The following is a 40,571-nucleotide window of genomic DNA, read 5'->3' on the forward strand; positions in this document are numbered from 1 at the left end:
CGACTTGCATGTATTAGGCACGCCGCCAGCGTTCGTCCTGAGCCAGGATCAAACTCTCCGAAGAAAATTTGTGACTCAATTTGTTGCTGACTTAAAAATTTAAAACGTTTGGTACACTTTTGGTTTTGTTTAGTTTTCAAAGATCATTTGCTTCAAGAGCAGCTTTATTATAATAACAAATTCGTTTTAATAAGTCAAGCACTCTTTTCAACTTTTTGTTTTTCTGTTTGTCCGCTTTTTTGCGGCAACGTTTAATAATATATCACCGCTAACACTATTAAGCAAGCCTTTTTTACAAAAAAATAAAATAAAAAAACCTCCGTCTTCAAACGGAGGTTTTTAACCTATATTAACGATGTCTCATATGCGGGAATAACAATACATCTCTAATAGAAGATGAGTTTGTCAGAAGCATTACAACACGGTCAATTCCGATACCAAGACCGCCTGTTGGAGGCATTCCGTATTCCAAAGCTTCAATGAAATCTTCGTCCATCATATGCGCTTCGTCGTTTCCTTGTTCTCTTTCTTGGAGCTGTGCTTCAAAACGCTCTTTTTGATCAATTGGATCATTTAGTTCTGTAAATGCGTTCGCATGTTCGCGAGCTACAATGAATAGCTCAAAACGATCAGTGAAACGAGGATCTTCATCATTCTTTTTCGCAAGAGGAGAGATTTCAACCGGATGACCAAAGATAAATGTCGGTTCAATTAAGTGCTCTTCTACTTTTTGCTCAAAGAATTCATTGATGATATGGCCAACCGTCATATTCTTGTTGATTTCTACATTATGCTCAGCTGCATGAGCACGGGCTTCTTCAACAGTCATTTCCTGCCAGAAGTCTACACCTGTACGCTCCTTAATCGCATCAACCATGTGCAGTCTAGTCCACTCAGGCTGAAGATCAATCTCATATTCGCCATAAGTCACTTTTGTAGATCCCGTTACCTCTTTCGCAATATGAGCGATCAGGTTTTCAGTTAGTGACATGATATCTCTGTAGTCAGCATAAGCCTCATAAAGCTCAATCATAGTGAACTCCGGGTTATGGCGTGTAGAAATACCTTCGTTTCTGTACACACGGCCTATTTCATATACTTTTTCCATGCCGCCCACAATAAGTCTCTTCAAATGAAGCTCAATCGCGATGCGCATGTACAATTGCATATCAAGTGCGTTGTGGTGCGTTACAAACGGACGTGCTGATGCTCCGCCTGCAATTGTATGCATAGTTGGAGTTTCAACCTCTAAGTATCCGTTTTGGTCCAAATAACGGCGCATAGACTGAATGATCTTGCTGCGTGCGATAAATGTGCTTTTGCTCTCGTCGTTCATGATTAAATCCAGGTATCTTTGACGGTAGCGCTGCTCGATGTCTTTTAAACCGTGAAATTTGTCTGGAAGAGGACGCAATGATTTTGTCAGCAATTCAAAGCTTGTGACTTTAATAGAAAGCTCGCCCACTTTTGTTTTAAACATAACACCTGTAACCCCGACAATATCTCCTAAGTCAGCTGTGTTGAAAAGCTCATATTGCTCATCGCCTACAGCATCTTTGCGAACATAGATCTGAATTTGCCCTTCGATGTCTTTAATGTGAGCGAATCCCGCTTTACCTTTGCCGCGCTTTGTCATGATTCTTCCGGCAAGCGTAACAGAGATTTCTCTTTCTTCAAGATCTTCTTTTGAAATTTCACCGTACTCGCGCACCAATTGTGCTGTATAACCCGTACGCTCGAAGCGTTTGCCGAATGGATCCAAACCTTTTTCGCGCAATGTATGTAGTTTTTCCCGTCTCACTTTCAGCTGGTCATTCAATTCTTCGTGGGTTAATTCTTCGTGACTCAAAAAAATCAGCTCCTATTCTATTAGTTACGAACGAAAGCAGAAAAACTGCCAGTTCAAACTGGCAGTTTGCAATCGCTGCGTTGAAAGACAGATTATCCTGCCTGAATGCTGTTTTGTTGTTTTGCTTCTGCCTCTAGTGTGAACTCGTCAAGCAAGTTTACGAGCTCATCTCTTGTATCCATTGTATTAATGGCGTTTCTTACGATAGCGTTGCCTCGGATTCCTTTAAGGTACCATGCAGCATGCTTTCTCATTTCTCTGACAGCTACAGTTTCACCTTTTAACGCGATTAAGCGGTCCAAGTGAAGCTTGCAGACTTCCATTTTTTCACGTACTGACGGCTCACCGATCAATTCTCCAGTATCAAGATACTGAACTGTACGATAGATCATCCATGGGTTTCCAAGAGCCGCACGGCCGATCATGACGCCATCCACACCTGTTTCATCAAGCATTCTTTTTGCGTCTTGAGGAGTTTGAACATCGCCATTTCCGATAACAGGAATATTGACGGATTGTTTAACTTCTTTAATGATATCCCAATTTGCCGTTCCTTCATACATCTGAACTCTTGTACGGCCATGAAGCGCTACGGCTTTCCCGCCAGCTCTTTCAACTGCCTGAGCATTTCTGACAGCATAGATATGCTCGTCATCCCAGCCCATGCGCATTTTAACGGTAACTGGTTTTTCAACAGCGTCGACAACAGCAGAAACCATATCGTATATTTTGTCTGGATCGAGGAGCCATCTTGCACCCGCATCACATTTTGTGATTTTAGGTACAGGGCACCCCATATTAATATCGATAATATCTGCAGTCGTATTCTTCTCTACGAATTTAGCTGCTTCTACCAGTGTGTCTTTTTTCCCTCCGAAAATTTGAAGACTTAATGGTTTTTCGCGCTCATCGATATAAAGCATGCCCATCGTTTTTGCATTGTTATATAGAATCGCTTTATCGCTTACCATTTCAGCACAGACGAGACCCGCTCCAAATTCTTTTACTGTCAGACGGAATGCAGAGTTGCAGACTCCAGCCATCGGTGCAAGAACAACACGGTTTTTCATTTGAATATCGCCTATTTTAAACATTGTTTGACCCCCCTTTCTAATCTCTTGGTGATAATTCTTCTATGGTGACATTCAGTGCGGCCGCTACTTCTTGTATCAACTGATCATTCGGCAGTCTGTTTCCCCGTTCAACTTCACCTAAAACAGACACGGAAATACCCAGATCTTTTGCAAAGCCTTCTTGAGTATATCCTTTTAGCTTTCGAAAAGCGCGAATACGTCTTCCCCATTTTTCTGCTTCCATATTCGTACTCCTTTTTTATCTGTTAATTGATCTATAATCAACGAAAGCGGCTGCTCGCTGTTTGGAATCCTTATATCTGGCTGTATCTCATAAAGCGGTATTAATACGAACGAACGTTCTAACATCCTTGGGTGAGGAATAATTAGGTGCTCTGTTTCAATATTTTCATGATTAAACAATAAAATGTCAAGGTCTAAAGTTCGCGGACCCCATTTTACTTCTCTTTTTCTCCCAAGCTCTTTTTCAATCTTCTGCATAACATCGAGCAGCTGAAACGCTGATAAATCTGTGCAGACGGAGAGCACCATGTTCAAAAATGCATCCTGATCTTCGTAGCCTACTGGATCTGTTTCATAAATAGAGGAAATATTTTCTACCTCTATGTCCGAATGCTCATTCAGGCATAGGATGGCATCTTTTAAATAACGCTCTCTGTCTCCAATATTAGATCCAAGTGCAAGATAGGCTTTGTTCATTCGCGGCCTCTTCCTATTTCAACCGCAACGTGCTGATAATGTCCTGCGATTGGAGGGTCCGGCTTGTACAGTTTTACCGTGCAATGATTTACCTGCTGAAATTCCTTCAGCACTTTTTCAGCTATCTTTTCCGCTACAGATTCTACAAGCTTATAAGGCTTGCCTTCTGCGATGTCTTTACAGATGTTATAGAGAGAAGCATAGTTCACTGTATGCTGAAGATCATCCGTGCGCCCCGCTTCGCGCAAATCAATCTCAACTGTGAGGTCTGCGCGGAAGCGCTGGCCGAGTTTTGTTTCTTCTGAGAATACCCCGTGATACCCGTAGAATTCCATGCCGCTTACAAAAATTTTATCCATGAACAGCCGCCCCTTTTCCAAGCATCGCATCCATCATTTTAGCCATTCTTGCAATGCTCTGAACATCATGCACACGCACAATGCTGCATCCCTTTTCAATGCCGAGGCACACTGTGGCGCCCGTTCCTTCCATTCTATCAGAAGGAGGCAGATCAAGAATGCGGCCAATGAAGGTTTTTCTTGATGTTCCCAGAAGAACCGGATAGCCAAGCTGCGAAAATGTTTCAAGGTTTCTCATGACAACAAGATTATCCTCCATTGTCTTTGCAAAACCTATACCCGGATCTAAGATAATCTTATCATCCTGAACACCGGCCCGCTTGACAATTTCTACACTTTCATTAAGATCGGCAATCATATCAGAAATCAGGCTGCCGTAATTTCGCTCTTGCCGATTGTGCATTAAAACAATTGGGACATTGTACTTGGCCGCTACAGCAGCCATATTTGGATCTGCTTTTGCTCCCCAAACATCGTTGATGATAGTTGCTCCTGCCAGGATGGCCTGTTCAGCGACATCTGCTTTATACGTATCGATAGATATTGGCACATTGATGGCCTTAGAAAGTTTTTCAATGATCGGAACCACTCTTTTAATCTCTTCAGCAGCATCAACATACTCCGCCCCTGGACGTGTGGATTCACCGCCAACATCAATGATATCCGCCCCATCAGCAATCATCTCTTCTGCATGCGCTAGTGCAGCATCTATATGATTAAATCTTCCTCCATCAGAGAAAGAGTCCGGAGTAAGATTTAAGATCCCCATGATAAAGGTTTTCTCGCTGAGGTTTAATCTATAAGGGCCGCATGATAATTCTCTTTTATTATCCAACAAGATCGTGTCCATCTTCTCATCAATCCTTTACAGCTCAAATCTGCTTTTCAGCAGCATTGCATTTTGCTTATACTTCTTCTGTAGTGTTTGCGTAATTTCACCTTTTTTCCCTAAAAAAGATTGGGAACCAATTTCTTTTAAAGGAATGATCTCCTGAACAGAATTGACCGCAAATACCTCATCAGCCTTCAGCAGCTCTTCTGCCAAATAGAAACCTTCTTCCACCTGAACACTGTTTGTTTCTAAACAGCGAATAACAAACTGGCGGGTAATCCCATTTAAAATCCCAGTATCAATTGCAGGGGTATAGACGATTTGGTCTTTTGCCCAAAAAAGATTTGATACAATCCCCTCTGCCACAAAACCTTCTTTCGTTAAAAAAATGCCTTCAATTGATGGTTCATTGCCGATTTCATGCTTGGCTAAAACATTATTAAGATAATGATGCGACTTCAGGCGCTGCTCTCCCTCAGGGGTGTTTCGGGGCAGTGATAAGATGCGCCCGCACTTGTCAAAGTCCTCAGGCATTTCAGGCAGCTTCCTCATAAAGAGCATCACAGTAGGCTCCATATATTCCATTGCACCAAAGGCAAGCCCGCCGGCGCCAGCTGAAACATTTAAACGAACTGAAACGTCCTCGTTCTCCAGCTGATTCAGGACAAGCAGTTTCTGAATCACTTCCTCAATTTGCAGACCGGACAGATCTAAGTGGATATGAAGCTCTTCCAGGGCACCCCGGAGACGGTGCAAATGATCCTCCAGCAAAAAAGGGTGCCCCTTATACAGCCTGAATGTTTCAAATGCCCCTAATCCATACAGAAATCCATGATCAAAAGGAGAGATTTTCGCATCCTCAGCTTTTACATAACCTGAATTAAGGTAAATATACATATCGTTAAACCAGTTTTTTGGACGGCTGGTAAGTTTTGATGAAATTGCCGAGTAAATGTTTCCCGAAAGAAGTCATAATCGATTCAGGATGAAATTGCACCCCTTCAATCGGAAGAGTTTTATGACGAATCGCCATAATTTCAGCTTCATCTGTCCAAGCTGTAATCTCAAAACACTCAGGCAATGTTTCTCTTTTCACAATTAAGGAATGATAGCGAGTTGCGGTAAATGGATTTTCAATATCCTGAAAAACCGTTTTTCCATCATGATGCATCTCTGATGTTTTTCCGTGCATTAGCCGTTCAGCACGGACGACATCACCGCCAAATACCTGGGCAATGGATTGATGCCCAAGGCAAACACCAAAGATAGGGATTTTCCCTGCAAAGCGTTCGATTGCCGCAAGACTGATTCCCGCTTCGTTAGGACTGCACGGCCCTGGCGAAATCATCAGGAAATCGGGAGCAAGCTCTTCAATTTCATCCAAAGTGATTTCATCGTTCCTGCGGACAAGCAGTTCCTCACCAAGTTCTCCTAAATACTGCACTAAATTAAACGTAAATGAATCATAATTATCAATCATTAAAATCATCTTTCTCTCACCTCTGCTGTCATATTCTCTTCTTCACTCAGCTCTTTTGCTCTCAGTAAGGCCTGTGCCTTTTTCAATGACTCTTTGTATTCATGCTTTGGATTTGAATCAATGACGATCCCCGCTCCTGACTGGATGTAGGCATGTCCATCCTTTGCAAGCAGTGTGCGGATGACAATGTTCAGCTCCATATCACCATTATATCCAATCCAGCCGATTGATCCCGTATATATGCCTCTACGTGATGGTTCCAGCTCTTCAATGATTTCCATCGTTCTAATTTTCGGCGCCCCTGTTATCGTGCCGCCAGGAAAAACACCTTTAAAAACGTCGATATAGTCTTTGCCCTCAGCTAATGTTCCTTGGACATTTGAAACAATATGCATGACGTGCGAATACTTTTCAATGACCATGAACTCATTTACTTCAACCGTTCCGTATTTGCACACCCGGCCTAAATCATTTCTCTCGAGATCGACGAGCATAACGTGCTCTGCCCGTTCCTTCTCATTTTCAATCAGTTCATTTGCAAGCTTTGTATCTTCTTCTTCATTTTCCCCTCTGGATCTGGTTCCTGCAATGGGGCGCGTGCTTGCCTTTTCTCCATCAATTTTCACTAAAAGCTCTGGAGATCCGCTGACAATCTGGAAATCCTTTAATTCAAGATAGGCCATATAAGGAGAAGGGTTTAATTCTCTTAGGGTTTCATATACTTTAAGCGGATGGACTCCGAGTGGCTGCGTTTGCCTTACGGATAAGTTCACTTGAAAAACATCGCCGCTCTCAATATATTCTTTGATTTTCTCTACCGCTTCCATAAATGATTCTTTAGTAAAAGCACCCTTTAAAGCATCCGTTCCAGGCTCAGCGGCCGGTTTATGAATAAACGGCTCAGCGGGCTCCTCAGTCCACCTGTGTTCCATTTCAGCAAGACGCTTCTTCGCCTCTTCTACTTCATTATCCGCAGGGTAATGGGTAATGAACCAAACTTCACGCTTTTGGTGATCATAAACAGCAAGGTCATCAAACAGCAGGAAAAACAAATCAGGTGTATCAAGATCATCTTCTGAATGCCGATCCAGCTTTTCGAAATATCTTACACAATCGTAGCTGAAAAAGCCAATGGCTCCTCCCTGAAAATCGGGAAGCTCTTCATCTTTTACAGATTTATAAGCAGAAAACCAATCTCTGAATACATCGAGCAGATTCCCTTTCCGTTCTTCTGCAGAATCTTTCACTTCTATGTTTAAAACAGAATCTTTCCCTCGTACTATCGCCGCAGGCTTAAGTCCTGCGATGCTGTACCGTCCGCCTCTGCCGCTCTCTAAAAAAGCATGATACTCCTCATGTTTTGATAGATGCTGATATTGTTTAAAGAAATCAAGATTGTATGCCGTTTTTTTTGCGAGCGGCTTTCTCTCAAGATGCATCTGGACCCTCTCCTTTAAAACTCATACTTTCATTTTACCTAAAACACAAGAAGATTACATGATGAAAATATTGAAAGGAGAGGAAACTGAACGGCAATAAAGAAAAAACAGCCCGGGGGCTGTTTTTATTTTTAATCAAATTGATAAAGAGGAGTGCTTAAGTATCTTTCACCGTTGCTTGGAATAATGGCCAGCACTTTTTTGCCTTTGCCTAATTCTTTCGCAACTTGCAATGCCGCTTTAATGGCTGCACCTGAAGAAATTCCTCCAAGCAAGCCTTCTTCTTTAGCAGCTTGGCGGGCAACCTCAAATGCTTCTTCATTTTTAACGGTAATGACTCCGTCGTAAATGTCTGTTTTCAAGATTTCAGGGACAAATCCTGCGCCGATGCCCTGAATTTTATGAGGACCTGGTTTACCGCCAGACAATACTGGTGAGTCTGAAGGCTCAACTGCATAGATCTTAATATCCGGATAAGCTTCTTTCAGCACTTCGCCTGCCCCAGTGATTGTACCTCCAGTTCCGATACCTGCAATAAATGCATCAAGCTGATCGCCCATTTGGCTCACAATTTCAGGACCTGTTGTTCTGCGGTGAACGTCTGGATTTGCTTCATTTTTAAATTGCTGAGGCATGAAGTAGCCATGTTCTTTAGAAAGCTCTTCAGCTTTTCGAATGGCTCCGCCCATTCCTTCAGGACCTGGTGTGAGCACAAGCTCAGCTCCATATGCTCTTAAAAGATTACGGCGCTCCATACTCATTGTCTCAGGCATAACCAAGATTGCCTTAATGCCTTTGGCAGCAGCAACCATCGCTAAGCCAATTCCCGTATTGCCGCTTGTCGGCTCAATAATCGTATCTCCTGATTTAAGCAGACCCTTTTCTTCAGCTGCCTCAATCATCGCCAGTGCAATCCGGTCTTTTACACTGCTGCCCGGATTCATGAACTCAAGCTTCAAATAAACATCAGCACTATTCTCTTCTACGATTCGATTTAACTTCACTATCGGTGTTTCCCCAATCAGTTCGTGTATAGAATTTGCTACACGCGTCAATCTGACCACCTCTATTTCCGAGTATTTTTATTGGCTTTAAAAAGAATGTACCAAAACCCAGTCTGAATTGTCAATCTTTTCTTACTTCTCGAATAGGACAAACTGCTTATTCTTTAGAGGCATTGTCTCCATAAAACCACGTAACCCCCGCCTCTTCCCACAACGGTTTAACAGATACCGCAGATTCCATTTGTTCTAGTGCAATCTGCCTTCTCATTTGGTTTTTCACATCTTCGTATGAATACTGGACTCCATCAAGCTTTTCTTTTAATAAAAGGACAGAATAGCCAAGATCACTTTTAATCGGCTTACTCCACTCATCAACCTTCAGCTTCTCAGCCTCTACAACATATTGCGAGGGAAGATAATCATTATTCTCTGACACAAATCCAAGATCTCCGCCCTCATTTGCAGTGAATTCATCTATTGATTTTTCAGAGGCCAGCGCTTCAAAGCTTGAGCCGCCTTTTAGTTCTTCTATCACTTTTAAAGCATCTTTCTCTGTCTTCGTTACAATATGGAATAAGTGATACGAATCCTCAATGGAATACAGGTCTTTGTTGGAGTCATAATAGGCTTTTAATTCCTTATCAGATATTTCAACATCCTTTGTTAACAATTCTTCCAGCAGAATGCTGTACCTGATTTGTTCGCGCAGTTCTTTAGTATCTGTAAGATGTTCATTGTCAAGCGAGTTGTACATGGATTTGTATATCGTAAGCTCGCGGTCAAGTTCTTCTTCCGGGATCTTGATGCTGTGCTTTTCAGCAAGCTCCTCAACTACTGTAAAATTAATCATCTCTTCAAGGGTTTCTTTTCCGAAACGCTCTTCAAGCTCAGCCATCCAGTCTTCCCTGGTAATTTCTTTTTTTCCGACCACAGCAATTGACTCAGATTCCTGGTTTTTACCAGAAACAACAGCTGCCATACTGTCATCTTTAGATAAGAAATACGCCAAGGTAAAACAATTAATGATGACAAGACCGAAAATGATTGGCCATACTGTTTTTCCACTCATTTCTCCATCTCCTGTTTCATTGTTCAGTTTGAGGCGCTTTCTTTCAGCTCTGTTAATTCTTCTTTATTAAAATGGTATCTTTCATTGCAAAAATGACATTCCGCTTCTGCTTTGCCATCTTCTTCAATCATGCTTTGAATTTCTTCTGCCCCAAGGCTGATAATGGCATTGGCAATTCTATCGCGGGAGCAAGGACAATGGAACGCAACAGAATGTTTATCAAGAAGCTTCACATTTTCTTTTCCCAATACTTCAAAAAGAATTTCTTCAGGAGTTAATCCTTTTTGAATTAATTTCGAGATTGGCTCAACACTGCCAAGACGTTTTTCGATCTCTGCAATAGTTGATTCATCTGTACCCGGCATTAATTGAATGATGAATCCTCCCGCTGCAAGGATGGTATTATCCGGATTCACTAGTACGCCAACACCCACAGAAGAAGGAACCTGCTCTGAGGATACAAGGTAATAAGTAAAATCCTCGCCTAATTCACCAGATACGATCGGAACAGAACCGGTGAAATGTTCTTTCATTCCAAGATCCTTCACAATCGAAAGCATTCCTGAAGTACCTACCGCTTTTGCAACATCAAGCTTGCCTTTTTCGTTAAGATCAAAATGAGTTTGAGGGTTTGTGACGTAGCCTCGGACTTCGCCTTTTGCATTGCTGTCTACAACAATGACACCGATAGGCCCGCCTCCCTCAACTTTAATCGTCATTTTGTTCTCGCCTTTAAGCATAGATCCAAGCATAACCCCAGCTGTCATAGACCGGCCTAAAGCTGCTGAAGCAGTCGGCCACGTCTGGTGTCTTCTTTGTGCTTCTCCTACTGTATCTGTTGTTTTAGCTGCATATGCACGCACTTGTCCGTCAAACGCAAGTGCCTTTACTAGATAATCCAATGTAATCTCACCTTCCAAATTATATGCTGTTTCTTTCATAAATTAGCTGCAGGCCCTTTAACGTCAGAAAAGGATCGACAATTTCAATCACACTTGATTCAGATGCAATCAATGATGCCAGTCCTCCTGTAGCAATAACCTTAGGCTCTGCTTTTGCCTGTTGTTTCATTCTATTAACAATACCTTCAACTTGTCCTACATAGCCAAATAAAATACCGGCCTGCATCGCACTTACTGTATTTTTTCCGATAATATCATCCGGTCTTGCAATTTCGATTCTCGGAAGTTTGGCAGCACGTGAATATAACGCTTCTGTCGAAATGTTAATTCCAGGGGCAATAGCTCCCCCCATATATTGTTTTTCCTCATTGATATAGCAATAGGTTGTGGCTGTACCAAAATCAACAATAATCAATGGTCCTCCGTATAAGTGAATGCCCGCTACTGCATTTACAATACGGTCAGCCCCAACCTCGCGCGGATTTTCATATTTTATGTTCAGACCCGTTTTAATTCCCGGTCCTACAACTAAAGGCTTTTGCTTAAAGTACTTTGAGCACATTCTCTCAAGAGAGAACATTATTGGAGGAACAACGGACGAAATAATAATGCCTTTTATGTCGGAAAGATGTATGCCTTCATGCTCAAATAATGATTTGATCAGCATGCCAAATTCATCTTCCGTTTTGTTTCTTGTCGTTTCAATACGCCAGTGATGTTTTAATTCATCACTTTCAAAAACGCCTAAAACCGTATTTGTATTCCCTACATCCAATACTAAAAACATATGTATCACCACTTTGTCTAGTTTCTTTTACCAACCCAATGTTCATTCTTTTCAATCATATCATATGAGTTAAGGATTCGAATCGGTTAAAAATAAGAACTGAATCCATTTTTATTCTACGAAATACACAACATCTCCATTTTATTCTTTTTAGAAGATGAAATGCAAAAAGAAAGAACCGCAAGCTCATAATGAACATGCGGTTCTGTATCAGATCACTTAATCTTCTTTGCGATCTTCATGTATTTCAGACGTTTGTTCTTCATCCTTTTTCGGGAGGATGTTTACTTTCACATCTTCTTGTTTTTTATCAAGACCTGCAGCCGGACGTTCCGGCAATGTGCCATGATCCACAAGATGTTTAATTTGTTCTGCATCAAGTGTTTCAATTTCAAGCAGTGTTTGAGCAATCAGCTCTAATTTATCACGATTCTCAGTAAGAATCTTCTTAGCACGCTCATAGCTTTCTTTAATGAAGCGCTGCACTTCCATATCAATTTCATGTGCAATGGCATCACTGTAGTTCTGCTCACTGTTAAAGTCGCGACCTAAGAACACTTGTCCTTGAGATTGGCCAAATTGCAATGGTCCAAGCTTATCACTCATACCAAACTCCGTAACCATGCGGCGGGCAATGCCTGTCGCACGCTGGAAGTCATTGGATGCTCCTGTGCTGACTTCGCCGAATACGATGTCCTCAGCTACACGGCCTCCAAGCAGTCCGGTAATTTTATCAAGAAGCTCAGGCTTCGTCATAAAGTAACGATCCTCTTTCGGAAGCATAACTGCGTACCCGCCGGCTTGACCGCGCGGAACGATTGTTACTTTGTGCACCATATCAGCCTCATCAAGTATCACTCCAATAATTGTATGCCCTGCTTCATGGTAGGCAACAATTTTGCGTTCTTTTTGAGAAATAACACGGCTCTTCTTCGCAGGACCAGCAATTACACGGTCTGTTGCTTCATCGATATCAGTCATATCGACCTTTTTCTTATCACGGCGGGCAGCAACAAGTGCAGCCTCATTCAGCAAGTTTTCAAGATCTGCTCCTGAAAATCCAGGTGTACGAGCAGCGATTGATTTTAAGTTAACAGAATCATCTAAAGGCTTATTGCGGGCATGTACTTCGAGCACTGCCTCACGGCCTTTAAGATCAGGACGGTCAACCGTAATCTGACGGTCAAAACGGCCTGGACGCAATAATGCAGGGTCAAGAATGTCAGGGCGGTTTGTAGCAGCAATCATGATGATTCCTTCATTTCCGCCGAATCCGTCCATCTCAACCAGCAATTGGTTAAGTGTCTGCTCACGCTCATCGTGGCCTCCGCCGAGACCCGCGCCGCGCTGACGGCCGACTGCATCAATTTCATCAATAAAGATAATACACGGTGCATTCTTTTTCGCATTCTCAAACAAATCACGAACACGTGAAGCCCCTACACCGACAAACATTTCAACGAAATCAGATCCGCTTATAGAGAAGAATGGCACGCCAGCTTCTCCGGCAGCAGCACGAGCAAGAAGCGTTTTACCTGTTCCAGGAGGTCCTACAAGAAGAACACCTTTAGGAATACGTGCACCAAGCTCTGCGAATTTACGCGGATCCTTCAGGAATTCCACGACTTCTACAAGCTCCTGCTTCTCTTCATCTGCACCTGCAACGTCTTTAAATCTGACCTTTTTCTTTTCTTCGGTGTAAAGCTTGGCTTTGCTTTTTCCAAAGTTCATGACACGGCTGCCGCCGCCCTGAGCCTGGTTGAGCAAGAAGAAGAAAAGAATGAAGATAATGACAAAAGGAATGATGGATGTAAAGAATGTTACCCATCCGCTGGTTTCTTCTGCAGGAACGAACTTAACATTCGTTTTCCCCTGAGCAGCAGCATCCACACGGTCTAATGCTTTGTCGCTTAATACATGAGTTACAAATAACTCATCTTCTTTATAATCAGTTAACTTACCTTTTACTTCATATACCCCGCGCAGCGGCTGAATCGTTATTTCTTCAACATCCCCAGCCTCAAGTTCGGAAATGAATTTGCTGTAAGTTAATGGTTCAGTTTTTGTATTGTTTCCTTGGAAAAAACTGACGACTCCAATTACCACTAAAAAGATTAATAAATAAAATATGGTATTACGGAAGATCCGATTCATTCCTTACCTCCTCCCACAGTAAACACAACTATTTTAAATAGTATCATAGAAAATCATGGCAATACAACTAATTAGCCATTTGTGTACTTGACAAAATCCAGTGTCATTTATTTTGATAAATTTCAGGCTTCAGTACGCCGATGTACGGAAGATTGCGGTAGCGTTCAATGTAATCCAAGCCATAGCCGACTACAAATGCATCCGGCACTTCAAAGCCTACATAATCCGCCTGGATATCAGCTTTGCGTCCAGTCGGTTTATCAAGCAGCGTCACAATGCTGATTGTTTTTGCTTTGCGGTAACGGAAAAGCTCAACTAAGTAGCTTAAAGTCAGTCCGCTGTCGATGATATCTTCGATGATCAAAATGTCTCTGCCTTCAACTGAAGTATCCAAATCCTTAAGGATTTTAACTTCTCCGGAAGAGACTGTAGATGTACCATAACTCGAAACATCCATGAAGTCCATTTCCAAGTATGTATCAATGTTCTTCAGCAAGTCAGCCATAAAAGGCATAGCACCTTTTAAAACACCGATTGCAAGCGGAAAACGGTCTTTGTATTCTTCCGTCAGCACTTTGCCCAATTCTTTTACTTTGACACTGATCTCTTCTTCTGTGATTAATACTTTTTCGATATCCTGCTTCATTACAAGTTGCCCCCTACAAAATCATTGCTCTTTATATTCCAGTACAACACAATCACCCTCGGTTAACCCGTATTCTTCAAAGGAAGATTTCTTTAGGCCGGGAAGCCAGAGGATATTACCGCTGCCATCTTCTAAAACAGGCCAGCTGTTTCTCTTATTGATCGGTACTTTAGCATCAATAAATATATCTTTTACTTTTTTCGTACCGTTCATGCCTTTCAGTTTGATTTTATCACCCTGCCTTCTTGTGCGGATAAGCAAGGGCTTGTTCAAAGAAGAATATGGCATGACGAACACATGGTTCCCTGACAGATCATCAGGACTCCTGTCCGAAATTTCACAAGTTATGATATACCCGTTTGGGAGGGCTGTGCGTGAAGGTATCTGCACCTGCATCTCATATGACTGGTCTGTGTTTTGTTCAAAAGTAAACAAACACGTTTTATAGGATTTGATTACTTTTAGACCGTCTGGGTAATCAAGTGAACCGGAAGGATGTTTTTGCGAGAGTAAGGACTGAAGACTCTCTATATGTATAGAAGAAAGGGAAGATGGAATATCTTCGTAAAGATAGTTTAATATTAGTTGAATACCTCTTCTTTGTAAAGGCATAGGCAGGGTTTTAAACATTTCAATATTCAGTTCGATTTCGTTCTTTTCTTTCCTTTTCAATACTGTATTCAATTTTTCTATCGTTAATTCCTGTAAGAACTGCTCATCTTCTCTAAATGTTCTGCTGAAAAACTGAAATCTCTCATGAACCTTAGGGTTTTCTTCCTTAAGAAACGGCAAAACATGTTTGCGGAAGCGATTTCTTGTATAGTCCTGCTTCTCGTTGCTTGGATCAAAACGCGGAGACAGCCCGTGTTCATGACAGTACGCAAGAATTTGATCTTTTGTAAAGGATAAGAACGGACGAATGATTTTCCCCGTGTTAAACTCACGCATTTCAGGAATTCCTGCAATTGAAGCACCAAGGCCTCCTCTTGTCATTCTCATCAAAATGGTTTCAACCTGATCATCGCCATGATGCCCTAATGCCAGAAACGCTCCATTATGTTTCTCCATTACCTTGCTGTAGAAAGAGTAGCGGCACTCTCTGGCTGCATTCTGAGCACTCATTTCCGGGTGCTTGCGGGCGAAATCAAGAACGTTCAGCTGAACAGCTTCACATAGAATTCCATTTGAACGGCAATAGCGCTTAACAAATTCCATTTCTTCTTCTGATTCTGAACCTCTAAACATATGATCCACATGAGCAGCAATGATTGAAAGACGCAAAGATTGCTGAAACCTCATAAATAGATGAAGAAGGGCGAGCGAATCAGGACCGCCTGAAACCCCAATTACAACGGTGGCATCTTTTATATCGTTTACATTAAGAAAAGTCCGGAAACGTTCTAGCATGGCATTCCTCTTTTATAGCTGAATTTAATAAGTTCTTCCTAAAACCCATCCTGTCTGAGAACGGTACATTCTAACATTCATACTATCACGCATACTTTGGCGTCTGCAAAAAAGAAGTCCCCCGTTCACACATTTATCAAATTTACATGAGATAGTGATATACGTAGAACGAATAGATAATACATAAGGCGGCAATAATCAGCATCGTTTCTGCCCATCCGCTTACTCTGCTCTTCTTTTTAACCTGCACACGCGTAGTTTTCTGTTGCTGATTCTGAGCGGGCTGTTTGACTGAAGCAGGAGGCTTTCTGCTCGGTTTTGGATAAAGAGACTGCAGAAAATCCTGTTTCATTTCAGAAGCATATTTGTATTTTCCCAAGATGGCATTTTTTAAAACGGCAGAATGCTGGCGCAGATATGGATTTGACTGAATAACAGCATCCAGCTGACTATATCCGTCTCCCTGCTTTTTAAACCGTTTAGGGTATACAGAATTAATTACGATCATAGCAGCTGCAAACAGATCATACTCAGGATCCGCCTTACGGGTCCCAAGTCCCCAGTACCCTCTGTCAAAAAAATCGGTGAACTCTTTTATCGATCTTCCCTGAAGCGTTGTTCCTCCAACATCTATAAACCTTAGCCGAACAGGCCTGTCAGCAACAATCAGATTCTCCGGCTTCAAGTCGCCGAAAACCCATCCTGCCTGATGAAGCTCCTGCAGATTGGAGAGGAGCTGAATCGTTAAAACACCAATCCACTCATGTCCATTGTTCCCGATAAAATCAAGATATTGCTTTCCTTTAATATACTCCATAACATAAAAAGGAACTTGTGTTCGAGTCCGGGGATTCATCCAATCATCTACATCAATTAAAGCAGGCCCAAGGGAATTCCCCTGGACCTTTGAAAAGTGTTTAAGGACATTCACTTCAGAAGTAATGGACATGCTGTTCTCACTGACTTTGAGAGCTGAAAGTCCATTTTTTCCCTCTGCTAAATAGACAATCCCTGTAGCACCCTGACCAAGAGCTTTCACAATCCGGTATTGCTGATGATGCCATTTTCCCTTGATAATGGTGCCTGGTGCCGCTTTACATGTTTGATTCATTGAAGTATTGTTCATCATCTGAGAGCAAACTCCTTAAAGAACGCTTTTTCTTAAATGAGTGGATGCCGTCACGAATAGCCGGGCCGGTCGGTGTAATGCCGCCTGTTGTAAGTTTAGGAAAAATAGCGGATAGAGATTCAAGTTTCGGTGTCCATTCTAAAATGGTTTCAACCTCTTCCTTTTTCCCAGGAAATACTGACACGGAAAATTGATTTTCCCCTATTCTCGAATTTAGACTGATGGATAAATCCAAAAGTGATTCTTTTACAGTTGGCAGCTTTGGCTTCATGCTTCCGCTCATATCTACTAAAATTAAAATCTCCATGCCGATCGTTTCGCCAAGCTCATCGACTACTTCCATCACCTCTCCCCGTTTTTCAGGAGAAAGCTCCTCCATCGTCACTTTCTTCCCGAGGATTTGCTGAAGTTCAGAATTGACCACCCCTTGCAGAGTTTGAGTCATCGCTTGCCTTGTCACCATTTGCACCGTTTGAGAAAGCTGATGGGCATAGACAATCTGGCTTACGCCTCCGCCAGACATAGCAATTCCTTCAATCTCATCGATTGCTTCCTGATCAATTACATTTTCTTCTACAATTCCGATCACGTTCACTGAAATTCCTTGTTCTTTCGCAAGAGCTGCCATCGCTATTGGATCTTCGCCATGATTTGAGCAGCCGTCTGTTATAAGCAGAATTTGTTTTAACTTCCCTTTATTCATTTTAATTTAGCCCCTCCTAATATCCTCATCCTCTTATCACCAAGGAAATAATGTACTACCATCCTCGCCAGGAAATAAGAGTTTTATACTTTAGAAGGGACTTGTTTAAAGGGTGCTTCTTCTACATCACATTCTGTTTTTTATAGTGCTTGGACGTCGGTATAGAAGCCCATTTAGGAGTATTATGATCGATCTTGGCTACAACCACTGTCATATCATCCTCAATCTTGCCTGCTCTTGTCCGGATAACCTCCTCCATAATTAAATCTGCAACCTCCTGCGGGTCCATCGTCTCTAACTCTTTAATCTTTCTCTTCATCCATAAATCATGATTCTCCACATGCTTTGGCCCTTCAAAGATGCCGTCGCTCATCATAATCAGAAGGTCTCCAGCCTTCAGCTGCTCCCCAACCACATCGACATCAAATTCATCGATTATTCCCATCGGCAGATTGCTCGCTTGAATTTTCATAATTGTATCGCCGCGTTTAATGAAGCTTGGAGTCGATCCAATCTTTAAAAACTTGCAGGTTGCATCCTGCAGATCCACAATAGCCAGATCAAGCGTTGAAAAGATTTCATCTGTGGTTCTCAAAGATAAAATGGAATTTATTGTCTTGATTGCCACTTTTTCCTCAATTCCGGACTGCAAAATCTTTTGGAGCAGCTTGATCGTCTCATTACTCTCGAAGTGGGCCCTCACCCCATTCCCCATTCCGTCGCTGATCGCAATTGCATACTTTCCAAAGCCAAGTTCAATCGTTGAATAACTGTCTCCTGAAACAAGACCTCCTCCTTTTGCGGCATGAGCTACACCGGAATCAACTCTATATGTTCTCGAAGAACCAAAGGACACGTGACAGTATCCGTTCGGATAGCTCGAGCATTCTTCATGTTTGACGATCACTGACTCTTCCAGAATATCAGAGAGCATTGGTGCGATAATCTTCTCGCACTCACCGTGTCCATTGCAAAATGGAATGCTCATCTCGATATCAACGTTCCCCTGTTCCAGGCTGTAAATATCCACATGGCCGATTTCAATCCCAAAGCTTTGGAGCGCCTCAAGGATTTGTTCCTCCTGAACAAAATGGTTTTCCCTCTCCCGTTTTATTTCCTTAGCAAAATCCTCCATGACCTGCGAAACGCCCATCAGCTGTTCCGCTACAAGCCTTCTGCTCTCCTGCACCTGCTCTTTTAACTTTTCATTCGCGTCATAATAGTTGATTTCCTGATCAATAGCCTCCTCTACTTTCTTTGGTTTTGAACAATATCTCTCAAATTCCTTTTTTAATTTCCGATTGCTATGATACGTATTCTGTTTGCTTTCATGCATAATTGTCTTCATAAAATCATAGGTTGTATCAAAGTTCTGCACCCAGCACCTTTCTTTTTTGAAACAGGTCTGGCAGGTTTTTTCTGTTATCGTGCTTAAAAACAAGTCGGTCCCCCTTTGATCTTCTGACTCTTCACTTTTCTCATAGAATGTGACAAAGCTCTCTGAAAGGGCATGGAATACTTGAGAGAATTGATCTACCCGATGCGCTGTTACATCCCTGATTTTTCTTACATACTGCTGCTGTTCCTGTGTATGTTCGTTTGTTCCTGGAATATGCTTGGCTAATTTATTTGTAATTGCCTTTGGTGTTAATAGAAATAACCCAATGGCAATGAGTGATTCTGATAAGTTTATCATCAGGTCGTTTGACCCTTCACCGTAAAGTGAAATCAGCAGAGAGCCGATTAACAGACCAATGGCCGCCCCAAACTTCTGCCCTTCTTTTAAGAGCCCTCCAAGCAGGCCTGAGAAGGCAAGGAGACTCATTTGATAGAGATTGCCGACATTGGCAAGACTCAGGATTAAACCGGTTACAACACCAACTGTACACCCAATGCTGGATCCTCCAATAAAAGCAAACAGAAGGACAATATATCTCGATAGAATATGTTCTGCCTGCAGCTCCTGGTAAGTAACTCCGACAAAACCGGTCAGCACGGAAGCAAGCAGAATCATAATGCAGATGATTTCTTCTATTTTAAGAGACTGCTTGTACTTTCTGGCAGATATAAGAGGCAGGCTCTGCATAAAGATAAGTGTCAGGATAAACGCAAGTCCTGACTCAACCCCTGCCATCATATAATCGTACAGCGTGAGCGAGCCCTGCAAATAGAAGTAACCGATTCTAGTCAACATCATCGAGATGAAAACAACAAACGGCAATGCTTTCATTTTATCTTTATAGAATAGAGAGATTACTTTTTTCATGATCAGAAAGATAAGAATAGAGGCTGTAACAAATAGGGAGGTCTGCCACGATATGGTGACAGCTCCTGAGATCAGAGCAAGCGAGGAGAATAGCGCTTTATCTTTTTTCATTAAAAGAACAGCGCCAAAGAACGGCAGTGCAAATGGAAGTACTTCCGTTAGAATAAGCGCCCTTCCCAGCAGAAAGCCGATCAGCACATAAAGAAGACCTTTATGCAAAAAGAGCAGCTGCAATCTTGTTCCCAAACGATGAACAGAACGATTAAACCATTGATGCGTCCTCTCAAGATTCACTTCCGTCATGGGCTCGATAACCCTTCTTTCTACCTTTTCCATATTTTCATTCCCCCACTTTTTAATGTTGTGGTTATTATATCGAAGGCAAAAAAAAGATTTTGTCAAAAGAAGGAAGCTCATCCCAAGAAACGTTCGACTGTTTTTTTGAATAGCGACAAAATGCCCGAAAAAGCTTTTTATTTTTATAAAAGCAAAACAAAAAAACCCTGATTTTCCATTAAGGAAAATCAGGGTTTTCAAAGTGATGACCCGTACGGGATTCGAACCCGTGTTACCGCCGTGAAAGGGCGGTGTCTTAACCGCTTGACCAACGGGCCGGAAAAAATGGTAGCGGCGGAGGGAGTCGAACCCACGACCTCACGGGTATGAACCGTACGCTCTAGCCAGCTGAGCTACACCGCCATTTTAACTGCCAAATGTTATAAGGCACAAGATATATAATACAAAGGATTTCGACTTTCGTCAACAAAAAATAGAAAGTTGAAATATTCAGTAAACATTGTCGGAATAAAAAGGGTCTATTTTTGAAAATCATTCACTTATTTTGATTGATCGGATAAAGAAATGCAGCTTTGTCTCAAGAACAGTCCCGGTCACTCAGTTCAGCTAGCATCCTGGCATTCTAATCATTAAATAAAAAGAGCCATAAAAAAAGAAAGCACATTCCCATGTACTTTCTCTGCCGTTTCAGCATTTATATCAGATAGCAGCAAGTTAACCTCTTCTTGCTCCGCGACCGCCGCGCTTTGATTCTGTATTGCGTTTAAGTGATGATAAGCGATCCTCACTGTCTTTTAAGAACCTGCTCATCTTTTGCTCGAAATTCTCCTTAGGGCGGAATTCATTTGTGTTCGTTCTGCCTCTTGGACGATCTGAGCGGTTTGGACGGTCTGAGCGATTCGGGCGTTCTGAACGTTCTGGGCGCTCAGGACGATCAATTGCCTTTTTAATTGACAAGCCAATTTTTCCGTCTTTCTCTACATTGATGACTTTAACGGTTACCTCGTCACCGACTTTTAAGTGATCGTTAATATCTTTCACATAATTATCAGCAACTTCACTGATGTGGACGAGTCCTGTAGTGCCACCCGAAAGCTCTACGAACGCTCCGAAATTTGTAATGCCCGTTACCTTACCTTGTAACTTGCTGCCAACTTCTATCGACATAAAAAAAATGCTCCTCCTTAATAAACATAAAAAACTCATTTATTTAATTATACATAATCCAAAAATCAAGTGTCAACAACACTACTCTTTATCTTTTTTTGGCAACGTGAAGATAATCTCGTTGTCTTCCGATAAAAAATAGTCCCGACGAGCAATTTTAGCAATATACTCATCATCATTCAACTTTACGATCTCTTCCTCTAATACCTTTTCATCTTTTTGAAGCTCCGTTAATTGAGTTTTAAGTTCTTTCTTTTGATGAACCTTCTCATTAATGGCACTTGATTGAGATATGAGAGTCGTTAATACGATAACAGAAGTTACCGCCGCAATCAATCCAAATAATGTAAGCCGCCTGATCAATCCTCGTTTTCGCCTTTTTAAAATCTGATCTTTCCGCTCCTGCTGCTGCATATATTGTGATTGAAGCTGCGTAATTTTCCGATCTTTAGCGAGACTCATTCATTAGCCTCCTTTATTTCTTCTTTTTCCACGAAATCCATAAGTTACCACTCTTATTCTTGATTTTCTCATAAAATCCTGCTGTTTTCTTGAAAAACCTGTAAAAAAAGTTTCTGATGGACAAAGGTATCAGTCTCCACAATCCTTTCAAGATCCAAAAAACGGGAGATAACAGCACCTTTGCAATAAGAAAAACCACTCTTGCCATCCATTTTAACAAGTTCCATAAAAAAATGACAAGTCCGCTTATAATCGCTGTCAATAAATTTAAAATGCCAATAATGGGCTTCACCAATAAGAAGTTCCCCATCTTCAGCACCGTTTTATAAATACCGACTGCACACTTAATGATGAATTCGAGAAGCGCTAAGTAAATACCCTTGATCAAGCTCTGATAAGCTGCATATCCGCACAGCAGGGCAAGCAGAATGTAGATGCGGAATTCTCCTTCATTCACGTTCAGGAGAACATAAAATAAAAGGAGGCCCTGAACGAGCCAAAATAAGATGTCATTTATGAAAACGACCCATTTGGCTCTTCTCGGCCGCATTAGAAAGCGGCCGTAAGTATCAAGAGAAGCGCCAATAAAACAGCCTGAACAAACCATGGAAAGCATCGTCAGGAATTGAGTGGAGAGCGTCATTTAAACAACTTGCTAAAGAGTCCTTTAGCTTTCTCCGTCTGATGCTCATCGAGATAGACGAGATCAAAAATTCTCCCTTTTATCGAGACGATCCCTTTATCAACGTCCAAATTTTTCATTTGGAGATTCTCACCGCGGATGGCAAGAGCACCCATCACCGTTTCAAGCAGAAACTCTTCATTATCAAAGCTTTCCACATGTGTTACTCCTGTAATATCAAGCAGTTTACGGCCTCTCATAATAACATCATGCTCTTGGATCGTTCCCTTAGGCTGTGATTGATTATCATAATATTGATTCATTGCCAACCCCCGCATTCTTCTAAGAAATATTCTTACCTATTTCTATGAGCCGAGAATGCGAAATAGAACAAGCCCTCGTATGATATCAAATTCTATTCTTCGCTGATCTTTTCTTCTTTTACAAGAGAATACATGCCTGCAGCATCCTCTTTTTTGGATGAATCCTGCAGGTTTTCAATTTTTACCGTAATGCGCTTTTGCCCGAATCGAATCGCAAGCTCATCACCCAATTTGACAATAGAACTTGCTTTTGCAACTGTACCGTTTACCGTAATTCTTCCTTGATCAGACACTTCCTTTGCAAGTGTACGTCTTTTGATCAGTCTTGAAACCTTTAAAAATTTATCTAGTCTCATCTTTTCAGCACCCCTTCATAGCCCTTTGCTTTTTGCTTCATTCCAGTAAGAATCCATTTCTTCAATAGACATCTCTTCCAGGTTTTGATTAAGCTCATTTGCTTTTTTCTCTATATATTCAAATCGTCTTTTAAATTTATGATTGGTTGCCGATAAGGCTTCCTCAGGTTCTACATCGTAAAATCTGCCAATGTTGACCAGTGCAAAGAGGATGTCACCAAACTCTGCAAGAATTTTCGATTGATCAGCGTGTTTTTCCGCTGTTTCAGCCTTGAACTCCTGCATCTCTTCCTGAACCTTTTCCCATGCTGACTCAGCATGATCCCAGTCAAAGCCGACTTTAGCTGCCTTCTTTTGAATATGGTAGGCTTTAGACAACGCAGGGAGTGAGCCGGCAATCGATTTCAAAAGGGACTCTTTTTCATCTGATCCCTTTTCTGCACGCTTTATCTCCTGCCAGTTTGACAGTACTTCGTCCGAACCGCTTACAACAGCCGTTGAAAAAACATGCGGATGTCTGCGGATCATTTTTTCTGTTAATGTTCTGATGACATCATCAATTGAAAACATGCCATCGTCTGAGCCAATTTGAGAATGGAGCATGACCTGAAGGAGAACATCTCCAAGCTCTTCAACCACATGTTCATCATCTCCTTCGTCAATGGCTTCAATTAACTCATAGCATTCTTCAATCAAATACTTTTTCAGAGATTGATGGGTCTGCTTCAAATCCCATGGGCACCCGTTTGGTCCTCGAAGCTCCGCAATCACCGAGCGAAGTGATGAAAATTGGTGATTCAGAATGCTCTCATCCTCTGCGGGAGGCACATACACACTTGTTAAGTTGTTAACCGACGTAACCCGGTCAAGCTCAAAGAGAGGCACCTTTACGATCTTTTGCTGACTGCTTCCGGCCGCTGTAACAATCTGAACCTCATAGTCATCAGGCAAATCTTCCATCAGCGTCAGTTTCACTTCGGAAGCAACCATTTGATCATATACCTGGCAAATAATCAGGTGCTGCCTGTAATTTAACTGCTCTCTCTTCATCGTCAGACCGTCTGCCATTTGGAATCCGTCAATCGGGTCGATTTGAAGCGCAGTAAATGTAGCATCTAAAAAGCTTTGGCCTCCTGCTATATGGATCTCATAGCCTCTCTGTCCTCCATTTTGAAGCAGCAATTGAACCGTCTGCTCTGCAACAAGGGGATGTCCAGGAACAGCGTAGATAACCTCTTTATCTTCTGCTTCCTTGTATAGCTCCAGTTCAATTTTAGCGTAAACATCGCCGAATTGATCATTCTCTTCGTAGAGGTGATCAAATGTTCTGTAATCCGGCAGTTCTGCCCGCAGTTCATCAACAACCGGATGTTCTTTTGTTCTTAAAAACAAGTGGGAGGCTGATGTAAGTGTTCGATAAACTCCAAGCGGCAAATGACTGGCATCCGAGCCCCCAAGACCTACTACTGTAATCTTTTTCACCATCATTCCATACCCCGTTTCATTTATTTTAAAAACTTCTCAAGCTTCTTTCCGCCCGGAAATGCAGCGAGTTCGTTTTTCGTAAAAATAGAAAGTTTTAAAATGGCCAATAGATAGATAACCGCTCCTGCTAAAGCACCTGATAATGATCCGATAGTAGCCGCCAATCGGTTATGATCAGCCCAATATTGATCAAAGACTGACATATATAGAGAAAGTAACGCAAGCATCAGACCTGCAGCGGCTGCTGTCTTCTGCATATCCTTCCAGCTGATGAGCATGTACCCTTTCGTTTTTAAATACCAGGCATTCAAAAGACCGATCACTGCATATGCTGCCACGGTTGCAATAGCTGCTCCCTCCGTATTCATCGACGGAACCAAAAGAATGTTTAAACCGAGTTTAACCGCGCATCCAATTACAACTGCTGCTGCCGGGAAAAAGGTAAAGCTTAGACCCTGTAAGATAGCAGACAGGGTCAGGGCATAGGATGTAAACAAAACGGATATGCCTAAAATCCCAAGCACACTGGTTCCTGATGCATCCCGGAACAGCATGATGTTTGTCGGCTCCATAATCACGATCAGTCCTGCTGCCGCCCCTGTTCCAATCACCGTGCAGATTTTCATGGAACTCGTTATTTTATCTGAAATCACTCCATCTTCATGATTCTTTTTCGCATATGATATAAGCGGAACTAATGATAAGGAAAAGGATGTTGCAACCACTGTTCCTATCTGAATCAGAGGCTGTCCCCTGTCATATATTCCTTTTAGAGCTTTGGCTGCTGACATTTCGATTCCGTTAGAGCGGAGCGCCGAATAGAGCTGCATGGCATCAATCATTTGGATGAAAATCAGCATTAAGCTTGTTATGCAAATGGTCATTGTATTGATTAATAAATACTTAATAATTGTTTTTGCGTGAATTGATGATTTCTCTATTTGAAAAAAAAGAGCTCTTCTTTTATCCTTGGCCAAAAACACGGATAATACTGCTGCTGCAGCTATTCCACCAGTCAAAGAGCCGAACAACGCTCCTTCTCCCGCCTCATACAGAGAGTAGCCATTTTGAATCAGAATATATGAAAAGAGAAGAATCGTCACAACTCTGATTCCTTGTTCTGTTACTTGGGAGAGAGCGGTAGGCAGCATAGTATCCAACCCTTGAAAATAACCCCTTGCAATAGATATAAAGGGAAGCAAAAGAAAAGTGAATGAAATAATCTTAAGCAGCGGGGCAAGCTCAGCATCGCCCATGATTTCTGAAATGTACACAGCGCCTAAATAGAGGCATAAAAAGAACAAAGCACAAACGGAAATTAAGAACAAAAAGGAAATCCTCAGGATAGAAAAAAGAGAGGAATTGTTTTCTTTATCTCCAAATTCAATGATTAATTTTGAAATAATGACCGGAAATCCGGTTGTAGCAAGCATAATAGCAATCCCGTAAAAAGGATAAACCTGCTGATATATGTAAAATCCGATGTCTCCGACAATATTTTGATAAGGCACCCTGTAAGCAGCGCTCATGATCTTTATTATAAGTCCCGAAAGTGTCAATACAAAGGCACCTTGCAGGAAGAGATTTGCTGATGTATCAGAACGGACGTCCATCGCCCAATTCCCCTTCCAATTTTAAGCTGAACGTGCCTATTATATCACAATATGTAACCCACTAGAAAAGCGGAAGCGCCCGTTTAGCTCCGACAGACAGATAAGGATCCGACAGAAAAGGCGCTTTTTGCCAATACTTTCGGATCCGTTCTGGCCGAGGAGTTGGGCGATGGAGCTAGACATCATTGTTCAAGACAATATAAATACTGTCACACAAGAAAAGGCAGCAAAAAATCGCTGCCTGATAATACGATATGAATAATGACTACTGTTCCATTTGACGAGCCAAAAATCCAGCTGCTGTTTCTACTGCCTTATGCTCGACTTCACCGACAGCCTGATCCTTTGAAAAGATCACAACAGCACCGATAGGGTCTCCATTAGCAACAATCGGTCCAACTGTGAAGGATTTAAGCTCTTCGCTTGTTCCATCTATCAATTGGATATTCCCGCCTTCTGTGTTCAGCACAGAGCTGCGTTCTTCCATTGCTTTTTCAACCTGTTCGCTAATATTTTTATTCATGTATTCCTTTTTGGAGCCGCCTGAAACTGCTATGTATGTGTCACGGTCACATATCAGCACGGGATGTCCAAGGCTGTCATATAGAGCATCGGCATATTCTTTTGCAAAATCGCCAAGCTCACTGATTGGTGAATACTTTTTCAATATGACTTCTCCGTCCCGGTCGACGAAGATTTCAAGCGGATCTCCTTCTCGGATGCGCAGGGTCCTGCGTATTTCCTTCGGTATCACCACACGGCCTAAATCATCAATACGACGTACTATACCAGTTGCTTTCATCTAATGCTGCCTCACTTTCACTTGATGATTGTGTACTCGATGATTGTTGGCGCAAGCTAAAAGTGAGCTTCTTAATGCCACAACCATCATTGCTTAGAAATAGTATTCTTCACTAAAACACGCAATATACACAATCACAGCGGAATTTTCTTGAATAGGCAGTATTTTCTTTTTCAGCTTAGACAAAAAAATCAGGTATTAAACTCAGTTTGCTGAAATCTCTTCTTTTTTTACCGCTCCTAATCCATTTAAGAGCTCTGAAGCAATCTTCAGCCATTTATCCGTATTAACGCCTTTTATTTGAATGGTGATTTTCAGTCTTTTTCCATCCATTCCGAGACCGACAGCTCTGCCGTACTTATTGCTCAGTTCAAACAGCTTCTGACCGTCAACCAGTCTGCTCGCATCTTCACTGACGTAAAGAGCCACCGTATCTTTATCCTGTTTGATCATATCAACCTTCTCTTGGACAGCAAAAACTTTAAGCTTTGCAATCTGCAGAAGATATCCTACCTCTGCAGGATAATCCCCGAATCTGTCGACGATTTCTTCCTGCAGCTCTTCTAAATCAGCTAAGGAAGCAACAGCTCTGAATCGTTTATAAATATCGATTTTCTGTCTGCCGTCTGAAATGAACTCTTCAGGCAGGTATGCATCCACTTCAAGATCAATTTCCACTTGGAATGGTTTTTCTTTCGGCCCGTCTTCTCTCCGTTCCTCGATTGCTTCCTTCAGCATTTGAGAGTAAAGATCGAAACCAACAGAATCGATGAATCCATGCTGCTGTGCACCAAGCAGATTTCCTGCTCCGCGGATAGAAAGATCGCGCATCGCAATTTTAAAGCCAGAACCAAGCTCAGTAAATTCTTTTATTGCCTGCAGACGTTTTTCTGCCACTTCGGTCAATACTTTGTCTTTTCGGTACGTAAAGTAAGCATACGCAATTCGGCTGGAACGCCCGACACGGCCTCTTAGCTGATAAAGCTGAGAGAGACCCATCTTATCTGCATCATGAACGATAAGGGTATTCACATTTGGAATATCGACACCTGTTTCAATGATGGTCGTACTGACAAGCACATCAAATTGCCCATCAAGGAAATTAAGCATCGTTGATTCAAGTTCATTCTCGGACATTTTGCCATGGGCGTATGTCACACGTGCATCAGGTACAAGCATTGAAATTTCATCCGCTTTGCGGTCAATATCGTCAACGCGGTTGTATAAAAAGTAGACTTGGCCTCCCCTTGCAAGTTCTCTTTCAATGGCTTCACGGACGAAGCCCCCATTATATTCAACGACATATGTCTGAACCGGGAACCGGTTCTCAGGCGGCGTTTCGATAACAGACAAATCGCGGACTCCAAGCATCGACATATGCAGCGTACGCGGAATAGGGGTAGCTGTTAAAGTCAGGACATCAATATTTGCCTTCATTTGTTTAATTTTCTCTTTATGCGTAACACCAAAGCGCTGCTCTTCATCGATAATCAAGAGTCCAAGCTCTTTGTACGTAACATCTTTGGATAAGAGACGGTGTGTACCAATAACCATATCAACTGTGCCATTTTTCAGGCCTTTTACCGTTTCGTTCATTTCTTTTCTTGATCTAAAACGACTTAACAAGCCTATATTAATCGGATAATCTTGAAACCTCTCTCTGACTGTTTCAAAATGCTGCTGTGCAAGGATGGTCGTCGGCACCAGGAGTGCAACCTGTTTTCCATCGGCAACTGCTTTAAATGCAGCACGGATTGCAACCTCCGTTTTACCATAGCCAACATCACCGCAAAGAAGCCGGTCCATTGGGCGTTCCCGTTCCATATCAAGCTTGATTTCATGAATGGAGCGCAGCTGATCCTCTGTTTCCTGATAAGGAAAGACGGATTCAAACTCACGCTGCATTTCGCCATCAGGCGAAAACCCGTAGCCTACACTTGCTTCCCGCTCAGCATACAGCTTGATTAAATCATCCGCTATATCCTGAACAGATGATTCAACCTTCTTCTTAACCCTCTTCCAGTCACTGCCGCCAAGCTTGTAGATCTTCGGTTCTTTCCCTTCTGAACCGACATACTTCTGGATGAGGTCAATTTGTTCAACCGGAACATACAGCTTGTCGCTGCCATGATAGCGGATATGCAGATAATCTTTGTGGACGCCATTAATTACAAGGGTTTCAATCCCTAAGTATTTACCGATTCCGTGATTTACATGAACAACATGATCTCCGACTTGCAGTTCTGAATAGCTCTTAATTCTCTCTGCATTTGATATTTTTTGGCTTTTCGGCTGCTTTTTCACTCTCTTTTTAAAGAGTTCTTCCTCTGTAATAACGGCAAGCTTCTGCATAGGGAGTTCAAATCCCGTTTGCAGATCGCCTTCCATAAGGTAGAGATTGCCAAGCTTTGGCGCCTCATTTTTCTTCAAAAAAGCAGCTGTGATGTCATAATCAGCAAGCACGCCTTCAAGCTTTTTGACTCTCTCTTCTGTTGCGCCAAGGAAAACAACCGAAAATTTGGCTTTTTTCCATCTATCAATTTCACTTTTCAATACGTGCATCTGCCCATGAAAGTTTTGCATCTGCTTACATGATACATTCAAGATATTCTGAGGACTTGTGTGCGGAACATGACGTAAAAATAAAGATAAATAGACAAGCGGATGTTTTGTTTTAGTTAGAACATCTGCATATTTATGTGACATCTGAACATCATTTACAATTTTTCCGTGCTCAAGCAGGCTAGTGTACCAGTCAGCCTCTTCTTTTTCGAGATTTTCGTACATTTCCTGAATTCTGCTGACTTCATCCATGACAACGATTGTCTGCTCATGAAAATAATCTAGTAAACTAGCAGGCTTCTCATAGAAGTATGAAAGATATTTAAACATTTCCTGATTAAACTGGCCGTTCCTTAATTGTTCAAGCTCATACCCAATATTTTCTGCCAGAACCTCTTTTTGCTTTTCATCTTTAAGACGCTTCAAGCTGTAGGCTAAACCGTTTTCCAGCTTTTGTATGCATTTAGTGATTCTGCTTTGATCCACAACGAGTTCTTCAGCTGGACCAATATGAACTTCTTTAAGCTTAGCAATCGAACGCTGGTCCTCACTGTTAAAGGAGCGGATTGAATCAATCTCGGTATCAAACAGTTCAATCCGGATCGGGTATTCTTCTGTAAGAGGATAGATATCCATAATCCCGCCTCTTAAACTGAACTCTCCTGGAGCTGAAACCATTCCGGCTCTTTCATACCCCATCGTAATTAAAGATGCCATTGTTTTTTCAAGATCCAAATCTTGTCCAAGCTTTAAGTGAAACTGATTTTCAAGCCATGCTTCCTTAGGCGGCAAGAACCTTCTGAGTGCTGCGACCGGAGCTACGATAATTCTTTTTTTATCTTGGGATAATTGATTCAGCACTTCCATTCTCTGTGCTTTTAACTCGGGACTTGCTACAGCAAGTTCAGATGCAATTAATTCGTTCACCGGATACAGCAGAACCTGATCACCGACAAGGTTGACCAGATCTTCATAGATCTTTTGCGCCTGAAACAAATTATGAGTAATCATTAAAATCGGTTTATTTGAATGCTGATAGAGTGAAGACGTGAAAACAGACCTTGCTGAGCCGGATAAGCCTGCTACGAGCTGTTCTTTCAAGCCTCCTTGAACTCCTTCAATAATTGTCTGAAAATCGTCATTATCATAAAAGTAATGCTGCAAACTTTGCAAAGGCTAAAACCTCCCCTTTTGTTAGTGATAGAAAGGCGGATGTCGATCTCTCTATTAATGGCTCGACAGGAGCAAAAAACTAGCGCCTGCACCATAAGCCCAGTTACTGGATTTAACGGAAAAATGCCTTGGTTCCTTTCGTCACCAAAGCTTTCCCTATTGAATAAAACGCTGCAGCTGATGATAGTCAGGATTTCGCTCTAATGCTTCCTGACAATCCTCGCAAATGGTTTTTACAAGTATATCGCCATTCGACTCATATGATATCATTTCTTGTCTCTCTTCCTGCGACAGGTGATGGAATCCCAGTTGTTCACTGTAAACTGAAACGCTGTCAATTGTTCCAACCTCTACGCCGCAATGACGGCATTTATAGTGTAGCGCCATTGAAAAGCCCCTCCTGAAAAGGTTTTTAAGTCTAGTATGAACCTTCAGGAGTCCGCTTATACTCTTCAGTTATATTTGTTCATCACCTGTAAAAACGGCTCTTTAATAAAGCTTTCACATGCATCTGCAGATAATGAGATTGCGTCTTTTATGCTCGGCTGTTCTTCTTTTCCAAAAGAGCCCAAAACATAATTTGAAACACTCATGCCGCCAGATGGACGGTCGATTCCAATGCGCACACGGTTAAATTCCTGTGTGTTTAAATGCTGGATCATTGATTTGATTCCATTATGTCCGCCTGCACTGCCCTTTGTTCTCAGACGTACTTTTCCAGCCGGCAAATCAAGATCATCGTAAATGACAGCAATGTCTTTATCCTCAATTTCATAATAGTCCATCAAAGGTCTGATGCACTCACCTGAGAGGTTCATATATGTAAGTGGTTTTAATAATATGATTTTCTCGCCTGAAACATGACCGATTCCAAAGATTCCGTTAAACTTTGAACGATCAAGAGGAATGTTCAATCTCTTTGAAAGTTCGTCAATCGCCATAAATCCGACATTGTGCCGCGTATCCTCATATTGCTTCCCTGGATTCCCAAGTCCAATGAATAGTTTCATTCTCGTACCTGCCTTTATTCTAGAAGTGGTATGGCTGTGCTTAAGGGTGTCCGCCTTGGCCATACTCCCTCGGGTTATGTTCAAAAAGGATGATGCGGATTGGAGCAGAGTTATCCCAATCATAATCATCACCCTAAGTTTAGTATCTTTTTTCTTTATTTAAACAATACCATAAAAAACGCAGCCATTAAATGGCTACGTTCTGCAAATTATGATTGTTTTTCGTCTTCAGAGGAACCTTCTTCGTTCTCTCTGCCTTCAGCATTATCCGGTTCGCCAGATTCCTGCTGCTCGCCGCTGTCAATTTCCTCTTCTTGCTGAGGAGGAAGGATAGAAGCAACCACTTCATCATCTTCATGATTAAATGTGTACTTGCCAGAGACCTTTACATCTTTAATTGTCAGGGTATCGTTGACGCCAAGCTCTGAAATATCCACTTCAATGGATTGCGGGATATCACCTGGTTTAGCTGTAATTGATGCCTGATACATTGGCTGCTGAAGCACTCCGCCGTCTTTTACTCCAGCTGCATCGCCTGTCAATGTAATCGGAACCTCAACTTCAACATCTTCTTTTAGGTTGACGACATGGAAATCAGCATGCACGATTTCATTTTTTAGTGGATCAGTCTGCATTTCATACAGCATGACCGAATGAGACTTTCCATTTAAATCAAGTTTTATAATCGCGTTGCGTCCTTCTTCACGCAGCGTTTTAATTAATTCAATGCTATCTAAGGAGATTGATTTTGCATCAGTTGACTTACCATAAATGACAGCAGGAACATGTCCTTGTTCACGAACCTTTCTTCTAGCCGAGTTTGTAAATTCTGTTCGTTCTTTCACTTTTAATGTTGTCATAGTCCAAAACACCTTCCTAACGATAAGTTATGTCTTATTTAATTCCCATTATTGTCAGGGTCTAAACATTTTTCTTAAGAAAAGGATGGTTTTGCCTCGGCTGCTGCTCTGGATCGCTGATTTGCTTAAAACAAAAAACACCCTCTTTGCCTGAAGGGCGTAAGGGTGTTTTTATAAAGCATTAATCAAATAGTGTGCTGACAGATTGCTCTTCATGAACGCGGATAATAGCTTCACCAATTAGAGGAGCAACTGACAGCTGTTTCAGCTTGCCAATTTTCTTCTCTTCGCCCAAAGCAATAGAATTTGTAACGACTAATTCTTTAATATTTGAGTTTTCAATACGCTCAATCGCAGGTCCTGATAAAACAGGGTGAGTACAGCAAGCATAAACTTCTGTTGCTCCGTTTTCTACTAATGCGTTAGCAGCAAGTGTAATCGTTCCAGCTGTATCAATAATATCATCAATTAATATAGCTGTTTTGCCTTCAATGTTACCTACAATGTTCATAACTTCAGCAACATTTGGTCTTGGACGGCGTTTGTCGATGATCGCAATCGGCGCTTTCAGACGGTCTGCAAGTTTGCGGGCGCGCGTTACGCCGCCATGGTCAGGCGAAACAATGACGATGTCCTTCAAGTCTTTTTCAAGGAAGTACTCTGAAAGAATCGGCACACCCATTAGATGGTCAATTAAGATGTCAAAGAATCCCTGAATTTGCGGAGCGTGCAGATCAAGAGTGATGACGCGGTCAGCGCCAGCCGTTTCAAGCAAGTTAGCAACAAGCTTAGCCGTAATCGGCTCACGAGCGCGCGCTTTGCGGTCTTGGCGTGCATAGCCATAGTAAGGCATAACAATATTGATTGTCTTAGCAGATGCACGCTTAAGCGCATCAATCATGATCAATACTTCCATCAAGTGTTCATTAACCGGAGCACTCGTTGATTGAATAACGAATACATCACAGCCGCGGATACTTTCTTCAATGTTAATTTGAACTTCCCCATCACTGAAACGAGTTACCGAACATTTACCTAAATCAACACCAACTTCATCTGCAATCTCTTTAGCTAAAGCTGTGTTTGAATTTAATGTAAAAATCTTTAAATTAGAATCTGCATAACGATTAGACATATTAAAAGGAGACCTCCACTAGGTTTTATTAATATTGAGAAGAAATTAATCTTGCGCATTGATGTCCAGCTGCTGCGCCAAACTCCTCGGTCAGAACAGATCTGCCTGTCGGAGCTGAACAAGGCGCCTCCGCTTTCTTTACTTCATGTACTCATCTTTATTGACTTGTCTTGCACGCGCAATAGAAAGCGCCTTGCCAGGTACATCATCCGTAATAGTTGAGCCTGCAGCAACATACGCGCCTTGACCAACTGTTACCGGTGCAATTAAGTTTGAATTGCAGCCTATGAAAGCTCCATCCTCAATTTTAGTAAGGAATTTATTCTTGCCGTCATAATTGACCGTAATGGATCCGCAGCCAAGGTTAACATCTGCGCCGACTTCAGCATCGCCGATATAGCTTAAATGTGAAGCTTTGCTCGCTTTGCCCATTGCTGATTTCTTGATTTCGACAAAATTGCCGATCTTCACTTCATCTGCAATAGACGATGCAGGTCTGATGTGCGCAAATGGCCCGATATTTACATCATGGCCAATTTCACTGTCATGTGCAACAGACTGGCGGATTGTTGTACGATCTCCAACCGTGCAGTCTTTCACTTCAGTATGAGGTCCAATAATGGAATCCTCCCCAATAACGGTATTGCCTGAAATGACTGTGCCAGGGTAAATCACAGTGTCACGTCCAATTTTAGCATCACTTGAGATGTATGTGTTGTCAGGATCAATAATGGAAACCCCGTTTTTCATATGAAAGGCGTTTACCCGCTTTTTCATATACTGCTCAGCTTGCGCAAGAGCTACTCTGTCATTTACTCCAAGCGTCTCTTCAAAAGATGCCGTCTGGAATGCAGAAACAATTTCATTGTTTGTTTTTAGGATTTCAATCACATCAGGAAGATAATATTCACCTTGAGAATTGTCATTTGACACTTTCTTCAGTGCATCGAAAAGAGCACGGTTGTCAAAGCAATACGTTCCGGTATTGATCTCCTTGATCAAAAGCTCTTCAGCATTTGAATCTTTGTGCTCTACAATTTTTTCAACGTGGCCTTCAGTATTTCTGACGACACGGCCGTAGCCTGCAGGATCATCTGCTTTCGCTGTAAGAATTGTAGCTTTTGCATTCATTTCTGTATGATGAGAAAGTAAAGATGCCATTGTATCTGCTGTTATTAAAGGAGTGTCTCCGCAGATAACAATAGTCGTTCCTTCTTGATCTTCTAAATGAACTGCTGCCTGCATAACAGCATGAGCCGTTCCGAGCTGTTCACTTTGAACAGCATACTGGATGCTTTCGCCTAGTTGATCTTGTACTTTTTCCGCTCCGTGACCTACTATGGCAACGATTTTGCTTAAATCTAATTTGGAAACTTCATCAACAACATGCTGAACCATTGGCTTGCCGCCTACTGGATGCAGCACTTTATAAAGCTTTGATTTCATTCTAGTGCCTTGTCCGGCAGCTAAAATTACTGCGTATCGGTTATCCATATTTAGGCCTCCAATATACCTTTTTATCCATAGAAAAATATATCTCAAATAGACCCTTATTTCAAGAAAACATATGAAAGTACATAATTTTTCATAAAATTGTCATGATATGTAAGGCTCTTTCCTTCTTTAAACAGCAATCTTAGTTTTGCCTGTAAAAAACAAAAAAGCCGAATAGGACTAAGTCCTACCCGACTTTTAAAGTGCTTCATATGATCAAGAAGCGCCCGCTTCTTCAAATTCAACTTCTAGTTCACCTAAACGATGATACTCGGCTAATACAGCCTCTTGAATTTTCCCGCGAGTTCCAGAATTAATTGGATGTGCGATATCTCGAAACTCTCCGTCTGGAGTGCGTTTGCTTGGCATTGCTACAAAAAGGCCATTGTTACCATCAATCACACGAATATCATGAACAACAAACTCATGATCCAACGTAATTGATGCAATCGCTCTCATGCGGCCTTCGGTGTTTACGCGGCGTAATCTTACGTCAGTTACTTCCATTCTGTTCACCACCTTTTCCCTGTATGAAAAACTTTAGTTAAGTTATTCAACGGAATTTTTCTTTTTCCTGCAAGATTGGGAAAATATTTTGAAAAATCAGGTGATTGTGCTCATTTTTTATTGGTGCTTTTGTTTTTGACGTTCATTCATGAGATCAAGCTGGACTTTTCACCCTGCAGATCCCTTAAAAACAATTTTCTTCTTGCAAAAAAATAATCAGTCAACAGAAGCAATAACTTCAATTTCCACCATCGCGTCTTTAGGCAATCTGGCTACTTCAACACATGAACGGGCAGGTTTATGTTCGCTGAAGTATTCGCCATACACAATGTTAAATGCAGCGAAGGTATTCATATCTTTTAAAAATACGGTTGCTTTTACGACAGTCTGCAGAGAGGCACCTGCTTCTTCAAGGACAGCTTTTAAATTTGAAAAAACCTGATGTGTCTGCTCTTCTATTGAACCATTTACCATTTCACCTTCAGGAGTGAGCGGAATTTGACCAGAACTGAAGAATAAACGGTCAATAATCATTCCCTGACAATATGGTCCAATGGCTGCCGGAGCTTTTTTTGTATCAACTTTTCTCATCATAATCTCTCCCTATAATGTTACTTGGTTTAAGAAGCGGAAGAAGTTTCCGTCCATGACATCAATTTGTTTATCTTTTACATTTACATCTGTTAATTTCACAACAGATATGTATTCATCAACAAGGCGTTCTTCTACACCTTCTGATTCAACCAGCACGCCGATTCCAGCAAGATTTGCATTAAACTCTTCAAGCATGCTGACCATTCCATTTATTGTTCCGCCGGCTTTCATAAAGTCGTCAATAATCAGGACATTTGAACCTGTCTTCAGACTTCTTTTTGATAAAACCATTGTTTGAATTCTCTTGGATGACCCTGATACATAATTGATGCTGACAGTCGGCCCTTCTGTCACCTTACTGTCTTTTCTTACAATGACAACTGGTACGTCTAGTTGATTTGCAACTGCGTAAGCAACAGGAATACCTTTTGTTGCCACAGTCATGACAATATCAATTTTCCGGTCTGCGAAAACAGATGCAAATAAACGGCCAATCTGATTGACGATCGTCGGGTTGCCAAGTATATCTGTTAAATATAAATATCCCCCAGGCAGCAGGCGTTCAGGTTTTGCCATAAGAGTGCAAAGCTCAGAAATAATTTCCTTTGCTTCGCTTACCCCGATTTTAGGAATAAATTTAACTCCTCCGGCAGCGCCCGGCACGGTTAAAAGGGAACCGATGCCCCGCTGTTCAAAGGTTTGCTTTATGATCGTCAAATCTTCACTGATTGAAGACTTGGCTGATTGGTACTGATCAGAGAAAAAAGTTAAGGGAACAAGTGCATGTGGATGTTGTAGCAAGTAATAAGTCATATCAACAAGCCTTCCACTGCGACGAAATTTCATGGAATAACCTCCAAAATCCGAATATTTTAAAGATAATATAACTTAATATACGTATTTAATCAAGGCTATTCCGTTCCCCAATCAATCTGACAGCAAATACCTGATCGCAAAAACCCCTTAATCCATTGTACACACGATGGAGCCTCGATTCATAGCGGACAAGGCCAAATACAGTAGGCCCGCTTCCGCTCATAAGGACAGCATCTGCACCAAACCGCTTCATTTGATCTTTAATATTTGCTACCTCTGGATACATCTTTAATGTAACCCCTTCGAGTACATTTCCTAAGAGGCTGCAAATCTGATCAAAATCCTGTGCCTTGATTCCTTCAATCATTCCATCTACATCAGGATGGGCAACAGCATTCAAATTCAAATTGCGGTACACATCAGCAGTGGATACTCCAATTGTCGGCTTTGCAAGCACGACCCAGCAATGAGGTGGTGTATCGATATGCTGGATTTTCTCACCTCGGCCGGTAGCAAGTGCGGTTCCGCCATACACACAGAATGAAACATCTGAACCAATCTCTGCTCCAAGCTCTGCAAGCTCATCTAAGCTGAGTCCAAGCTTCCATAATCGGTTCAGCCCTCTGAGAGTCGCAGCTGCATCACTGCTGCCTCCTGCTAGCCCGGCAGCTACAGGAATCACCTTTGTGATGGCTATAGAGACGCCTTTTTTTACACCGTACCGCTTTTTTAACAATGAAGCAGCCTGATAGGCTAAATTCCGCTGATCATCCGGAACAAACCGATTATGAGAAATGATTTTAATCTCATCAGACGCAAGCTCGACAAGCTCAACGCGATCGGCAAGGTCGATGGTTGTCATAATCATTTTCACTTCATGAAATCCATCTGTTCTCTTATGAAGGACATCGAGCGAAAGATTAATTTTAGCCGGCGCTTTCTCCAATATACGCAACATTTTCACCTACTTTTAACGAACTGAAATTATCCACATTGTACCACAAATAGAATGAATATAACGCAGTTTTCGACATTTCCGCTTAATGATGGAATATTTGAAATAACAGAGCCGGAAATGAGACATTTTTTATTATGTAAGAAAAGCGGAACCGCCCGTTTAGCGCAGGCATGACAGATAAGGATCCGACAGAAAAGGCGCTTTTTGCCAATACTTTCGGAGCCGTTCTGACCGAGGAGCCTGAGCAATTCCGCTTGCCATCGAAGCGCAAAATTTTATACTTTCTTATCTCTTTAAAAAGCCGGAGCTTGTCGCCCCGGCTTCTGCCGTCTGTTTTTAAGCTTTATGATTTATTCTGACTTGCCAAGTGCTGCTCTGCACGCTCGATCGCTCTCTTCACCATGTTTCCGGCATCACGCGATCTAATGGCACCCCATCCATCATTTTTGACCGTATCATAAAATCCCAAGTCTTTAGCCAGTTCGTATTTGAATTCATCGGACATGATTCCCTGACGTCTTCCCATCACAGAACACCCCTTTAATTTACGTCTGATCACCAAGAACTTAACCGCATAAAAAAAAGCGGCACTATTAGTATGTGCGGCTTTGTGTAAGTGTTATCCAAAATTAATACTGGCTCTGGAAAAAGATGTCCTGAATTTTATCCATAAAAAAAAGCAGCAAACTAGTGTCTACTGCCCAGCAACTGCCACTGAACCTGAAGTATCTTCAAAAAATGTTAATTGCACTGTTTCAGTTAATACATCTGCATAACTGTATGATACACGTTCAAATGCATTTTCATCTTGATCTAGTTGTACAACGAAAACAGCTGGGTACGTTTCTGTAAGAACACCTGAACGCTCAATCGTTTTTCTGCGGCCGCCGTTTGCTTTAAGCGTAAGCCGCTTTCCAAGATTAGAATCCAGGGAATTTTTAATATCGACTAAAGTTTTTGCCATTGCATCCACCTCACTAATTTCAGTATACACGATAGCCTATTTTAAGTCAAATAAAATTTAAATTATAACAGTGATAAAAGTTCGTTGTCAACAAAATATTTTCAACAAAATTCACGTTCTATCTACAAATTAGGATTAACCTAAATCTTATTTTTTATGTAAAGAAAGGAAATGATTTCTTTTACACATTGACTGCGTTTGCAATTCAATGAAATCACATAGCATACAGCAGGAAGAAAAGAACCGCTGTCTCAAAGTGGAAAGCGGCCCTAAGAATTTGATTCATCATGTCTGTGGTATGGCATGCCCGTTCGGAGGACGCCTTTTGTTTCAATGCCGCCGAGGCCCTTCTCTCTTGTTAGAGTATTGCGCAGGACATCCCAGACATTAATTCTCTCCATAAAAGGAGTAAAGCTTATTTTAGCAACTATATACACTGGGTCCAGCGCATGTATGTTTACTCGTGAGGGCGAACTCGCAAAATTCGCTCCAGCCCTGATTAAAGATTCAAAGTGAGACTGACAGGCTCCTGCAAAGATAACCAGCTGATCTAGATGAGGCACGGCTTTTCTTGCGTTGCGCACGGTCTGTACAAAGTGCTTTGAGTGCCGGTAGGCATTTAGATCATTAATCGCCCCTTTGTGCTTTGAGTAGGCATCATGACCCGTTATGACAAGGATATTAGGACGGTACTCTTCAATTAGGTCCGCTACGACATCCTGCATTTCTGTTTCTTTCACATGTACTCCAAATACAGGGACACCAACACGTTCGTATAGAGTCAGACACTTTTGAAGATACAGCGGATCGCCGTCTAAGTGCAGCACTTTTCCGGGTAAATGAAAAAACTCCTCATTATGGCTGTAACTTGCGGTTGCACCATACTCCCGCTTCTCCTGCAGCAGGCGGTAATCCTGCTTTAATAAGTAAAGAGACTGCTCAAGCATCTCCTTTTCATGCACTTTTCTCTCATTGCGTTCCCGGTCACCAATAACGGCTAAATCATCACATAATGCATCAGCGATCAGACGTACTTCTTCTCCGTATAAAATGGCAGCCCATTTTCCATCCTCTGTTTGTTTCAAGTCAATCACCCGAAACAAGACATCACATTTATATGACTTTCGGGCTACGATATCTCCAATTTTCACTTGCATGTTCTTCACTCCAAATGACCGATTCGCCGGAACTGATCTTTAAAGAGCACCGCGGACTGGTTAGGTCCTAAGGTGATGCCCATTCTATGTCTATTTCTTATAGACCCCTAAGCTAAGAACAATCCTTTTCTAGCCTATGATAATGAATAAAAAGTGTGACCCATCAGAAAAGCGGAGCCGACTGTTTAGCCCGACAGGCAGATAAGAATCCGGCAGTGAAGGCGCTTTTTGCCTTTGCTGACGGATTTGTTCTGACCGAGGGGTTAGGAGGCGGAGCTAGACAATTAGAAAAGCGGAATCGCCCGTTTAGCTCCGACTGACAGATAAGGATCCGGCTGAAAAGGCGCTTTTTGCCTTTACAGACGGAGCCGTTCTGGCCGAGGAGTTGGGCGGTG

40 protein-coding genes, 2 tRNA genes and 1 rRNA gene are annotated in these 40,571 nt (G+C 41.9%); all 43 read right to left on the reverse strand.

The window, feature by feature from the left end; all coding sequences use genetic code 11:
- A 16S ribosomal RNA gene (locus tag GJU41_RS23630) occupies window positions 1–64 on the reverse strand; the annotation flags it as partial.
- Window positions 65–349: 285 nt separating this feature from the next.
- A complete protein-coding gene (gene lysS / locus GJU41_RS23635) occupies window positions 350–1,849 on the reverse strand; it encodes a lysine--tRNA ligase (protein ID WP_070877679.1) in 1,500 nt (499 codons plus the stop codon).
- A gap of 92 nt (window positions 1,850–1,941) precedes the next feature.
- A complete protein-coding gene (gene dusB, locus GJU41_RS23640; protein ID WP_070877678.1) occupies window positions 1,942–2,943 on the reverse strand; it encodes a tRNA dihydrouridine synthase DusB in 1,002 nt (333 codons plus the stop codon).
- 16 nt (window positions 2,944–2,959) lie between these two features.
- Window positions 2,960–3,166, reverse strand: a complete 207-nt coding sequence (locus tag GJU41_RS23645; RefSeq protein WP_070877677.1) for a helix-turn-helix domain-containing protein — start codon at window positions 3,164–3,166, stop codon at window positions 2,960–2,962.
- Entirely contained in the window at window positions 3,118–3,642 is a 525-nt protein-coding gene (gene folK / locus GJU41_RS23650; protein WP_070877676.1) for a 2-amino-4-hydroxy-6-hydroxymethyldihydropteridine diphosphokinase, read from the reverse strand. Before folK ends, GJU41_RS23645 begins: the two co-directional genes overlap by 49 nt.
- On the reverse strand, window positions 3,639–4,001 hold the full coding sequence (gene folB / locus GJU41_RS23655) for a dihydroneopterin aldolase (protein WP_070877675.1): 363 nt from the start codon (window positions 3,999–4,001) through the stop codon (window positions 3,639–3,641). Before folB ends, folK begins: the two co-directional genes overlap by 4 nt.
- Entirely contained in the window at window positions 3,994–4,851 is an 858-nt protein-coding gene (folP, locus tag GJU41_RS23660; RefSeq protein ID WP_070877674.1) for a dihydropteroate synthase, read from the reverse strand. Before folP ends, folB begins: the two co-directional genes overlap by 8 nt.
- Window positions 4,852–4,866: 15 nt before the next feature.
- Complete coding sequence (gene pabC, locus GJU41_RS23665) at window positions 4,867–5,730, reverse strand: aminodeoxychorismate lyase (RefSeq protein ID WP_154319773.1); 864 nt, start codon at window positions 5,728–5,730, stop codon at window positions 4,867–4,869.
- A 4-nt stretch (window positions 5,731–5,734) separates the two neighbouring features.
- Window positions 5,735–6,322, reverse strand: a complete 588-nt coding sequence (gene pabA / locus GJU41_RS23670; protein WP_154319774.1) for an aminodeoxychorismate/anthranilate synthase component II — start codon at window positions 6,320–6,322, stop codon at window positions 5,735–5,737.
- Window positions 6,319–7,752, reverse strand: coding sequence for an anthranilate synthase component I (gene trpE, locus GJU41_RS23675; protein ID WP_154319775.1), 1,434 nt, complete (start codon window positions 7,750–7,752; stop codon window positions 6,319–6,321). Before trpE ends, pabA begins: the two co-directional genes overlap by 4 nt.
- A gap of 131 nt (window positions 7,753–7,883) precedes the next feature.
- Window positions 7,884–8,807 (reverse strand): cysteine synthase A, encoded by a 924-nt coding sequence (cysK, locus tag GJU41_RS23680; protein ID WP_154319776.1) that lies wholly within the window; start codon window positions 8,805–8,807, stop codon window positions 7,884–7,886.
- A gap of 106 nt (window positions 8,808–8,913) precedes the next feature.
- Entirely contained in the window at window positions 8,914–9,825 is a 912-nt protein-coding gene (locus tag GJU41_RS23685; protein ID WP_070877669.1) for a peptidyl-prolyl cis-trans isomerase, read from the reverse strand.
- 23 nt (window positions 9,826–9,848) lie between these two features.
- On the reverse strand, window positions 9,849–10,727 hold the full coding sequence (hslO, locus tag GJU41_RS23690; RefSeq protein WP_175443523.1) for an Hsp33 family molecular chaperone HslO: 879 nt from the start codon (window positions 10,725–10,727) through the stop codon (window positions 9,849–9,851).
- A 19-nt stretch (window positions 10,728–10,746) separates the two neighbouring features.
- Window positions 10,747–11,514 (reverse strand): type III pantothenate kinase, encoded by a 768-nt coding sequence (locus GJU41_RS23695; RefSeq protein ID WP_070877667.1) that lies wholly within the window; start codon window positions 11,512–11,514, stop codon window positions 10,747–10,749.
- Window positions 11,515–11,733: 219 nt separating this feature from the next.
- Window positions 11,734–13,668 (reverse strand): ATP-dependent zinc metalloprotease FtsH, encoded by a 1,935-nt coding sequence (gene ftsH / locus GJU41_RS23700; RefSeq protein ID WP_070877666.1) that lies wholly within the window; start codon window positions 13,666–13,668, stop codon window positions 11,734–11,736.
- Window positions 13,669–13,771: 103 nt separating this feature from the next.
- Complete coding sequence (hpt, locus tag GJU41_RS23705) at window positions 13,772–14,314, reverse strand: hypoxanthine phosphoribosyltransferase (protein WP_070877665.1); 543 nt, start codon at window positions 14,312–14,314, stop codon at window positions 13,772–13,774.
- A gap of 21 nt (window positions 14,315–14,335) precedes the next feature.
- Window positions 14,336–15,721 (reverse strand): tRNA lysidine(34) synthetase TilS, encoded by a 1,386-nt coding sequence (gene tilS / locus GJU41_RS23710; RefSeq protein WP_154319777.1) that lies wholly within the window; start codon window positions 15,719–15,721, stop codon window positions 14,336–14,338.
- A 142-nt stretch (window positions 15,722–15,863) separates the two neighbouring features.
- On the reverse strand, window positions 15,864–16,850 hold the full coding sequence (locus tag GJU41_RS23715; RefSeq protein ID WP_191559219.1) for a protein kinase domain-containing protein: 987 nt from the start codon (window positions 16,848–16,850) through the stop codon (window positions 15,864–15,866).
- Window positions 16,816–17,553, reverse strand: coding sequence for a vWA domain-containing protein (locus tag GJU41_RS23720; protein ID WP_070877663.1), 738 nt, complete (start codon window positions 17,551–17,553; stop codon window positions 16,816–16,818). Before GJU41_RS23720 ends, GJU41_RS23715 begins: the two co-directional genes overlap by 35 nt.
- Window positions 17,554–17,674: 121 nt before the next feature.
- On the reverse strand, window positions 17,675–20,155 hold the full coding sequence (gene spoIIE, locus GJU41_RS23725) for a stage II sporulation protein E (protein ID WP_070877662.1): 2,481 nt from the start codon (window positions 20,153–20,155) through the stop codon (window positions 17,675–17,677).
- A gap of 206 nt (window positions 20,156–20,361) precedes the next feature.
- A tRNA-Glu gene (locus tag GJU41_RS23730) sits at window positions 20,362–20,433 on the reverse strand.
- A gap of 8 nt (window positions 20,434–20,441) precedes the next feature.
- Window positions 20,442–20,518: transfer RNA gene (locus GJU41_RS23735), tRNA-Met, on the reverse strand.
- A gap of 312 nt (window positions 20,519–20,830) precedes the next feature.
- Window positions 20,831–21,283 carry a S1 domain-containing RNA-binding protein gene (locus GJU41_RS23740; RefSeq protein ID WP_070877661.1) on the reverse strand — a complete coding sequence of 151 codons (453 nt, stop codon included), beginning with the start codon at window positions 21,281–21,283 and terminating at the stop codon, window positions 20,831–20,833.
- 81 nt (window positions 21,284–21,364) lie between these two features.
- The gene (locus GJU41_RS23745; RefSeq protein WP_070877660.1) at window positions 21,365–21,745 is read right to left on the reverse strand and encodes an FtsB family cell division protein; all 381 of its coding nucleotides are present in this window, start codon (window positions 21,743–21,745) and stop codon (window positions 21,365–21,367) included.
- 13 nt (window positions 21,746–21,758) lie between these two features.
- On the reverse strand, window positions 21,759–22,388 hold the full coding sequence (yabQ, locus tag GJU41_RS23750; RefSeq protein ID WP_070877659.1) for a spore cortex biosynthesis protein YabQ: 630 nt from the start codon (window positions 22,386–22,388) through the stop codon (window positions 21,759–21,761).
- A complete protein-coding gene (gene yabP, locus GJU41_RS23755) occupies window positions 22,385–22,690 on the reverse strand; it encodes a sporulation protein YabP (protein WP_070877658.1) in 306 nt (101 codons plus the stop codon). Before yabP ends, yabQ begins: the two co-directional genes overlap by 4 nt.
- Window positions 22,691–22,782: 92 nt before the next feature.
- Window positions 22,783–23,046, reverse strand: coding sequence for an RNA-binding S4 domain-containing protein (locus GJU41_RS23760; RefSeq protein WP_070877657.1), 264 nt, complete (start codon window positions 23,044–23,046; stop codon window positions 22,783–22,785).
- Between the two features lie 15 nt (window positions 23,047–23,061).
- Window positions 23,062–24,531 (reverse strand): bifunctional methyltransferase/pyrophosphohydrolase YabN, encoded by a 1,470-nt coding sequence (yabN, locus tag GJU41_RS23765; protein ID WP_154319778.1) that lies wholly within the window; start codon window positions 24,529–24,531, stop codon window positions 23,062–23,064.
- A 20-nt stretch (window positions 24,532–24,551) separates the two neighbouring features.
- Window positions 24,552–26,144: a putative polysaccharide biosynthesis protein gene (locus tag GJU41_RS23770; RefSeq protein WP_070877655.1), complete on the reverse strand. Its 1,593-nt coding sequence runs from the start codon at window positions 26,142–26,144 to the stop codon at window positions 24,552–24,554.
- Between the two features lie 265 nt (window positions 26,145–26,409).
- Window positions 26,410–26,946, reverse strand: coding sequence for a stage V sporulation protein T (gene spoVT, locus GJU41_RS23775; protein WP_070877654.1), 537 nt, complete (start codon window positions 26,944–26,946; stop codon window positions 26,410–26,412).
- Window positions 26,947–27,150: 204 nt separating this feature from the next.
- Window positions 27,151–30,681, reverse strand: a complete 3,531-nt coding sequence (mfd, locus tag GJU41_RS23780) for a transcription-repair coupling factor (RefSeq protein ID WP_070877653.1) — start codon at window positions 30,679–30,681, stop codon at window positions 27,151–27,153.
- 156 nt (window positions 30,682–30,837) lie between these two features.
- Complete coding sequence (gene fin / locus GJU41_RS23785) at window positions 30,838–31,068, reverse strand: anti-sigma-F factor Fin (RefSeq protein WP_070877652.1); 231 nt, start codon at window positions 31,066–31,068, stop codon at window positions 30,838–30,840.
- A gap of 65 nt (window positions 31,069–31,133) precedes the next feature.
- Window positions 31,134–31,691 (reverse strand): aminoacyl-tRNA hydrolase, encoded by a 558-nt coding sequence (pth, locus tag GJU41_RS23790; protein ID WP_070877651.1) that lies wholly within the window; start codon window positions 31,689–31,691, stop codon window positions 31,134–31,136.
- 209 nt (window positions 31,692–31,900) lie between these two features.
- Entirely contained in the window at window positions 31,901–32,551 is a 651-nt protein-coding gene (locus GJU41_RS23795) for a 50S ribosomal protein L25/general stress protein Ctc (RefSeq protein WP_070877650.1), read from the reverse strand.
- A 181-nt stretch (window positions 32,552–32,732) separates the two neighbouring features.
- A complete protein-coding gene (locus GJU41_RS23800; RefSeq protein ID WP_070877649.1) occupies window positions 32,733–33,686 on the reverse strand; it encodes a ribose-phosphate diphosphokinase in 954 nt (317 codons plus the stop codon).
- A gap of 138 nt (window positions 33,687–33,824) precedes the next feature.
- Window positions 33,825–35,180, reverse strand: a complete 1,356-nt coding sequence (gene glmU, locus GJU41_RS23805) for a bifunctional UDP-N-acetylglucosamine diphosphorylase/glucosamine-1-phosphate N-acetyltransferase GlmU (protein WP_070877648.1) — start codon at window positions 35,178–35,180, stop codon at window positions 33,825–33,827.
- 216 nt (window positions 35,181–35,396) lie between these two features.
- Window positions 35,397–35,687: a septation regulator SpoVG gene (gene spoVG, locus GJU41_RS23810; protein WP_070877647.1), complete on the reverse strand. Its 291-nt coding sequence runs from the start codon at window positions 35,685–35,687 to the stop codon at window positions 35,397–35,399.
- Between the two features lie 216 nt (window positions 35,688–35,903).
- A complete protein-coding gene (locus GJU41_RS23815) occupies window positions 35,904–36,281 on the reverse strand; it encodes a RidA family protein (RefSeq protein ID WP_139149138.1) in 378 nt (125 codons plus the stop codon).
- Between the two features lie 9 nt (window positions 36,282–36,290).
- Window positions 36,291–37,127 (reverse strand): pur operon repressor, encoded by an 837-nt coding sequence (purR, locus tag GJU41_RS23820; RefSeq protein WP_070877645.1) that lies wholly within the window; start codon window positions 37,125–37,127, stop codon window positions 36,291–36,293.
- 55 nt (window positions 37,128–37,182) lie between these two features.
- Window positions 37,183–38,052: a 4-(cytidine 5'-diphospho)-2-C-methyl-D-erythritol kinase gene (gene ispE / locus GJU41_RS23825; protein WP_070877644.1), complete on the reverse strand. Its 870-nt coding sequence runs from the start codon at window positions 38,050–38,052 to the stop codon at window positions 37,183–37,185.
- Between the two features lie 346 nt (window positions 38,053–38,398).
- Window positions 38,399–38,581, reverse strand: a complete 183-nt coding sequence (locus GJU41_RS23830) for a small, acid-soluble spore protein, alpha/beta type (RefSeq protein ID WP_070877643.1) — start codon at window positions 38,579–38,581, stop codon at window positions 38,399–38,401.
- 168 nt (window positions 38,582–38,749) lie between these two features.
- Window positions 38,750–39,019, reverse strand: a complete 270-nt coding sequence (gene veg, locus GJU41_RS23835) for a biofilm formation stimulator Veg (RefSeq protein ID WP_070877642.1) — start codon at window positions 39,017–39,019, stop codon at window positions 38,750–38,752.
- Window positions 39,020–39,288: 269 nt separating this feature from the next.
- Window positions 39,289–40,176, reverse strand: coding sequence for a sporulation peptidase YabG (yabG, locus tag GJU41_RS23840; protein WP_070877641.1), 888 nt, complete (start codon window positions 40,174–40,176; stop codon window positions 39,289–39,291).
- Window positions 40,177–40,571 lie beyond the last annotated feature (395 nt).

This window comes from Metabacillus idriensis (genome assembly GCF_009674765.1).
Taxonomy (GTDB): domain Bacteria; phylum Bacillota; class Bacilli; order Bacillales; family Bacillaceae; genus Bacillus_P; species Bacillus_P idriensis.

Bases quoted from the DNA above. Each gene is read 5' to 3' on its own strand.
- GJU41_RS23770 (WP_070877655.1), bottom strand. From the start codon at position 26,144: ATGGACGTCCGTTCTGATACATCAGCAAATCTCTTCCTGCAAGGTGCC.
- trpE (WP_154319775.1), bottom strand. From the start codon at position 7,752: ATGCATCTTGAGAGAAAGCCGCTCGCAAAAAAAACGGCATACAATCTT.
- yabQ (WP_070877659.1), bottom strand. From the start codon at position 22,388: ATGACGCTCTCCACTCAATTCCTGACGATGCTTTCCATGGTTTGTTCA.
- fin (WP_070877652.1), bottom strand. From the start codon at position 31,068: ATGGCGCTACACTATAAATGCCGTCATTGCGGCGTAGAGGTTGGAACA.
- yabG (WP_070877641.1), bottom strand. From the start codon at position 40,176: ATGCAAGTGAAAATTGGAGATATCGTAGCCCGAAAGTCATATAAATGT.
- GJU41_RS23795 (WP_070877650.1), bottom strand. From the start codon at position 32,551: ATGACAACATTAAAAGTGAAAGAACGAACAGAATTTACAAACTCGGCT.
- pabA (WP_154319774.1), bottom strand. From the start codon at position 6,322: ATGATTTTAATGATTGATAATTATGATTCATTTACGTTTAATTTAGTG.
- GJU41_RS23685 (WP_070877669.1), bottom strand. From the start codon at position 9,825: ATGAGTGGAAAAACAGTATGGCCAATCATTTTCGGTCTTGTCATCATT.
- tilS (WP_154319777.1), bottom strand. From the start codon at position 15,721: ATGCTAGAACGTTTCCGGACTTTTCTTAATGTAAACGATATAAAAGAT.
- folB (WP_070877675.1), bottom strand. From the start codon at position 4,001: ATGGATAAAATTTTTGTAAGCGGCATGGAATTCTACGGGTATCACGGG.
- glmU (WP_070877648.1), bottom strand. From the start codon at position 35,180: ATGGATAACCGATACGCAGTAATTTTAGCTGCCGGACAAGGCACTAGA.
- GJU41_RS23740 (WP_070877661.1), bottom strand. From the start codon at position 21,283: ATGTCGATAGAAGTTGGCAGCAAGTTACAAGGTAAGGTAACGGGCATT.
- yabN (WP_154319778.1), bottom strand. From the start codon at position 24,531: ATGGTGAAAAAGATTACAGTAGTAGGTCTTGGGGGCTCGGATGCCAGT.
- spoVG (WP_070877647.1), bottom strand. From the start codon at position 35,687: ATGGAAGTAACTGACGTAAGATTACGCCGCGTAAACACCGAAGGCCGC.
- hpt (WP_070877665.1), bottom strand. From the start codon at position 14,314: ATGAAGCAGGATATCGAAAAAGTATTAATCACAGAAGAAGAGATCAGT.
- pth (WP_070877651.1), bottom strand. From the start codon at position 31,691: ATGAAACTATTCATTGGACTTGGGAATCCAGGGAAGCAATATGAGGAT.
- GJU41_RS23695 (WP_070877667.1), bottom strand. From the start codon at position 11,514: ATGTTTTTAGTATTGGATGTAGGGAATACAAATACGGTTTTAGGCGTT.
- folP (WP_070877674.1), bottom strand. From the start codon at position 4,851: ATGGACACGATCTTGTTGGATAATAAAAGAGAATTATCATGCGGCCCT.
- folK (WP_070877676.1), bottom strand. From the start codon at position 3,642: ATGAACAAAGCCTATCTTGCACTTGGATCTAATATTGGAGACAGAGAG.
- pabC (WP_154319773.1), bottom strand. From the start codon at position 5,730: ATGTATATTTACCTTAATTCAGGTTATGTAAAAGCTGAGGATGCGAAA.
- GJU41_RS23745 (WP_070877660.1), bottom strand. From the start codon at position 21,745: ATGAGTCTCGCTAAAGATCGGAAAATTACGCAGCTTCAATCACAATAT.
- ftsH (WP_070877666.1), bottom strand. From the start codon at position 13,668: ATGAATCGGATCTTCCGTAATACCATATTTTATTTATTAATCTTTTTA.
- GJU41_RS23715 (WP_191559219.1), bottom strand. From the start codon at position 16,850: ATGATGAACAATACTTCAATGAATCAAACATGTAAAGCGGCACCAGGC.
- GJU41_RS23815 (WP_139149138.1), bottom strand. From the start codon at position 36,281: ATGATGAGAAAAGTTGATACAAAAAAAGCTCCGGCAGCCATTGGACCA.
- purR (WP_070877645.1), bottom strand. From the start codon at position 37,127: ATGAAATTTCGTCGCAGTGGAAGGCTTGTTGATATGACTTATTACTTG.
- GJU41_RS23720 (WP_070877663.1), bottom strand. From the start codon at position 17,553: ATGAATAAAGGGAAGTTAAAACAAATTCTGCTTATAACAGACGGCTGC.
- GJU41_RS23830 (WP_070877643.1), bottom strand. From the start codon at position 38,581: ATGGGAAGACGTCAGGGAATCATGTCCGATGAATTCAAATACGAACTG.
- veg (WP_070877642.1), bottom strand. From the start codon at position 39,019: ATGGCAAAAACTTTAGTCGATATTAAAAATTCCCTGGATTCTAATCTT.
- spoVT (WP_070877654.1), bottom strand. From the start codon at position 26,946: ATGAAAGCAACTGGTATAGTACGTCGTATTGATGATTTAGGCCGTGTG.
- GJU41_RS23760 (WP_070877657.1), bottom strand. From the start codon at position 23,046: ATGAGACTAGATAAATTTTTAAAGGTTTCAAGACTGATCAAAAGACGT.
- dusB (WP_070877678.1), bottom strand. From the start codon at position 2,943: ATGTTTAAAATAGGCGATATTCAAATGAAAAACCGTGTTGTTCTTGCA.
- yabP (WP_070877658.1), bottom strand. From the start codon at position 22,690: ATGAATCAATATTATGATAATCAATCACAGCCTAAGGGAACGATCCAA.
- GJU41_RS23800 (WP_070877649.1), bottom strand. From the start codon at position 33,686: ATGTCTAATCGTTATGCAGATTCTAATTTAAAGATTTTTACATTAAAT.
- GJU41_RS23645 (WP_070877677.1), bottom strand. From the start codon at position 3,166: ATGGAAGCAGAAAAATGGGGAAGACGTATTCGCGCTTTTCGAAAGCTA.
- spoIIE (WP_070877662.1), bottom strand. From the start codon at position 20,155: ATGGAAAAGGTAGAAAGAAGGGTTATCGAGCCCATGACGGAAGTGAAT.